The sequence below is a fragment of the Shewanella sp. AC91-MNA-CIBAN-0169 genome, from assembly GCF_040310165.1.
In the GTDB taxonomy this organism is placed as follows: Bacteria; Pseudomonadota; Gammaproteobacteria; order Enterobacterales; family Shewanellaceae; genus Shewanella.
In genome coordinates, this window is record NZ_JBEOPM010000001.1 from 519,044 (window position 1) to 573,407 (window position 54,364).

Annotated in this window: 41 protein-coding genes and 4 tRNA genes (1 of these 45 only partly in view); 30 read left to right on the plus strand and 15 right to left on the minus strand. The window is 41.1% G+C overall.

Going from position 1 to position 54,364, the window contains the following annotated elements; all coding sequences use genetic code 11:
• A protein-coding gene (locus tag AAEY98_RS02205; protein ID WP_350995943.1) for a putative bifunctional diguanylate cyclase/phosphodiesterase crosses the window boundary here: on the plus strand, window positions 1–334 show its 3' portion. It extends 1,178 nt beyond the left edge of the window; 334 of the gene's 1,512 nt are visible here — the last part of the coding sequence; its start codon lies off the left edge, out of view; its stop codon occupies window positions 332–334.
• 38 nt (window positions 335–372) lie between these two features.
• On the opposite strand, the gene AAEY98_RS02210 is transcribed toward AAEY98_RS02205, so the two are convergent.
• The 8 genes from AAEY98_RS02210 to ettA all read right to left on the minus strand — a co-directional run bounded on the left by AAEY98_RS02210 (window position 373) and on the right by ettA (window position 14,284).
• The gene (locus tag AAEY98_RS02210) at window positions 373–807 is read right to left on the minus strand and encodes an acyl-CoA thioesterase (RefSeq protein ID WP_192114431.1); all 435 of its coding nucleotides are present in this window, start codon (window positions 805–807) and stop codon (window positions 373–375) included.
• A 40-nt stretch (window positions 808–847) separates the two neighbouring features.
• Window positions 848–1,660, minus strand: a complete 813-nt coding sequence (locus AAEY98_RS02215; RefSeq protein ID WP_351014744.1) for a substrate-binding periplasmic protein — start codon at window positions 1,658–1,660, stop codon at window positions 848–850.
• Window positions 1,661–2,001: 341 nt separating this feature from the next.
• A complete protein-coding gene (locus AAEY98_RS02220; RefSeq protein WP_350995947.1) occupies window positions 2,002–5,832 on the minus strand; it encodes an EAL domain-containing protein in 3,831 nt (1,276 codons plus the stop codon).
• Between the two features lie 310 nt (window positions 5,833–6,142).
• Window positions 6,143–6,616 carry a LabA-like NYN domain-containing protein gene (locus AAEY98_RS02225; protein ID WP_123777149.1) on the minus strand — a complete coding sequence of 158 codons (474 nt, stop codon included), beginning with the start codon at window positions 6,614–6,616 and terminating at the stop codon, window positions 6,143–6,145.
• A 17-nt stretch (window positions 6,617–6,633) separates the two neighbouring features.
• Window positions 6,634–9,738, minus strand: a complete 3,105-nt coding sequence (locus AAEY98_RS02230) for a multidrug efflux RND transporter permease subunit (protein WP_351014746.1) — start codon at window positions 9,736–9,738, stop codon at window positions 6,634–6,636.
• Window positions 9,738–10,775 carry an efflux RND transporter periplasmic adaptor subunit gene (locus tag AAEY98_RS02235; protein WP_351014784.1) on the minus strand — a complete coding sequence of 346 codons (1,038 nt, stop codon included), beginning with the start codon at window positions 10,773–10,775 and terminating at the stop codon, window positions 9,738–9,740. The genes AAEY98_RS02230 and AAEY98_RS02235 overlap by 1 nt, the downstream gene beginning before the upstream one ends.
• Window positions 10,776–11,098: 323 nt before the next feature.
• The gene (locus AAEY98_RS02240) at window positions 11,099–12,331 is read right to left on the minus strand and encodes a hypothetical protein (protein ID WP_351014747.1); all 1,233 of its coding nucleotides are present in this window, start codon (window positions 12,329–12,331) and stop codon (window positions 11,099–11,101) included.
• 285 nt (window positions 12,332–12,616) lie between these two features.
• On the minus strand, window positions 12,617–14,284 hold the full coding sequence (gene ettA / locus AAEY98_RS02245) for an energy-dependent translational throttle protein EttA (RefSeq protein ID WP_011636506.1): 1,668 nt from the start codon (window positions 14,282–14,284) through the stop codon (window positions 12,617–12,619).
• Window positions 14,285–14,545: 261 nt separating this feature from the next.
• Between ettA and glyA the strand changes: the two genes are divergently transcribed.
• The 9 genes from glyA (at window position 14,546) to AAEY98_RS02290 (ending at window position 22,067) form a co-directional block, all read left to right on the plus strand.
• Window positions 14,546–15,799 carry a serine hydroxymethyltransferase gene (glyA, locus tag AAEY98_RS02250; protein WP_351014749.1) on the plus strand — a complete coding sequence of 418 codons (1,254 nt, stop codon included), beginning with the start codon at window positions 14,546–14,548 and terminating at the stop codon, window positions 15,797–15,799.
• A 114-nt stretch (window positions 15,800–15,913) separates the two neighbouring features.
• Window positions 15,914–16,363: a transcriptional regulator NrdR gene (gene nrdR / locus AAEY98_RS02255; RefSeq protein ID WP_011636508.1), complete on the plus strand. Its 450-nt coding sequence runs from the start codon at window positions 15,914–15,916 to the stop codon at window positions 16,361–16,363.
• Window positions 16,364–16,427: 64 nt separating this feature from the next.
• Window positions 16,428–17,573, plus strand: coding sequence for a bifunctional diaminohydroxyphosphoribosylaminopyrimidine deaminase/5-amino-6-(5-phosphoribosylamino)uracil reductase RibD (gene ribD, locus AAEY98_RS02260; RefSeq protein ID WP_101085671.1), 1,146 nt, complete (start codon window positions 16,428–16,430; stop codon window positions 17,571–17,573).
• 63 nt (window positions 17,574–17,636) lie between these two features.
• A complete protein-coding gene (locus tag AAEY98_RS02265; RefSeq protein WP_101085669.1) occupies window positions 17,637–18,296 on the plus strand; it encodes a riboflavin synthase in 660 nt (219 codons plus the stop codon).
• A gap of 103 nt (window positions 18,297–18,399) precedes the next feature.
• Window positions 18,400–19,503: a bifunctional 3,4-dihydroxy-2-butanone-4-phosphate synthase/GTP cyclohydrolase II gene (gene ribBA, locus AAEY98_RS02270; RefSeq protein WP_101085667.1), complete on the plus strand. Its 1,104-nt coding sequence runs from the start codon at window positions 18,400–18,402 to the stop codon at window positions 19,501–19,503.
• Window positions 19,504–19,626: 123 nt separating this feature from the next.
• On the plus strand, window positions 19,627–20,103 hold the full coding sequence (gene ribH / locus AAEY98_RS02275) for a 6,7-dimethyl-8-ribityllumazine synthase (RefSeq protein ID WP_011636512.1): 477 nt from the start codon (window positions 19,627–19,629) through the stop codon (window positions 20,101–20,103).
• 13 nt (window positions 20,104–20,116) lie between these two features.
• Window positions 20,117–20,521, plus strand: coding sequence for a transcription antitermination factor NusB (nusB, locus tag AAEY98_RS02280; RefSeq protein ID WP_101085664.1), 405 nt, complete (start codon window positions 20,117–20,119; stop codon window positions 20,519–20,521).
• Window positions 20,522–20,608: 87 nt separating this feature from the next.
• Window positions 20,609–21,565 carry a thiamine-phosphate kinase gene (gene thiL, locus AAEY98_RS02285; RefSeq protein ID WP_101085660.1) on the plus strand — a complete coding sequence of 319 codons (957 nt, stop codon included), beginning with the start codon at window positions 20,609–20,611 and terminating at the stop codon, window positions 21,563–21,565.
• A gap of 10 nt (window positions 21,566–21,575) precedes the next feature.
• Window positions 21,576–22,067 (plus strand): phosphatidylglycerophosphatase A family protein, encoded by a 492-nt coding sequence (locus AAEY98_RS02290; RefSeq protein WP_350977719.1) that lies wholly within the window; start codon window positions 21,576–21,578, stop codon window positions 22,065–22,067.
• A gap of 281 nt (window positions 22,068–22,348) precedes the next feature.
• Here the strand turns inward: AAEY98_RS02290 and AAEY98_RS02295 are convergent, their stop codons facing one another.
• From AAEY98_RS02295 to barA, 6 genes are all read right to left on the minus strand, one after another.
• Window positions 22,349–23,491 carry a hypothetical protein gene (locus tag AAEY98_RS02295; RefSeq protein WP_351014751.1) on the minus strand — a complete coding sequence of 381 codons (1,143 nt, stop codon included), beginning with the start codon at window positions 23,489–23,491 and terminating at the stop codon, window positions 22,349–22,351.
• Window positions 23,492–23,562: 71 nt separating this feature from the next.
• Window positions 23,563–25,221, minus strand: a complete 1,659-nt coding sequence (recN, locus tag AAEY98_RS02300; protein ID WP_351014753.1) for a DNA repair protein RecN — start codon at window positions 25,219–25,221, stop codon at window positions 23,563–23,565.
• Between the two features lie 128 nt (window positions 25,222–25,349).
• Window positions 25,350–26,318: an AEC family transporter gene (locus AAEY98_RS02305; RefSeq protein WP_101085650.1), complete on the minus strand. Its 969-nt coding sequence runs from the start codon at window positions 26,316–26,318 to the stop codon at window positions 25,350–25,352.
• An 88-nt stretch (window positions 26,319–26,406) separates the two neighbouring features.
• Window positions 26,407–26,607 (minus strand): DUF3319 domain-containing protein, encoded by a 201-nt coding sequence (locus AAEY98_RS02310; RefSeq protein WP_192114441.1) that lies wholly within the window; start codon window positions 26,605–26,607, stop codon window positions 26,407–26,409.
• A gap of 84 nt (window positions 26,608–26,691) precedes the next feature.
• Window positions 26,692–27,288: a YjaG family protein gene (locus AAEY98_RS02315; protein WP_101085646.1), complete on the minus strand. Its 597-nt coding sequence runs from the start codon at window positions 27,286–27,288 to the stop codon at window positions 26,692–26,694.
• Window positions 27,278–30,136 (minus strand): two-component sensor histidine kinase BarA, encoded by a 2,859-nt coding sequence (gene barA, locus AAEY98_RS02320; RefSeq protein WP_162022550.1) that lies wholly within the window; start codon window positions 30,134–30,136, stop codon window positions 27,278–27,280. The genes AAEY98_RS02315 and barA overlap by 11 nt, the downstream gene beginning before the upstream one ends.
• A 102-nt stretch (window positions 30,137–30,238) precedes the next feature.
• Here barA and rlmD point away from each other — a divergent pair, with 102 nt between their 5' ends.
• The 13 genes from rlmD (at window position 30,239) to rpoS (ending at window position 44,523) form a co-directional block, all read left to right on the plus strand.
• On the plus strand, window positions 30,239–31,618 hold the full coding sequence (rlmD, locus tag AAEY98_RS02325) for a 23S rRNA (uracil(1939)-C(5))-methyltransferase RlmD (RefSeq protein ID WP_351014755.1): 1,380 nt from the start codon (window positions 30,239–30,241) through the stop codon (window positions 31,616–31,618).
• Between the two features lie 184 nt (window positions 31,619–31,802).
• Window positions 31,803–34,010, plus strand: coding sequence for a GTP diphosphokinase (gene relA / locus AAEY98_RS02330; protein ID WP_101085641.1), 2,208 nt, complete (start codon window positions 31,803–31,805; stop codon window positions 34,008–34,010).
• A gap of 91 nt (window positions 34,011–34,101) precedes the next feature.
• The gene (mazG, locus tag AAEY98_RS02335) at window positions 34,102–34,923 is read left to right on the plus strand and encodes a nucleoside triphosphate pyrophosphohydrolase (protein ID WP_351014757.1); all 822 of its coding nucleotides are present in this window, start codon (window positions 34,102–34,104) and stop codon (window positions 34,921–34,923) included.
• A 114-nt stretch (window positions 34,924–35,037) separates the two neighbouring features.
• Entirely contained in the window at window positions 35,038–36,675 is a 1,638-nt protein-coding gene (pyrG, locus tag AAEY98_RS02340; protein WP_101085637.1) for a CTP synthase, read from the plus strand.
• A 274-nt stretch (window positions 36,676–36,949) separates the two neighbouring features.
• Entirely contained in the window at window positions 36,950–38,251 is a 1,302-nt protein-coding gene (gene eno, locus AAEY98_RS02345; RefSeq protein WP_351014759.1) for a phosphopyruvate hydratase, read from the plus strand.
• A 100-nt stretch (window positions 38,252–38,351) separates the two neighbouring features.
• Window positions 38,352–38,654, plus strand: coding sequence for a cell division protein FtsB (gene ftsB / locus AAEY98_RS02350; RefSeq protein ID WP_101085633.1), 303 nt, complete (start codon window positions 38,352–38,354; stop codon window positions 38,652–38,654).
• A gap of 61 nt (window positions 38,655–38,715) precedes the next feature.
• Window positions 38,716–39,414 carry a 2-C-methyl-D-erythritol 4-phosphate cytidylyltransferase gene (gene ispD, locus AAEY98_RS02355; protein WP_162024290.1) on the plus strand — a complete coding sequence of 233 codons (699 nt, stop codon included), beginning with the start codon at window positions 38,716–38,718 and terminating at the stop codon, window positions 39,412–39,414.
• A 61-nt stretch (window positions 39,415–39,475) separates the two neighbouring features.
• Window positions 39,476–39,955, plus strand: a complete 480-nt coding sequence (ispF, locus tag AAEY98_RS02360) for a 2-C-methyl-D-erythritol 2,4-cyclodiphosphate synthase (RefSeq protein WP_101085630.1) — start codon at window positions 39,476–39,478, stop codon at window positions 39,953–39,955.
• Between the two features lie 27 nt (window positions 39,956–39,982).
• Window positions 39,983–41,056 carry a tRNA pseudouridine(13) synthase TruD gene (gene truD / locus AAEY98_RS02365; RefSeq protein WP_182743623.1) on the plus strand — a complete coding sequence of 358 codons (1,074 nt, stop codon included), beginning with the start codon at window positions 39,983–39,985 and terminating at the stop codon, window positions 41,054–41,056.
• A gap of 3 nt (window positions 41,057–41,059) precedes the next feature.
• Window positions 41,060–41,809 carry a 5'/3'-nucleotidase SurE gene (surE, locus tag AAEY98_RS02370; protein ID WP_351014761.1) on the plus strand — a complete coding sequence of 250 codons (750 nt, stop codon included), beginning with the start codon at window positions 41,060–41,062 and terminating at the stop codon, window positions 41,807–41,809.
• The gene (locus AAEY98_RS02375) at window positions 41,806–42,441 is read left to right on the plus strand and encodes a protein-L-isoaspartate(D-aspartate) O-methyltransferase (protein ID WP_101086297.1); all 636 of its coding nucleotides are present in this window, start codon (window positions 41,806–41,808) and stop codon (window positions 42,439–42,441) included. Before surE ends, AAEY98_RS02375 begins: the two co-directional genes overlap by 4 nt.
• 99 nt (window positions 42,442–42,540) lie before the next feature.
• On the plus strand, window positions 42,541–43,473 hold the full coding sequence (locus tag AAEY98_RS02380) for a peptidoglycan DD-metalloendopeptidase family protein (protein WP_502959628.1): 933 nt from the start codon (window positions 42,541–42,543) through the stop codon (window positions 43,471–43,473).
• A 78-nt stretch (window positions 43,474–43,551) separates the two neighbouring features.
• Window positions 43,552–44,523 carry an RNA polymerase sigma factor RpoS gene (gene rpoS / locus AAEY98_RS02385; protein ID WP_351014765.1) on the plus strand — a complete coding sequence of 324 codons (972 nt, stop codon included), beginning with the start codon at window positions 43,552–43,554 and terminating at the stop codon, window positions 44,521–44,523.
• Between the two features lie 359 nt (window positions 44,524–44,882).
• On the opposite strand, the gene mutS is transcribed toward rpoS, so the two are convergent.
• Window positions 44,883–47,480 (minus strand): DNA mismatch repair protein MutS, encoded by a 2,598-nt coding sequence (gene mutS, locus AAEY98_RS02390; RefSeq protein WP_351014767.1) that lies wholly within the window; start codon window positions 47,478–47,480, stop codon window positions 44,883–44,885.
• Window positions 47,481–47,765: 285 nt separating this feature from the next.
• On the opposite strand from mutS, the gene recA reads away from it, so the two are divergent.
• The 7 genes from recA (at window position 47,766) to AAEY98_RS02425 (ending at window position 54,362) form a co-directional block, all read left to right on the plus strand.
• Window positions 47,766–48,830: a recombinase RecA gene (recA, locus tag AAEY98_RS02395; RefSeq protein WP_059746422.1), complete on the plus strand. Its 1,065-nt coding sequence runs from the start codon at window positions 47,766–47,768 to the stop codon at window positions 48,828–48,830.
• Between the two features lie 809 nt (window positions 48,831–49,639).
• Window positions 49,640–52,264 carry an alanine--tRNA ligase gene (gene alaS, locus AAEY98_RS02400; protein WP_351014769.1) on the plus strand — a complete coding sequence of 875 codons (2,625 nt, stop codon included), beginning with the start codon at window positions 49,640–49,642 and terminating at the stop codon, window positions 52,262–52,264.
• A gap of 460 nt (window positions 52,265–52,724) precedes the next feature.
• Window positions 52,725–52,922 (plus strand): carbon storage regulator CsrA, encoded by a 198-nt coding sequence (gene csrA / locus AAEY98_RS02405; RefSeq protein WP_011636538.1) that lies wholly within the window; start codon window positions 52,725–52,727, stop codon window positions 52,920–52,922.
• A 1,042-nt stretch (window positions 52,923–53,964) separates the two neighbouring features.
• Window positions 53,965–54,056 (plus strand) — tRNA-Ser (locus tag AAEY98_RS02410).
• Between the two features lie 22 nt (window positions 54,057–54,078).
• Window positions 54,079–54,155: transfer RNA gene (locus AAEY98_RS02415), tRNA-Arg, on the plus strand.
• 27 nt (window positions 54,156–54,182) lie between these two features.
• A tRNA-Arg gene (locus AAEY98_RS02420) sits at window positions 54,183–54,259 on the plus strand.
• A gap of 29 nt (window positions 54,260–54,288) precedes the next feature.
• A tRNA-Arg gene (locus AAEY98_RS02425) sits at window positions 54,289–54,362 on the plus strand.
• Window positions 54,363–54,364: the final 2 nt, after the last annotated feature.

Genomic DNA, 54,364 nt, shown 5'->3' on the forward strand with positions numbered 1-54,364 from the left:
TGGTACTGGTCATTCTTCTTTAGCTTATTTGCGTCATTTGCCCGTTGATGAAGTGAAAATTGATAAAGCCTTTTTAGATGAATTTGAAACATCTCAAGCGGCGAAACAAATTGTTAAGACCAGTATCGAGCTGGCTAAAAATTTAGGTTTTGAAGTGACGGTTGAAGGGGTTGAATCTAAGTCTGTTTTAGATGCATTACATCTTTTTGGAGTAGACACTATTCAAGGTGATTACTTTGCTAAACCATTTACTGCCAGTGAGTTTGAACATCTTTATCCGCAACTTAATTATCAAAAAATTAATAATCCACACTTTAGTGATCCTAAAAGTTAATTTCTTCAACGTTAAATGTCGTTGTGTCTGATGGTTAATTACTTAAATCCTGCTGATAAATAAGCGATTAATTCTACAGGCATAGGTGAAAGTTGACGCTTCTGGTTCATGCAGACCATTTCAATTGTAGCGGTTACTGCAGGTTTTTTAGCATTAGGCCGCCATATTTGTTGTTTCCATACGGTACGATATTTACTTTCAAAATAAAATTGTGTGCGCACATCAATAATATCTGCAAACTCAACCCCATCGTGACATAACATATCGCTGCGATAAACGGCAAAACCCAATTGTTGTTGCTGCCAAAGTTGGCTGAGTACATCTGCGCCGATGACATGTTCACGCGCACGCTCGAAATATTTTAAGAAGTTAGGATGGTATACCACACCAGAAAAGTCGGTGTCCTCATAATAAATTTGTACAGAAAAAGAGTGAACTGGGCTGTACTTGTGCTCTACAGAGGGGTGACTCATTACACTATGACCTTATATTATTGATATTGTGGTTATGTCGTTAATCATTTGAAGGCAGAAGCAGCTGTTGGTACTTACCTTGTCTTTGCAACGTTAGCAGCCCTTTGTCGAGTAATTGGCTAATGTGCTCTGCTTGAGGGTTAAGTTTAGAAAATGCGACGAAAATTTTACTGGTATGATTATTAAACTTAGCTTTTATATTACGGCTAACACCCATCTGTTCGATGTAAACATCAGCAACAAGGTCATACATAATGGCGGTATCAATTCTGCCTACTAATAATAAATTGATTAATTGGCGCTGGCTATTTACCGTGATGACGTGTAATTGCAGCTGTTCAACAAGCGTCGTAAATTCGTCGCCGTACTCATAACCACTCACAATACCAATCGTGCTTTTTATTGGGATCTGCCATTTATTATCCGCAATGGTAGGGTGTTCTTTGGCAAAGAAAAAAGAAGCTGTTACTGTAAACAAAGGTTCATTACCGAATATAAATCGGTTAATAGTGCTTTGCTCTTTTGTCACATTAAAAACGCCATCAACCGAACCTCGCTCGGTCATAATCAAACCACGAGTATAGGGTACGACAATAGTAGAAACGTCAACATCAACTTGCTTAAAAGCCTGTCTAATAAGGTTATGGGAAATACCATTACCCACTTCATCGGCAAAAGGAGGCCAACTATCTTCTGCAGCTAAAGTGATTTTTAGTGGTTCTGCCACAGCGATGGTCGAGTTAAATGTATATAGAACTCCCACTGATATGAATATCAATGGGATGAATAAACGAACTCGTTTGGGCATGGGAATGTAATCAAAAATTAGTTTTTTGTAACGTATTAACGACATATAATCCTTTATAGAAGTGTCCTGCTACGGCCCAGCAAGAATAACACTTTTGCAAATAAAGTGATATTCCCAATCATGTGAGCCCTCTCATTATTGATTTAAATAATAACAATGTAATGCGATATGAATAAGCATTTTACAGGTAATTATCTGCCTTGAAATGAATGTGTCTTCGCATCAATAACGAGAGTTTAAGGCACCTTATTAGGGTTAGTTTAGAATACAGATTGATAGGTGACAGCATCGTTAGTGAAGGTTATGTGTGTTTGCAGACGTCGCAGTAAGTCGTTAACAGTTTGGGTGCTGCTTATGCATGAATCGCTAATAAGTTGCCGCTCTCATTATTCGTTTTCAACTTCAACATATTCACATAAGGTTAACTTGTTATGTAGAAGACATACTTCTAATTGAGTGACATCAAGAGCATGACTGAATAAAAAACCTTGAACTATTTTACAATTATACTGTTTCAATTTAAGCAGTTGAGCATGAGTTTCGACGCCTTCTGCAATGACATCTAATTTCAGCTCATTACCTAAGGTAATGATGTTTCGTAATACTATATTGCTGGTTTCTTCAGGCAAAATACTGCTTAAAAACCCCTTATCAATTTTTAAAGTATCAATGGGGAACTGGGTCAAATAGTTTAATGACGAATAACCTTTGCCAAAATCATCTAGGGCAATACGTACGCGTAATTGTTTGAGTGCTAATAGAACGTCTTGTGCTGTTTTTAAATCTTTAATGAGTAATGACTCGGTTATTTCAAGTTCAAGATGATGAGCCGGGAAGGCGGTTCGTTCTAAAATGGCAGCAATGTCATCAACAATAGTCGGTTGTGATAATTGTACCGGTGAAATATTAACCGAAATATTACCTCTCAGTATCCCTTGTTGAAGCCAGCGATATCCTTGCTGACAGGCTTGTTCAAGTACCCATAATCCAATATCGATAATTAAGCCACTGTCTTCAGCTTGATCAATAAAGCGGCTAGGAGAAATCATCCCGTGTTGAGGGTGATTCCAACGAAGTAACGCCTCTAAACCGACAATCTCATGTGTATCAACGCAACATTTTGGCTGGTAATGCACTTCAAGTTGCGCATCTGACATGGCATTATTTAGCTGATCTTTAATCAATAATCTTTCTAATAGTGCCGTGGATAATGTTTCGTTAAAAAAGTAACTTCCGTTTCGCCCATTCTGTTTAGCTGCATACATGGCGGTATCAGCATGTTTTAATAATGTTTTGGCATCTTTACCATCTTCCGGGAAGCATGCCACACCAATACTGGCAGAACTGTTTAGCCAATATTGATTAATTTGATAGCCTTTGTTGAGCGTTTGACGAACTCGCTCAATGATATTAACTAAATCTCGGTTCACGTCGGCCGCAACTTGCTCGTATGGAATGATTAAGGCAAATTCATCTCCGCCGAGTCGAGCCAATACATCTTGTTGGCTTAAACAATGCTGAAGCCGTTTACCAACTTGGATAATGAGCTCATCGCCTACGTCATGGCCCATAGAATCGTTAACTTCTTTAAAGTGATCTAAATCGATAAACACCACAGCGGCGGTGTTGTATGGATTAGACATAAGTAATGACAGTTGTTGATTAAAATGAAACCGGTTTGCCAATCCCGTTAAGCTGTCAAAGTTAGCCCGGCGACTGAGCTCTCTCATTTGTTTGATTCGAGATAACGCAAACAAAATCATAATCAATATAATCATGGTGCCCGAAGCAATTAATGCGTAATACCACCAGGCTTTTTTAATGTTAAATGCAAATTCTGCCTGTTGGTTGCTCCATATACCGTCGCTATTGGTGCTTTGTACTTTAAACACATAATCACCAGCGGCTAAATTAGTGTACATCGCCCGAGGTAGTAATGTGGTCAGCCAATCCTGATCGAACCCGGCTAACATATATCGATATTGATTCCGTTCAGGGGCGGTATAGTCTAATGATGCAAATGAAAACTGGATCATGTTGTTGTCGTAATCAAGTATCGGCTTCGGGGGAGGGTTATGGCTGTTAATATTAATATACGATTTATTGGCTATTTTTGCCGAAGTGATATGCACCGGAGGCGCAAAATCATTTTGGCTAATAGTGTCGATATCTATCTGTATCACCCCTTTATTAGTACCTAATAGTAACTGGTGTTGATAAATGGCTATTGCGGCTTCATTAAAGGTTAAGTTGTCGGTGTTAATCACGCTGGGATAAACACTTATTTTAGCGGTTTTGGGGGTATATTTGATTAACGTATGCTGGCTCGTTAGCCATAAATTACCTTGGTCATCACCAATGACGGCTTTTAAACGGTTATCTGGTAGGCCTTGCTGACGTGTAATGTATTCAATGGTAAATCCCTGAGGTACATTTGATGTTGGAATTATTTTTGCTAACCCGAGACCTTGGGTTGCTGCCCATATAATGCCTTGTTTATCTTGGTAAATACCGCCTATTCGGATGTTCTCTCTTTCATTACCTAAGCTTAAGTGTGAGGTGATATCCGTTTTAGGATCGATAATGAAAATACCATTGGTGGTGGCTAACCATAACTCACCTTGGGTAGCGATTAAACTGTCGAAGGTGAAATTCCCACCTGAAGTATAAAGATTATCCGCATCGTTAAAATAATGTTTTATTAAACCTTTTTGCGGGTTAAATAGCATTACGCCAGCGTCTAAATAGCCAGTGATCCACACATTGCCTTCTTGGTCTGGGTCAACAGTATAGAAATCAGTATTAGGAAAGCCATAGGGATTATTCACTTTATTACTAAAGTGTTGCACAGTGTCAGAACGTTGATCATAAAAACTCAGGCCTTCAGCGTCAGAAAACCACAGATTATTATCTTTGTCTGTTGTTACGTTCCAAATATTGTTTATTAATGATGGAGTGGTTTTATCTTTTAAAGGTCCTAATTCAACCGTTTTATTATCGATGTTTATCTTATCGATACCCTTATTTGTTGCTACCCAGGCATCACCTGATTGCGTTAAGGCTATTGCGTAAACATTGCCTCCTGATAGCTCTGATTGGCTGGCAAGGGGTTTATACAGTCGACTTGATTTTTTCAATGGCGTGTAAAAGGCCGCACCTTGGTTAGTCGCAAACCAAATGATTCCTGAATGGTCGATAAATACATCATCAACATCATTGGTCGGTAATGATTGTTGATTAAACGTTTGTGAGGTTAACCAGTCAAAATGTTCGGATGCGACAGTTAAATTTGCCGCACCTTTATCGGTACTAATCCAGATATGTTGATCATCTTCAATCGCTATGCTGGAGATGTAGTTACTGGGAATTTGTCCAACCTTTGGTTGTTTTGGACTAAAAAAATGCTGGAATGTGTTGTCGTTAGGCATAAATTTAATTAAGCCAAAATGTTGGCTACCAAACCAAAGTTGACCATGATTATCTATTTGACTCGTCAGAATGTAATCATTAAATAAATCTGCCGTAGTAACGGCTGAACCTGTAGTGGATATTGCTTGTGCTTTATCTGATTGATATAGCTGCATTGTTGTACTGTTGGGTTCTAATAATGCGAGACCATGGTCGGTCCCTACCCAAATACGGTGTTGAGTGTCTTCTACTATGCTGTAAATAGATGTTTCTACAGGAGTATCTTGTTGGTTTAAATATAATGGAACCGAGATAAAATCGGTTCCATGCTCTGTTTTATATTGTAACCCACTGCCAGTACCTATCCATAGCTGACGTTTTGAATCCAAGTATAAACGCATTATCCAATTGGTGTTTTGAGCGAAAGGCTGTTGTGAAGTGGGGTAGGTGTTAAGTTCATCATCGACGGTGAGTTGATTAAGACCGTCTTCAGTAGCAAACCAGATATTGCCTTGGGCGTCTTCGATAATATCTGTCACAAAGTTATTCGATATATGTCTTTTGGATCCCGGTGAAAACTGAAAGTTTATAAACTCTTGGCCATCATAGCGGCTCACACCAGCATCGGTTGCAAACCATAAAAATCCATTTTTTTGCTGATAGATAGAGGTGATCATGGTTGACGGTAAACCGTCAGCAATATTGAGCCTATCTATTTGAAACTGTTCTGCGTTTGTGGCTGAAATAAAGGCAACTGAAAGAAGTAAGCATAACAGCGAGCATAACCATCTTTGGAAAAAGAACACCATCAGAGACCTTATTATTATTTTTATAAAAAACTGATTTTGATACCTATAATAACAGGATGATATATTGTAAATACAGTCACTATTTTACACAACAAAATAATAACATTGTTTGTGAATTTGGGATCTACTCATCTTCCTCTCATCAAATTTAAACCGTATTGATGAGAAGAAACTTGTGTAAATGAAGGCTGAATGGCTGAGGAATAAATCAAACTAATTTCTGTTGGTATCTATCTTAGCGATATTTTTGTCGTATGTGTTAGCTTTGTCGCTTGTGCTTAAAGTGGGTGATTATTGTCATTGTTTGTATTTAAATAAGAAGCGAGGCATCGATTGCGGTGAAGTGCTGGGCTTGATCGGTTAATGATTTTGCAGTGAGGCGCTCAACACTTAATACATGGGTGTAGCATGTGGTCGTTTGATTGATTTTTTTGAGTAATAAATCGAAATCACCATCACCAGACAGTAAAATAACCTCATCTACCGTGGGCGCTATCTCTAGCATGTCGATGGTAATCCCAACATCCCAATCTCCCTTGGCGGAACCATCACTGCGCTGGATATAAGGTTTGGTTTTAACCGTAAAACCAATATGTTTTAGTGCATCTTGAAATTTAACCTGACCGTCATCGGCTGGTGCTATAGCGTAAGCTATTGCGTGGCTAATAGTGCCCTGTGCCGACAAATGTTTGTATAAAGCTCGGTAATTGAATGAACGGCCAAAACCTTGCTTACAGGTGTAATAAATATTTTGCACATCTACAAATACGGCAAGCGTTGTCATTATTACACCTGTGAAGATTAAGGCTGTTGCGCTTTTTGAGCAGCAATGGCGTCATTAAGTTGTGCTTCAACAAACCCTGGAGAGTGGGTTGACGAAGAAATAAGTCGGTACATTGCGGGGATAACCAATAGGGTGACAACCGTCGCAAATGCCATGCCGAAGAATATCACAGTTCCAACAGCAATGCGGCTTTCACTCCCCGCGCCGGTTGATACGATTAATGGAATGGCACCAATAAGCGTGGTAAAGGCTGTCATTAAAATGGGTCTTAAGCGACGAGCTGATGCGTCAATAATAGCGTTGTCGAGCGATAAGCCTCTGTCACGGAGTTGGTTAGCAAACTCAACGATTAAAATACCATTTTTAGTTACCATACCAATTAACATGATCATGCCAATTTGGCTATAGATATTCATCCCTTGATGCATTAGAACTAAACCAATAAAACCACCAAAAATACCCATTGGAACAGTAAACATCACCACTGCAGGATTGATAAAACTTTCAAATTGAGCCGCTAATACCAGATAAGCAATCAGCAGTGCTAAAGCAAATACAATGAGCACCCCAGCTTGGTTTTCTTTAAAGTCTTTTGACTCACCCGTGTAGGCAATTGAAATATCGTTTGGCAGTAAAGTGATTGCGCGTTGTTCTAAAAAGTCGAGGGCTTCGCCTAGGGTATAACCTTCGCCTAAATTTGCTTTGATGGTGATCGATTTCTGCTTGTTGGTATGGCTTAATCGCTGTGGTGAAGCTACTTCTTCAACTTTGGTGACAGTATCAAGGGTGATAAGCTCGCCTTTGCTGCTTCTAAAGTAAATCTTACTGAGGTCTGTGACGCTGTTAAAGCTGTTTTCATCACCGCGAAGGTACACATCATATTCTTCGCCACGTTCAACAAAGGTTGTTTCACTGCGGCCGCCCAACATGATTTCTAAGGTTGTCGCTATTTCTGAAACGCTAATGCCTAACTCTGCAGCTCGTTGCTTGTCTACCGTCACAACAAGTTCTGGTGTGGTCTCTGCGTAATCTAAATCAGCCCCGTCCAGCATAGGGCTTGCATCGGCTTCTTGTTGCAGTACTTGAGCCCATTTAAATAACTCAGCATAGTCAGAGCCGCCCAGTACAAATTGAACCGGTTCACTTGATTGGCCTCTAAATCCTGGCAACATTGGCCGTACCATGACATCTGGAATGTCTTTTAACGTTTGGCTGATTAACGCTAACGCTTGTTTAATATCGGTATCACGATCTTGCCAGTCTTCTAACTGGATAATCGCAAATCCGGTTTGATCTCCCGCTCGACCGCCAAATGCTGGCGCTTCAACGCTAAATGATTTCACTACTCCTTGACCCAATAGTGGCATTAATCGGTTTTCAACGATGTCCATATTGGCAACCATGCGATTATAACTGGTGCCTTCGGCGCCTTTAATAAACGCAAATAATACCCCGCGGTCTTCTTGTGGTGAGAGTTGAGAAGGGACTTGTTGCAAGAGTAAATAGCTACCACCGATGCAGGCGATAATAATGAATGGTGCTGCCATGCGCCAGTGCAATGCCCATTTGACCATACTACGATACCGTTGCTCTAAACGATTAAAGCCATTATCGATCGCAATGTTAAAACGATTTTTCTTCACATTGGCTTTTAATAGTTTACTGCTCATCACTGGGGTAAGGGTAAGGGCGATAAGGGATGAAAACAGCACCGACATTGCCAGCATCACGGAGAACTCAGTAAACAATAACCCGACCATGCCATCCATAAATGAAATAGGTAAAAATACCATCACCAGTACTAGGGTAGTTGATATCACAGCAAAACCGACTTCGCGAGTCCCTTTATAGGCCGCAAGTATCGGTTTTTCACCTTGTTCAATATGGTGGAAGATATTCTCAACCACAACGATGGCGTCATCAACCACTAGACCAATGGCTAGAATAAGCGCCATTAGGGTTAATAAGTTAATGGAATAACCTAAGCTGTATGCCGCCATAAATGCGGCAATTAATGATACTGGTACTGTGACTGCAGGAATGAGTGTTGCCCGTACTTGACCGATAAAAATGTACAGCACAAGAATAACCAATACCCCAGTAATGAATAGGGTGTTGTAAACCTCATTAATCGAGCGCGCAATAAACACATTGGCATCATAATCGACAACCAACTGCGTTCCTTTTGGCAGAAAACTCTGCACTTTGTCGACTTCTTGTTGTACTTGCAATGATATATCTAATGGGTTGGCATCAGATTGCGGCACTATGCCTAGGCTTAGGTTAACGATGCCGTTACTTTTAAAGGTCGAGTTTTCATTTTCTGCCCCAATGAACACGCTAGCGACATCTTTAAGATAAATAGGTGTGCCATCGTCAGCAGTGTGGACAACTAAATAGTTGAAGTCTTCTGGGCTGTAATATAGCCGTTTTGTTCTGACTGACATGACGGTGGTGTCGTTACGGACTTCGCCACCGGGTGTTTCAAGATTTTCGGTATTTAACGCACTAATAATGTCGTTGGTAGTTACATTTCTACCGGCCATTAATTGCGGTTTTAGTTGTACATACATGACTTTGTATAAGCCACCAGAAATATTGACTGAGCTCACCCCAGTAATTAAGCTAAATCTGTCCTCTAATACCCGCTGGGCGTAATCAGTGAGTTGAGTACGATCCATATTTTCAGAGCTTAAGTTGACGTAAATCGACGGCTCACCAGTACCATTATCTTTAGATACAATCGGATCATCAGCTTCATCGGGTAAGCGACGTTGTGCTTTGGCAACGGCATCTCGTACGTCACTGACGCCTTCGGTTAAGTCCCAACCTAGTTCAAACTCGATTGAAATACGTGACATGCCATTTCGAGTGGTTGAGGTGATTTCATCAATACCGCTGATGCCAGTTAATTCATCTTCAAGGCTCTTAGTGATTTTACTTTCCATAATAGTGGCAGATGCACCGCTATAAGTGGTCATGACGGTCACTACCGGATTTTGTACGTCGGGCATTTCTCTAACCGACAGTTTAGAGAACGACACTAAGCCAAAAACACACAGTAATAAACTTAATACAATCGCAACTACAGGGCGCTTTACCGCCGTATCACTTAGCCACATTATTTTTGCTCCTGTTTAACAGGGCTTGTTTGAGCTTGCTTAGCTAAGTCTTTTACTTTGACACCATCACGCATATTTACCAGCCCTTGAACGACGATGTGGTCGCCGATGTTTATGCCAGATTCCAGTAACACTTGGTCGTCAATTCTGGCGCCTAACATCACTTCGGTGCGTGTGGCGATATTGTCCTGGTTGATTACGTAGACATAACGTTTGGTACCAGAATATTCAAGTGCTTGTACCGGAACAATAGGGGAAGACACGCTTGGAAATACCAGTGTCGCTGACATCATCATACCGGGCTTTAATTGACCCTTTTGATTATCAAACTGACTACGAATATTGAGATTGAGTGTTTGTGAATTGACGCGTGGATCAATAGCGATAATCTTGCCAGTAAAAATGGTTTTATTCCATGCTCTGCTGGAAGCGTTTACCGACATTCCTGTACTTAACAAAGAGAGATAATGCTCCGGCACTTGTAAATCGAGCTGTAACACGGATAAATCATCAAGTGATAATAGTGACTCATTGATACTGACCATCTTGCCGCGGCTAAAGTTAACCAAACCAGTGTTTCCGGAAAATGGCGCGGCTAGAGTATGGTAATCCAGATCGGTTTTAGCTGATTCAAGGCGAGCGAAAGCAATATCAACACTGGACTTTTGCGCTTCTATTTCTGTTTGAGTGATGGCATTAACGTGAATCAACTTGTTAAACTCATTAAGCTTACGCACTTCATCTTGATAATAGGCTTGCGCTTCGGTCACGCTGGCTTTTGCTTTGCGGTTATCAAGTGTCAGTAGTGCTTGGCCTTTATTGACGTATTGATTAGATGTGACGGCTATGCTGTCTATTTTTCCTGCGACTTGTGGCGCTATCATTACCGAGTGAGTTGCCGCCAGTTTTCCTATTAAGGTAATTGATTGCGAAAGCTCATGTTGTTCAACGGTGGCGGTGATGACAGGAACCACTTTTTCAGCGCGAGGAGGTGTGGGCGCGGCAACACCATTGGAAATAAACCCAACATATCCCATCATCAATACGGTAGTCGAAAAAAGACATTGGCTAAGTTTTTTGATCATTTAAGTACACATCTCTATAAGCAATAATTGATGATGTCGTTACAAGACGACATTGGCTAACGACTAGCCCGTGATTGATGCAAGCTTATTGTAATTATATTTGCTTAATTCAGCGTAAAGTAATGTAAATCTTTTAATTTTCTTTGTAACAAGGCGCATATCAATAGTGGGTTTTGATGATGCTATAGCAACAAAAAAGCCATATCCGAAGATATGGCTTTGATTTATGTCAGCCAGGCTGAACAAATAGTTATGTTAAAACACTGGTTGAAACATTACTTCTCGATAGGCTCGTTAGTAAATTCAATGTTTTGCTTTTTATTGACAGGTGTAACACCCATAAAGTATTCATAACCTTTATCGGATGATTTCTTTTTGGCATCATCATCACTTAACTTAATACTGGTTTGGTCTGAAAACAAGGTGTATTTAGCCTTAGTTTTTTGGACTACAGGCTGCGGTTTAGCTGATGGTTTAAGAATGCCTTTTGGGACTTCTGCTGTCACTGCTTTAGCTTGGTTGCTGGCTTTATTAGACGAAGCAACATTGGCAAATTTATAATTAAATACACCATTGCCTTCAACATTTTCGACGCTTGATTTATCTTGATTTTGGTAAGACGCTAAAATGCCGTGTTTCCCTAAAGGGATCTCGTGAAAAAGTTTTTTACCCGTGCCTACTTTGGTGCCATTGATATACCAATCTGCTGGTACGTTACTGATTAAGGTAACCATCGCCGACTTAAGGCCTAATTCTTCATTTAACATTGAGTCAATTTTATCGTTATAAGAAGGCTTAAAGTTCATTGCCACTTTATAATGCAAATCGCCTCTCATATTCATATTGGCGTCGATAACTTCATATGACAATAAAACACTTTTGTCATTTAAAAACGGCGACTCATTACGAGTATTGGATAAAATGCTGCTTTTAGACTCTTTCAAACAATCTGCGATAGTTTGATATTTTGAACACTCAGTCGAACCATTAATATTGACTGGCAGTGTGCTGCTTGATTTAGATAAATCTGCAATTAAACGATTAGTAATATCAGTTTTGAGTTTAAATAGTTGCTGGCTTTTAGCGGCACGTTTTTTATTTATCGCCTCATATTCAGTTAATATTTCAACCTTTTCAGTTTCAAGGCGTTTACTGTCGTCTTCTGCCTTTTGGGTTAATTCATCGACTAAATTGACAGACTCTTCAATTTGTTTATAGGTTTCTGGAAGCCCTGTTTTAGCCCGAATAACCTTAGGTAATTCTGTAATAAGCTCATCGTAGCGCTGCTGTTCTGAAACAATTGTTTTTTTCAGACCTTCAACGTCATAGGCTTTTTTATTAAGCTGTGAGAATTTGTCATTAACAGTGATTAGCAGAGAATCGATATCGTATTGATTTTCAATTTTATTGAGAGTCTGCTTTTCTGATGTGGTAATGACTTCGAGTGCCGCAAATGAGTTGCTTGCGTATAAGCACAATAAAGCAAGGCTAATTGAACCGTATCTCACTGATATCTCCATTAAATTTCTCTACAAGCTGGAACCATCGACACTCTGTATTGCGCTGAGTGTAATCAGCAAAGAGTAAAATAATCCGTTAATAATTTATAATACTGAAGTTATTTTGGCTTTACAAACAGATTGTGGTGCATTGCTCACAATAAATTGACAAATTTTTGACACTTGTCGAGATTTCGATCGTTAGTTTTGTAATAATCTTTTAAATAATGGCTAATATAATAAAGCAGAGCGCTGAGGCTCTGCTTTATTATTCAACACTTTATTGCAGACGAATTATTTATTTAAACGCTTGTATTTTAATCGATGCGGTTCTACTACATCGGTGCCTAAGGTGGCTTTTAACCAAGTTGAGTACTCAGTATAGTTACCTTCATAGAAGCTCACTTTACCTTCATCACGGTAATCCAAAATATGGGTCGCAATACGGTCAAGGAACCAACGGTCATGGGAAATAACCATTGCACAACCAGGGAACTCTAATAACGCTTCCTCTAACGCTCGTAAAGTTTCAACGTCCAAGTCGTTGGTGGGTTCGTCGAGTAATAATACGTTGCCACCGGCTTGTAATAATTTAGCTAAGTGAACTCGGTTGCGCTCACCACCCGATAATGAACCAATTATTTTCTGCTGATCGCCACCACGGAAGTTAAAGCGGCCTACGTAAGCACGGCTAGAAATTTCAGTGTTGTTGATGCGCATAATATCTTGGCCGCCTGAAATTTCTTGCCACACGGTGTTTTTGTCATTCATCGAATCACGGAACTGATCAACCGACGCAATTTGAACCGAATCACCGACAGAAATAGAGCCACTGTCTGGTTGTTCCTCGCCTGAGATCATTTTGAATAAGGTTGACTTACCCGCACCGTTAGCACCAATAATGCCGACGATAGCGCCCTTAGGAACCGTGAATGTCAAATCATCAATCAGTACGCGGTCACCATATGACTTGGTTAAATTAGTCACTTCAATGACTTTGTCGCCTAAACGAGGCCCTGGTGGAATAAACAGTTCATTGGTCTCGTTACGCTTTTGGTAATCGTTGGTGTTCAATTCTTCAAAGCGAGCCATACGGGCTTTACCTTTTGATTGACGACCTTTAGCACCTTGGCGTACCCACTCTAATTCTTTAGCAATGGTTTTTTGGCGGGCGCTTTCTGTGGACGATTCTTGGGACAAGCGCGCATCTTTTTGTTCAAGCCAAGATGAATAGTTACCTTCCCATGGAATACCTTCACCGCGGTCGAGTTCTAAAATCCAGCCAGCAGCATTATCTAAGAAGTAACGATCGTGGGTAATCGCCACCACGGTGCCGTTATATTCTTGTAAAAAGTGTTCTAACCATGCCACGGACTCGGCATCCAAATGGTTGGTTGGTTCGTCGAGTAATAGCATTTCTGGTTTTTCAAGCAATAAACGACAAATGGCCACTCGGCGTCGTTCACCACCAGAGAGTACGGCAATTTTCTCATCCCAATCGGGCAGACGTAATGCGTTAGCTGCACGTTCAAGAATATGATCAAGATTATGCGCATCTTGAGATTGGATGATGGCTTCTAATTCGCCTTGCTCTTTTGCAAGTGCGTCGAAGTCTGCATCGGGCTCAGCATAAGCAGAATAGACCTCGTCTAAGCGTATTAGTGCATTTTTAGCTTCGCTTAGGGCTTCTTCGACGGCTTCGCGCACAGTTTGTTGTTCGTTTAAGCGCGGCTCCTGCGGTAAGTAGCCAATTTTTAACCCAGGCATTGGGCGTGCTTCACCTTCAATTTCGGTATCTATTCCCGCCATGATGCGCAGCAATGTTGATTTACCTGAACCGTTTAACCCGAGCACACCAATCTTAGCGCCAGGAAAGAAGCTTAATGAAATGTCTTTTAATATTTGCTTTTTGGGTGGGACAATTTTACCCACACGAAGCATGCTATATACAAATTGAGCCATAATTATACTGTCTAATTGTCAACAAAGATGGTGATAATTCTACTGTATTATGTGCTGAACTCAACAGGCAATTGTGTGATTTTATCTAGCGTGCTTTTTAGACTCAATTCGCTAAACAATCTACTAGCTTGGTGTTATCAACATGAATCGTTTTGTATTCAGAACACAGTGAATTTCATGTTGTTTGTACTGTAAATCATTATCGTTGCAGAGTAGAATACCGCGCAACCCTACTATATAGATAATGATGTTGGAGCTACCATGTTGAAGAAAGCGATGAATATTGCGGATTATGATCCAGAATTATTTAAAGCCATTGAAGATGAAACTTGTCGTCAAGAAGAACACATTGAATTGATTGCATCTGAAAACTATACCAGTCCACGTGTGATGGAAGCGCAAGGTTCTCAGTTAACTAACAAGTATGCTGAAGGTTATCCAGGCAAGCGTTATTATGGTGGGTGCGAATACGTTGATGTTGTTGAAACATTGGCTATTGAACGCGCAAAAGAATTATTTGGTGCAACTTATGCCAACGTACAGCCTCATTCAGGCTCACAAGCAAACAGCGCAGTGTTTATGGCGTTGTTACAACCGGGTGATACTGTTTTAGGGATGAACCTTGCTCATGGTGGTCATTTGACCCATGGTTCACCAGTGAATTTTTCAGGCAAGCTTTACAACATCATTCCTTACGGTATCGATGAAGCTGGCAAAATTGATTATGACGAAATGGAACGTTTAGCCATTGAGCACAAGCCTAAGATGATGATCGGCGGTTTTTCGGCATTTTCAGGCATAGTCGATTGGGCTAAAATGCGTGAGATTGCTGATAAAGTTGGTGCTTATTTGCTTGTTGATATGGCTCACGTTGCAGGCTTAGTGGCTGCAGATGTTTATCCAACCCCTGTCCCACATGCACATGTGGTTACCTCAACAACTCATAAAACATTAGCGGGTCCACGTGGCGGGATTATTATTTCTGCTGCCGATGATGAAGTGTTGTATAAAAAGTTGAACTCAGCGGTATTCCCTGGTGGCCAAGGTGGCCCTTTAATGCATGTAATCGCAGGTAAAGCGGTTGCATTTAAAGAGGCATTAGAGCCAGAGTTTAAAGTATATCAACAGCAAGTGGTTAAAAACGCTAAAGCTATGGTTGAAGTATTTTTAGCTCGCGGTTACAAAATTGTTTCTGGCGGTACAGAAAACCATTTAATGTTGGTTGATTTAATTGGTCGTGATTTAACTGGTAAAGAAGCAGATGCTGCATTGGGCAATGCCAACATTACCGTCAACAAAAACTCAGTACCTGATGATCCACGTTCACCGTTTGTCACCTCTGGTGTTCGTATTGGAACGCCAGCAATTACTCGTCGTGGTTTTAAAGAAGCAGAAGCGAAAGAATTGACCGGTTGGATTTGTGACATTCTTGATGATGCATCTAACGCCGAAGTGGCTGAACGAGTCAAAGGTCTAGTGTTGGCATTATGTGCCCGATTCCCTGTATACGGTTAATCGTCACTTGATGCCTGTTGAAAAGGTTTAGGTTAACCTTGCTCAACAAATAGGATAAACTTTAATGGCCGCTAATTGTTAGCGGCCATTTTGTTTTTTTCTGCAGGAGGTTCAATGCATTGCCCTTTTTGTAGCGCGACCGATACCAAAGTTATAGATTCTCGATTAGTGGCTGATGGTCACCAAGTACGTCGCCGCCGGGAATGTACCGAATGTCATGAACGTTTCACCACGTTTGAAGGCGCAGAATTAGTCATGCCTAGAGTCATCAAACGTGACGGCACTCGACAACCATTCGATGAAGAAAAATTGCGTGGCGGCATGCTACGTGCGGTCGAAAAACGCCCGGTCTCAATTGATGAAATTGAACAAGCATTGACTAAAATCAAATCAACACTGCGCGCGACAGGTGAGCGTGAGGTGAATTCTGAAATGATTGGTAATCTGATGATGGAACAGTTGATGAGCCTTGATAAAGTGGCATATATCCGCTTTGCATCGGTTTATCGCGCATTTGAAGATGTATCCCAATTTGGTGAAGCCATTGCTAAATTGCAAAAGTAATGCTGCTTAATAATATCTGTTTTAATGGTTTTAATGGCATTTAAGCAATAAGAGATTATCTCCCATGTCTAACTGGTCCACCTTTGACACCCAAATGATGAGCCGTGCCATCGCGCTTGCCGAGAAAGGCCGTTATACCACTCGGCCAAATCCTTGTGTCGGTTGTGTCATTGTTTATCAGAATAAGATTATTGGTGAGGGTTATCATCAACGTGCTGGCCAAGGGCATGCCGAAGTTAATGCGCTGAAAATGGTGCATGATAATGGCTTGTCTGCTGAAGGTGCCACGGCGTATGTCACTCTTGAACCTTGCAGTCATTATGGCCGCACACCACCTTGTGCTTTAGGCTTAATTAATGCCAAAGTTGCCAGAGTTGTGGTATCGGTGACCGATGCAAATCCACAAGTGTCTGGTCGCGGTATAACCCTGTTACGTGAGGCTGGTATTAACGTTGATGTTGGATTGCTCAGCGAACAAGCCTATGACCTTAATCTGGGTTTTATGAAGCGGATGAAAACAGGACTTCCTTGGATAACGGTAAAGATAGCAGCCAGTTTAGATGGTAAGACGGCTCTGTCTAATGGCGTGTCGAAGTGGATTACTGGCAGTGCAGCAAGAGCTGATGTGCAAAAATACCGCGCTAGCCATTGTGCGCTAATCACTGGTGTTGAAACCATTCTTGTCGATGACCCAAGCCTTAATGTGCGCTATGAGGCGTTAGGTGAGTTAACCACTCGCCATACAAAAGATGAAATCTTCCAACCTCTAAGGGTTGTGCTCGACAGTCGCGCAAGATTAACAGCAACACAACAATTATTTTCAATTCAAAGTCCTATTTTACTGGTTTCTGGCTGTAATTATCCCGAAAGTACCAAAGCTGCATTTCCAGATCACGTATCATTTCTTCAGTTAACGTGTGACTCGTCAGGCAGAATCCCATTGTTAGCTTTGCTAACATATTTAGGTCAGCATACTAATTCTGTTTTAGTTGAAGCCGGTGCTACCTTAGCCGGAGCATTTGTCGCCCAAGGGCTCGTTGATGATATTGTGCTTTACCAGGCGCCTAAACTATTAGGTAGCCACGGACGTAATATGTTGCAGTTACCTAATTACAGTACAATGGAACAAACGCCGGCACTGCAATTAATTGATGAACGCAACGTTGGACAAGATAAGCGTTATATCCTCAGATATAATCAACCCTATTAATGTGCGTGTTGTTCAGTCCAAAACCTGAACAACAGCAAAGTTTAACTGAAAAAAGTGAGTATTATGTTTACAGGAATAATCGAAGCCCTTGGCACATTACGTAAAATTGATCGCAAAGGTAACGATATCCGCTTAACAGTTGCCAGCGGTAAGCTGGATTTAACGGATGTAAAGCTAGGTGACAGTATAGCAACCAATGGCGTGTGTTTGACCGTTGTTGAGCGTTTAGGTGATGGTTACGTTGCTGATATATCAGCTGAAACCGTTGACTTAACTGGCTTTAGTCGTTATCAGGTCGGTCAAAAGGTTAATCTTGAGAAAGCGGTTACGGCAACCACTCGATTAGGTGGACACATGGTAAGTGGACACGTCGACGGCATTGCCAAAGTTGAGCAATGCGCTTACAGAGGTAAATCACTAGAGTTTTGGTTATCAGTACCGGCCCAATTAAGTCGCTATATTGCTCACAAAGGCTCGATCACCATCGATGGTGTAAGCCTGACTGTTAATGAAGTTGATGGTGCTCGTTTTAGATTAACGATTGTACCTCACACTGCAGGTGAAACCACGCTGGTGGATTTAAAAGTAGGTGATAGTGTCAATATCGAGGTCGATTTAATCGCGCGTTATTTAGAACGTTTAATGCAACCGGAAACTAACCATGTGCAGCCTTCATCGGGCGTGACCATGGAGTTACTCGCTAAATCAGGTTTTTTACGTTAATCGCGACAGTAAAATACCATTTGTACCCTATACATAATATGCAATACCAATAGATTTAATGCCTAAGGTTTAAATCAAACACTTACTAAATAAAGGTCTGACAATGGCGCTACATAGCATAGAAGAAATCATTGAAGATATTCGTCAAGGTAAGATGGTTATCTTGATGGATGATGAAGACAGAGAGAATGAAGGTGATTTGATCATGGCCGCTGATAAAGTGACGCCAGCAGCAATCAATTTCATGGCAACCTATGGCCGTGGATTAATTTGCCAAACAATGACCAAAGAGCGTTGTCAGCAGCTTAATTTGCCTTTAATGGTTACCAATAATAATGCCCAGTTCTCGACTAATTTTACCGTATCAATTGAAGCGGCGACCGGAGTCACAACAGGTATTTCTGCTCATGACCGTGCAGTGACCGTACAAGCTGCCGTTGCCAAAGACGCCAAAGCCTCTGATTTAGTGCAACCTGGACATATTTTTCCGTTGATGGCACAAGAGGGCGGAGTATTAACCCGCGCTGGCCACACTGAAGCGGGTTGCGATTTAGCGCGCTTAGCTGGCTGTGAACCTTCAGGCGTCATTGTTGAGATTTTAAACGAAGATGGCACCATGGCGCGCTGTCCAGACTTAGAAATATTCAGTGAAAAACATGGGATTAAAATCGGTACTATTGCCGATTTAATCGAATACCGTAACACTAATGAAACTACCGTTGTACGTGAAGCTCAGTGTAAATTACCCACTCGTTTTGGTGAATTTACTATGGTGACGTTTAGAGACACTATCGATAATCAATTACACTACGCCCTGGTTAAAGATGAAGTAAAACCGAATTGTTTGGTGCGTGTGCATTTGCAAAACACCTTTAATGATTTGCTGCATTCTGAACGTGATCAAAAGCGCAGTTGGCCATTAGAAAAAGCCATGGAGCGGATTGCTTCCGAAGGTGGCGTTTTAGTACTACTGGGTAATGATGAACATACAAGTAATTTATTGGCCAAAGTAAAAGCCTTTGAAGCTGAAGATAATGGTCAATCTCCTGCGCCAGCAATGTGGCAAGGAACATCTCGTCGTGTTGGCGTAGGCTCACAAATTCTGTCGAGTTTAGGTGTCAGCACTATGCGTTTACTCAGTTCGCCAAAACGTTATCATTCACTGTCTGGTTTTGGTTTAGAAGTGACTGATTATATAGCTGAATAATTTTGGCTTATGGTAAATTTAACAAATTCATTAATTGCATAGCGCTCAGGGCTTTTGGCTGTGATATCATAACGCCTCTTTTTGCCCCGAGCCGGGTGCTTTAGCTAATTTAGGTAAGATAGAATGAACGTAGTTCAAGGTAATATCGAAGCGAAAAATGCCAAAGTGGCGATCGTAATATCGCGATTCAATAGCTTTTTAGTTGAAAGTCTGCTTGATGGTGCAATAGACACATTAAAGCGTTTCGGCCAGGTCAGTGACGACAACATTACTGTTGTTCGCGTACCTGGTGCAGTTGAATTACCGCTTGCAGCAAAACGTGTTGCAGCAAGTGGAAAGTTTGACGGTATCATTGCATTAGGTGCTGTCATTCGTGGCGGTACACCTCATTTTGAATTTGTTGCTGGTGAATGTAACAAAGGTCTTGCACAAGTTGCATTAGAGTATGATCTTCCTGTTTCATTCGGTGTATTAACTACTGATACCATTGAGCAAGCTATTGAGCGCTCGGGTACTAAAGCAGGCAACAAAGGTGGCGAAGCAGCCCTTAGTTTGCTTGAAATGGTTAATGTACTGCAACAACTAGAACAACAGCTGTAATAGTAGGAAAAGTATGAAACCTTCAGAGCGCCGTAAGGCCCGCCGTTTAGCCGTTCAAGCCATTTATTCATGGCAGTTAAGTAAAAACAAAGTTGCTGACGTAGAACATGAGTTTTTAACTGAACAGAACACTGACGGTGTTGATGTCGCTTATTTTCGTGAGTTGTTAACTGGTGTAGCATCAAAAACATCGCAAATTGATGAGCTGTTAAAGCCGCATCTTGATCGTAATTTTGAAGAAGTGTCACCAGTAGAAAAAGCCATTGTGCGTCTGGCAACTTATGAGTTGACCTTCCGTAAAGATGTGCCGTTTAAAGTGGCGATTAACGAAGGTATCGAGTTAGCGAAAGCGTTTGGTGCTGAAGATAGTCACAAATTTGTCAACGGCTTGCTTGATAAGTTAGTGAAGCATAAGTAACACCAGAACGGTATCTTCGGATACCGTTTTCATTTGTTATTAATTGTTTCAAAATTGAGGTGGACGGTTTACCGTACCAGACTGAATGTGAAAGAATTCCAACTCATTGAACATTACTTCCGCAATAAAGGCCTAAAAAGGCGCGATGTAGAGTTAAGCATCGGCGATGACTGTGCGTTAGTGAATCCTGCAGACAATAAATCGATAGCGATTTCTTGTGATACCCTCGTTGAAAATGTCCACTTTTTAGCAAGCATTCCTGCTCATGCTTTAGGTTATAAATCGTTAGCGGTTAACCTTTCTGACCTCGCCGCCATGGGAGCAGAACCAGCCTGGTTTACCTTAGCACTGACGCTCCCCAATGTTGACCAGCCTTGGTTAGCACATTTTAGTGAAGGCCTGTTCGAGATTGCAGAATATTATGGTATTGCCTTAATTGGTGGTGATACTACCCGTGGACCTCGCAGTATCAGTATTACGATTAATGGCCAAGTTCCTAAAGGTACTGCATTAACTCGTGATGGTGCAAAAATTGGTGATTGGGTCTATGTCACCGGTACTTTAGGTGACTCAGCTTTAGGTCTTGATATCCTCAGAGGCGTTAAAACGGTTAACACTGAAGATAAAGAATATCTGATTAATCGTCATTATTATCCAACGCCTCGTGTTTTAGCTGGCCAAGCTCTGCGTACACTTGCCACCAGTGCTATCGATTTATCTGATGGCTTAATGTCTGATATTGGACATATATTAACGGCATCGAAAGTGGGCGCCATCATCGATGTGAATCTAATTCCGTTATCAAACTCAATTAAAGCCAATCTTAGTCATGAAGATGCATTAAGCTATGCACTCACGGGTGGTGAAGACTACGAGTTATTGTTTACGGTTCCAGAATCACAACGCGGCGCAATTGATACCGCGTTAATTCATGCTGGTGTCAAATTTGTAAAAATTGGTCAAATCTGTGCAGGTGATAAATTAAAACTAGTCGAAAATGGGTTGGAATTTAACCCGATTTCACGTGGCTTTGTGCATTTTTAATTGAAGTACTATGAGATTATTAACCCAAGATAAATTCGTAAAAAAGCTGTCTTTAGCCCATCCAATTCACTTTTTGGCATTAGGCTTTGGCAGCGGTAAAGCGGCAAAAGCACCGGGTACCTTTGGTACCTTAGCCGCGGTGCCCATAGTGTTACTCATGCAACAGTTAAGCTTAACTAATTACCTGACCATTACCTGTATTTGCATGCTCGCTGGCTTTTATATTTGTGGCAAAGCAGCTAAAGATATGGGCGTACATGATCATGGTGCTATTGTGTGGGATGAAGTGGTTGGGTTGATGATCACCATGATTGCAGCGCCTTTAGGTTTTATGTGGTTAGCACTTGGTTTTGTACTATTTCGCTTTTTTGATATCGTCAAACCATGGCCTATTCGCTGGCTCGATGCCAAAGTGCATGGCGGTTTTGGGATTATGATTGATGATGTATTGGCGGGAATCTTCTCGTTAATCGGTGTGCAGCTTGCGGTCTATTATCTATAACTGATTATCTATAACTGATTATCTATAACTGATTATCAATACCTGATTATCTATAACTGATTATCAATACCTGATTATCTATAACTGATTATTAATACCTGATTATCTATAACTGATTATCAATACCTGATTATCAATACCTGATTATAAGTAACTGATCATAATCAACGATTAGCAAAGAATTATAAATGCACTTATAAATCGTACCTAATACATAAAAAGAGCACATTTGTGCTCTTTTTTGTCGATAATACTCATACTAAATCAGTTGCAGCTACTTACTAGGATGATTTTGCGGTAAGTAGATTGGTCCGCAATTGCTCTAACTCTGTATTCATATTGGTTAAACGTTGTTTGTAATCTGTTCCATAAACAGTGCAATTAAATAGTTTACCAATCGGATTGTAGCGTAACATCCATAATTGCTGAAAATAATTGTCGTTAGCACAATAATTTGGTTCTTTGAGCGTGTGCATCGAAGTCGTTGAAACTGGTTCCTTTACTAAGCTGACAATATACTCAGCCATGAGATTGTCACTGTCTGTTGGCTGAAGCAACGCATAGGCTAACCATTTCTCATAAAAAGCCGCGCTATCAGACAGCACTTCAATTAACATTTGTTCTGTAACGTTATGGGCAAAAAGCCATTCTCCAGAAAATATCCGTTCAAAATCACTATCAGTTAATTCGAAAGATGTTTGCCAAGTTGTGACTTTGGTTGCAACAGCTGCATCAGTGGTTTTAGCTAAGGTGCTAGCTAAATTAAGCTGATATTTGATCATGTTAACGGCAATCATATGATTGAGTGTTGAGCGAGATGAGTGATAAACCATATTCCAAAAATGTGCATCTTTGTTTAAAAATGCCACTGTAGCTTGTTGGTCAAGTTTGTTGTCAGATGTCTCTATACTTATTATCGCAGCAAGCTGACGAACATCTCTTAACTTAAAAAGCAGACCCCAATGAGCTTGATTGTTTGGGGTTAAAGACTGTGGTTCTTCTTGCCAATAAGGCATATCTAATAATGTATTATATTGTTGTATATTAGCTTTATGAGCGCCAATGACATTTCTAATACTATCGTTATTATCGCTAATAAATTGACTGCATATTATCAAATCCGTTTGATAACAAGCCGTTTTAAAGTTGTCAGTTAACTCAACTTCTTGCTCGCTGAAGCTGATTAATGGTTTTTTATCATTTGTTTTATCGTCTCCTATTGTGCCTACGATAGTAATTGCATACTTATAGCCATTTTCGCTAGGGTCGATAGGTTGCTGTTTTAGCCAGTTTTCAACTAAAAGAGTGTTAGGTGACTTTGTTCTGTCTGTTGCATTAATGGCCACTAAACAGACAACGGTAAATACCAGTAAGCTACATATTAGCCCGACAAAAATACCCAAGCCCTTTATTACTTTCATCATTATGATTTATCCGTAAATCTATTTTAACTTTACGTTAACATATTGATTTGCTTTTTATAAGTGCATAACGATTATTGCAACAACTCACGGGCATTCGCCAAGGTATTTTCGGTAATGACATCACCACCTAATAAGCGCGCAAGTTCATTCACCCGTTGATCTTTATCCAACGTCTGCATGGTCGTTTCGGTGTTGCCACCTTTATTAAATTTATTCACAAACATATGTTGATGACCATTACCTGCAACTTGCGGCAAATGGGTGACACACAATACTTGAGTTGATTCGCCAAGGCTGCGTAACATACGACCGACTACCGATGCTGTTGGTCCAGAAATACCCACATCAACTTCATCAAATATCAGTGTCGGAGTGGCGACTTTTTTAGCCGTGATCACTTGAATCCCTAATCCAATACGCGATAACTCACCGCCAGAGGCAACTTTAGAAATCGGTTGTAATGGTTGCCCAGGGTTTGTGGTCACCATAAATTCAATGCTATCGCAGCCATTAACTGAAATGTTGTCCGGATTATGATTAATCTGAATAGTAAATTTACCCTTAGGCATATTGAGCTCATGGATAGACTGGGTGACTAGCTTGTCCAATTCTTTAGCATAACGGCTACGACTTTGACTCAGTTTTTGTGCATTGGTTAAGTAGGCATTTCTGGTGGCTTCAAGTTGTTGTCTTATACCATCTAATTTAGTTTCGTCGTCAGCAAGTTCGGCTAATTCACTCATCAATGCTTGATGATGTAGCGCCAGCTTATCAGCACTCACATGATGTTTGCGCGCCAATTGCATTGCCGTTGAAAGACGTTTTTCTAAATAGGCAAAATGTTCTGGATCAAGCTCTAAACTGCTTAAATAACTTTCAATTTCGCTAGCGCTTTCTTGTACTTGAATTAACGCATCGCTGATCATAGTGCTGATAGGAGCAAGGGATTCATCATATCCTTGAAGCGTATCAGCAATACTGGCCACTTTATTAAGCAGAGATTCTATATTGCCTTCATCACTTTCGGTCAATAAATGCAAACCTGCTTGGCAACGTTCAATTAAATCTGTGCCATTGGCTAAGCGTTTGTGTTCTTGTTCTATTTCATCAAATTCTTCCAAGCCTAAGTTGAACTCATTAAGCTCTTCTACTTGATATTGCAGTAGCTGTTGACGCGAAATACGTTCGTGCTGAGCTTGTTCAAGATGCTTTAGCTCGTTTTCCACTTGTTTGCAGCGTTGATAGCTAGCGCTAACGCTATCGAGCAGTATTTTGTGGTTGGCATAGTGGTCGAGTAGGTTTAATTGATGCTCGCTTTTAAGCATTGCGTGATGAGCATGTTGGCCGTGAATACCAATCAATAGGTGACCGATGGCTTTTAATTGCGTCACGGGCACAGGATTACCATTAATGTAGGCTCTTGAGCGGCCATCACTGTTAATAGTTCGACGTAATATGCACTCATCTTCAGCATCAAGATCGCTATCTTCAAGCCAGCGTTTGGCTAAAGGTACATCATGAAGGGTAAACCTTGCACTCACTTCGGTTTTGGAGGCTCCAGGCCTGACAGTGCTGGCATCACTTCGATTACCAAGGCATAACCCAAGCGCATCGATAGCAATCGATTTGCCTGCACCTGTTTCGCCGGTGATGCTTGTCATACCGGCTTTAAAGTCGAGCTCTAAAAAACGCACGATAGCAAAATTGTTGATGCTGAGTTGGCAAAGCATAATAAATTCCTGTCAATGAAACTACCAAACCACTGTATTGATAAACAGTATATACTGATTTTATATACAGTAAAGTGGTTGAGGAATAATTATCGCTGACTATTTTATCATCTAGATTTGATTGATCATTAAGCAATGGATTTTAAAAGTGTTTCTATTATCGGCAAACTGATAAAAGTGATTAATGTGCCATATAAAATACCTTGGGCGCTGACATTGGCGTTAATTTGGTAGCGGTCGGCCAAAAGGTACACACTTGCTGCTGTCGGTAACGCTGCCAAAATGACTCCCATGGTCAGTAATTCCTTTTCTACGCCGAACAGTTTGAGTAAACCAAAGGCAATTAAAGGTTGAATAATTAGCTTGAGTAAATTGATTAAATTCAGTTCCGCAATCAAACCAACACTGAACATTTTTGTGCCAGATTGATGTCGTAATGCTTTGGCAAGTACCATTCCTATAGCAAACAGTGCACATGGGCTAGAGGTATTTCCCACCTGATGTAGCATTAAGGCCAAACTATCCGGTAAGGTAATATGCAGTGCTGATAAACCGATGCCAATAACACTGCCAACCACGATTGGGTTTTTATACAGGGCATTAGCCATGATGACGATGGCATGGTCGGTTGATTGTTTATCACGGCTGGCTAGCTCAATTGATACTAAAGCAAAAGCAAACATGAACACCGACAACAAGCTGGCAATCGCTGCAGCGACTAATGCCATTTTATGACCTGGGAATAATAAACTCAGCAATGGAATGCCAATAAATGCGGTATTACCAAACGTAGCATTTAATGCGCGCATGGCGGCAACTGCTTGTTTTTTAGGTGTGCGAATTAGTGATACAACAATCACTAAAGCATAAGTGATGATCATCGCCAGACTAAACCCACCGATAAAGCCCCATTGAATAATGTCTTCAATGCGCGTTTCAGCTAGCACAATCAGTAATATAGCGGGGAAAGCAATGTAATAAACAAACTGATTGAGGATCAAATCGGTGTCTGCTGGCAACAGACGCATTTTTTGAACAATACTGCCGAGCAGCATAATAATAAATACAGCGATTAGCGGGGTAAGAATACTGGACATCCCTCGCAATTCCTTAGCAAAATGATAATAAGGTCACTTTACTGCTTTTCGGTAGGCGGATGCAATTAGGCTAAAGTTAAACGAGTGATTATTTGTCAGATTTTAAGGCTAAATTCGCTTTTGATATTTTCGGTGGAGGTAATATTCCAAGTTCAGAAAAAAAATGCACTTGCCGTCTTAACTCAAATAACGAACCCACTCGTACTTGATTGCCAATCACTAGCGTCCAGTTATCAGTTTTACCATTGGCGTTACTGAAAGTGAAACCTTGATAAAAAATTCTTCTCATGGCGCGACACCTAATAAAAAGCCTGAATAATTTCAGGCTAAATGACGTTTATTGGCAGTAACCGATCCGTGCTACAAGTTTTTGCTACAGGCTAATACCAATATTAGACACACCGGCTTCGATAATATCTTTACGTAAACCTTTAACCAGTTCGCTGGTTATGTCTGGATTAGCTTCGACAATGTCCAGTAACATGCCTTGTAATTCTTTTTCTTGTTCCATTACTGGGTGAGAAAAAACAAACTCATCGAGTTCTTCATCCATTAATGACTCATCGCTAATAGCTTCAATATAATTGGCGACAGTACTTGATGATAACTTACTGATGTTAGTAATATCTTCTTCAATTTTTCCATCTATCGCACCCATTAAGGTGGCAATGGCTACAGCCGCATCCATGGCGGGATAAGCACCATAGGCTTCAAACTCGCTAGGATCAGGGGTGTTTTCATCGAGGCGCTGTAAATGCACATCAATATTGAACTTAAGCTTTTTGTCATATTGGCTTTGCCATAATAACTCTAGCGCAGTACTTAATACCTGCGGTTGGCCAAATTCACATACTTCAGAAAATAATTGATAGTTTGGGAGCATTCTTTGACACAGTGCGAGTGCAAAAAGTTGCTTCTGAGGTAACGACAATGCCTTTAGGCGTTTAAAAAAACCGGTTTTACTGGTCATTGGGAACATCCACTGATAGCTGGTTTATCACTTGATTTGCAGCTGATTCTACCTTAGTTAACTCATCAAGTAACTCTAGTATTTCAGGTTCTAGGTCATCGATGTCAATTTTATGCTTTAATGCTGACTCAATATCCCGGCAGAGCTTTTGTGTTGTCGGTACACCGCAATAACATGTTGCACCATGCAGTTTATGCACTGCCTGCAACAGTGTCTCTGCATCTCTGGCTATTAATGCTTTATCGATAGTTGCGGTTGTTTCAGGTAATGAATTAACTAACATCTTTAACATGTCTAAGGCTAAATCGGTTTTCTGGTTTGCTTGGGTTAAGCATAAATCCCAATTGAGAACATGAGTATCAAAATGGGTAAATTGAGGTTTAATTATCCAGCGGCTGATAACGCTTTTTAGTGATAATTCATCAATCGGTTTAGGTAGGAAACCATCCATACCGCTAGCTAAAATATTCTCACGCTCTTCTGCTATAGCATGTGCCGTTACTGCAATAATCGGCGTATTACGGTTGAGTGATTCTGAACGTATTTGCTGGGTTGCGGTTATGCCGTCGGTTCCTGGCATTTGAATATCCATGAAGATTAGATCAAATGCTTGTTTTTTAGCTTGTTGAATCGCATCCGCGCCATTATTAACGGTCACCACATTGTCGACTAGTTCTTTGAGCAAAGTATCAATTAACTTTAGATTGGCCATGTTGTCGTCAACGGCTAATACTGATGCATTGAGGCGTTGTGTTACATCAAGATTTATTTGCTCAGGTAAACTGACAAAAGTAGAAGGTACTGGTGGATATATTAAATGATGCGCTAGGGTAAAATCGCTCACTGGGGTGCTGAGCAATACATCTGCGTTGACTTTTAGCACATTGATTATCATGTCTTGGTCTAGACAGTCATGTAATAAAATCAGACAGTCGGTATGTTGTTTGGCTTGCTGTAATAAATGGATAAAAGACGCATTGTCGGCAAAACCATGGCAGCTCATGATGATGTAATCAAATTTGCTGTTTTTAGTTTGTAACACGGAGGTGAGATTTTCTGGATTGGCCACATTAGTGATAATTAATTGCCACGACACTAAGCGGCGATTTAATGTATCGCGGGTTAATTCCCGTGGTTCATATAATAAGACTGATTTATGTTGCAATGCATCAACCGGCAACACTTCGCCAATTTCAAATTGACTGATCCCAAGTGGCAGAATAAACCAGAAATTTGAGCCTTTATTGGGGGCAGAGGTAAAGCCTATCTGGCCACCCATCTGGTTGATTAAGCGTTTAGTAATCACTAAGCCCAATCCTGTGCCTCCAAAGCGACGTGAAATGGATGAGTCGGCTTGACCAAATGCTTGGAATAAATATTCTTGCTGACTCTCATCAATACCAATACCAGTATCAATAACTTCGCAGCGCAGGGTAATGTTATCTTCGTCCTGACCCACTAAGTGTATTTTAAGTATGACACTGCCTTTGTCGGTAAATTTAATAGCATTACCGACTAAGTTAGTAATAATCTGGCTGACTCTCATCGCGTCGCCACTGACACTTTCTGGCACATTAGCATCAATGTCGATAACCAGTTCTAGGCCTTTCTCTTGTGCACTACCGGCAATAATAGTCAGGGTTTCAGTTAGCGTTTCTCGCAGTGCAAAAGGCATTTTTTCTAATATCATTTTACCGGCTTCAAGTTTAGAGAAGTCGAGAATATCGTTAATAATACCGAGTAGGTTACTGGCGCTGCGTTCAATGGTTTTTATGTAGTCGAGCTGGCTAGTATGCAGAGGTGTTTTTAATAACTGTCTTGCAAATCCGATGACACCATTGAGTGGTGTACGTAACTCGTGCGACATGTTGGCTAAGAATTCTGATTTTATCCGACTCGCTTCAAGCGCGCGTTTTTTGGCAATATCGAGCTCAACGTTTTGAATTTCAATCTGCTCGAGGGTTTCGCGTAAATCAGAGGTTGCTTGATCAATATTTTGCTGCATTTCATCGTGATATTCTGACAATGAACTTGCCATTGCGTTGATCCCTCGTTTGAGCAGATCCAGTTCACCAATCAAGTTGCCTTCTAGGCGAGTGTCGAGTTTACCTTCACGAATTTTGGCTACCACTCGCACCATTTCGGTAATGGGGTAGTTCACGTGTTTGACTAAGCGGAAGGTAAAAAATAGGTTAAATTGCACGCCGATTAATACGATAATAAACGCCGCTATAGCCGCTCGATGTTGTTCGAGCAAGGCGTTCTCTTTATTTAGTAATACTGATATGTAGCCTAATATTCGCTCTTGTTGATTATTGTAAATTGGCGCAACGACACCATTGGTAGAGGCATTATTATCGATGTCGCTGTTACTTTGACGATTTATACTGGCAACATGTTTTTGTTCTAACCCAGTATGGGATATTATTGGCACACGAATGACTAAGGTATCGCCAATCGTTTCATGTTCTGTACCGATTAAGTTTGCCAGCGTTTGTTTGTAACGCATCGTTTCAAAATCTTTGTGGTAGTGCGAAGTGACAAAGAGTTGGTTTTCGGCATCAAAAACAGCAATAGATAAGATTAGCGATGCATTGTTTATCTGCGAGGCGGCGAGTAAAAGTTTAGTTGATTCACGGTCTTGAGTGATAATACCAAATTCACTGGCAATGGCTAATGGCTCAACAATGTTGCTGCCTTTTTCAATTAAGGTTTGTTCCAATTCATAAAAGCGGTTTATCGTGAAATAACTTCCAAGTAGAATACCCACTACAATAGTGGGCGCTAACGCAAGTACCAGAACCCAAGAGCGTAGGCTGTATTTGGTCATATTGTTGGCACTTTTCATGGCTGTTAGGTATATCCCTGTTACTAAATCGCTGTTATTCCGTCTAGACTGCCAGATATGGCGCACTCTTGACTAGTTTTTTATTCAATACCTGAGGCCGAAATGGCACAATTTTTCCAAGCAAAACCGAACAAATCTAAGCAATTATCAGCAAAGTTAAGCCTCAGTGTCACTCAACTTGACCATTTAGGTGCAGGCATAGCGCAACATCAAGGCAAAATAGTGTTTATTCCGGGAGTGTTACCGGGAGAGACGGCTACGGTGCAATTTGTCGAACAAAAGAAAAGCTACGCTAAAGCCAAGCTCATCACTATTGAGTCTGCATCGGCTAATCGAATCAAACCTCATTGCCCACATTATCAACAATGTGGCGGTTGTGATTTGCAGCACATGGACACTAATGCGCAACGCGAGCATAAGCAAACTGCCTTGGTTGATTTAATCAGCAAGCTGTCGAGTGCTAAAGCCATTGATGCTGATATTATCGCTGACCCTATAGTGGGTGAGGCCTGGCATTATCGCCGACGCGCAAGATTGGCCACATTATTTGATAAAAATACTCAGCGGTTACAACTTGGGTTTCGCGCCGGAAATAGCAATAAAATTGTTTCCATTCAGCAGTGCCCAGTGTTATCTGAGTCATTGTCTGCTTTGATTACTCCATTAGCGGCTAATTTAAATCAACTTAAAGCTAAGGCCAGTTTAGGGCACGTTGAACTCACCCAAGCTGATAACGGTAATTTTGCGGTAATAAGAGTGACTAAAGTATTACCGGCTTCCGATATTCGCTGGTTAACGGGTTTTGCCGAAAAACACCAGCTTAACTTATTATTGCAAGATGATGCTGGTCAATTAACCCAATTGTTCCCCTTGCTGCCTGTTGTTGATGCCGCGGGTGATGAAGCTGTCGCGTTACCTTATTATCATCTTGCACAGGAGGCTGTTCGTTGTTCATTCACTCCTGGTAATTTTGTCCAAGTTAATGGTGCTATTAATCAGGCCATGGTCGATCAAGCCATCCAATGGTTAGACCCTCAACCAGGTGAGCGTATTTTAGACCTATTCTGCGGTGTGGGTAATTTCAGTTTACCGTTGGCATTAAAGGCAGCAGAAGTCATTGGTGTTGAAGGTGTGCCTGAAATGGTGCAACAAGCCAAGCAAAACGCTGTCGACAACCAATTGGATAATGTGACTTTCTATCATGCGGATTTAAGTGCTGATCTATCGACACAAACATGGTTAGGCAAAATTGATAAACTGTTGCTGGACCCTGCTCGAGCAGGTGCTTTTGAAAGTTTACAATGGTTACAGAAAATGCAACCTAAAAAAGTGGTGTATATTTCATGTAATCCGGCAAGTTTAGCGCGTGACAGTAGTGTATTATTAGCCAGTGGATATCGAATTGCCCAAGTAGGATTAGTCGATATGTTTCCGCAGACGCATCATATTGAAGCCATGGTGTTATTTGAATTAAATATTTAAACAACGATTTTTTAGCCGCTTACGATAGGTATGCTAAAAAATTGGCCAACTGAACGCTATTGAATTGACAAAATAATATTGCGCTTCAAGATAGGTTGTTCAGTTGGTGTTAACACCATATATGCACACTATGCCATGTGCATATGGTTGGATGTCAGTCGGTCATGCGGCTAAGGAAGGGTTCATGGTATCTGTTCGCGAAGCACATTTTAATACGCAAGTATTCCAATTAGATGAGTGGGTCGCTCGTTATCTCGACGACAAAGATGATGCTCAGAAGTTATTGGTATTGATCCAGCAAGTTGAGGCCTTACCGGTTAAAAACAAACTGGCCCATACTGAGCTGCTTGCGCGTGCTCGCGAAATGATCGAAATCTTAGCGCCGCTGAATATGGACATCGAAACGCTACAAGCCGCAGTATTATTTTTGCTATTCGATGCTGGCGTTCTCAATGACGAACAAATCCTAGAGCAATACGGTGAAAACCTTGCAAGGTTAGTTGCCAGCGTTGTGACCATGAATGCCATTGGCGCATTAAAAGTCAGTCAAAATTCGCGCGATGCCGAACCTCAAATAGATAACATCCGAAAAATGTTATTGGCCATGGTTGAAGATGTTCGTGCCGTAGTGATCAAATTAGCCGAACGTGTATGCTTACTGCGTGCGGTAAAAAACGCCGATGAAGAAACTCGGGTATTATTAGCACGAGAAATTGCTGATATTTATGCGCCATTAGCAAATCGCTTAGGCATTGGTCAATTAAAGTGGGAGCTTGAAGATATTTCTTTTCGCTACTTGCATCCAACTGTTTACAAAGACATTGCCAAACAGCTTGATGGTAAACGTGTCGATCGCGAAGTGTTTATCGACAAGTTTGTCACCCAATTGCAGCAGCGTTTAGATAGCGATGATATTCGCGCCAAAGTGTACGGCCGCCCTAAGCACATTTACAGTATTTGGCGAAAAATGAAGGGCAAAGATCTCAAGTTTGATGAGCTTTTTGACGTCCGAGCTGTCCGTATTGTCACCGAAAGATTACAAGATTGCTATGGCGCGTTAGGGGTTGTGCATGACCTTTGGCACCACATTCCGCGTGAGTTTGACGATTACGTTGCAAATCCAAAACCGAACGGCTATCAATCTATTCATACCGTAGTTGTTGGTCCTGAAGGCAAAACCGTAGAAATTCAAATTCGTACCGAGGCGATGCATCAAGATTCTGAACTTGGGGTTGCCGCGCACTGGAAATACAAAGAAGGTGCCAGCAATACCAAACAAACGGGTTACGAAGAAAAAATTAACTGGTTGCGTAAAATTTTACAGTGGCAAGAAGATGTCGCTGAAAGTGGTAATTTGGTTGACGAAGTCCGTAGCCAAGTATTTGAAGACCGAGTCTATGTATTTACCCCAAGTGGCGAAGTCGTTGACTTACCTTTAGGTTCTACCGTACTCGACTTTGCTTATTATATTCACTCTCAAGTGGGTCATAAGTGTATTGGTGCAAAAGTCGACGGCCGCATTGTGCCATTCACGTACCAAGTTGAAACGGGTGAGCGCATTGAAATTATCACGTCAAAAACACCCAATCCAAAACGTGACTGGCTCAATCTTAATTTAGGTTATATCAAGTCGTCACGTTCGCGTTCAAAAATTCAACATTGGTTTAAGCAACAAGACCGCGATAAAAATATTGCCGCGGGTAAAGAAATGCTTGAGTCTGAATTAGCCCGAGTGGGTCTTAAAGTTAAAGATGCGGCAGTGGCGGTAGAGCGCTTTAATTTAAACTCTATGGATGACATGCTGGCGGCTATCGGTGGCGGCGATTTACGCTTAAATCAAGTGGTTAATTTTACCGATACCAAAATTCGCAAAGTAGAAGACACTGACGAAAACTTACTTGAAGACATTATAAAGAAAGCGTCGCATAAGCCTAAAAAGTCGAGTAAAGGCCAAGTCGAAGTTAATGGTGTGGGTAATTTAATGAGCCACATTGCGCGTTGTTGCCAACCCGTTCCCGGCGATGAAATTTTTGGTTATATTACTATGGGACGGGGTATTTCTGTGCACCGTAGTGATTGCGAGCAAGTGAAAGAATTAATGCGTGCCCACCCAGAACGCAGTGTCGATGTGATTTGGGGTGAAAACTACTCTGGTGGTTATCGTATTCGCGTTAGAGTACTTGCCCATGATCGCAGTGGCTTATTACGAGATTTAACCACAGTGCTAGCGGCAGAGAAATCCAATGTTATGGCCATGAGTTCATCTTCTGATGTTAAAAGCCAAACGGCCACCGTAGAGCTTGAACTTGAATTGTATAATTTAGATGGCTTATCACGGATTCTCGGTAAACTGTCGCTTGTTGATGGTGTGATTGAGTCGCGTCGATTATAACGTAATTAACATCATGGACTTATCTTGAAGGCATCTACTTGTTAGGTGCCTTTTTCATTAGATTTTATCTTTACAATAGAGGACCGTTTCTGTGGCAGATATTCAATCGTTACTGACCATCATGCAGCAATTGCGCAACCCCGAGTCTGGTTGTCCTTGGGATCAAGCGCAAGATTTTGCCAGTATTGTGCCCTTTACCTTAGAAGAAGCTTATGAGGTTGTTGATACTATTGAGCGACAAGCATGGGAAGAGTTACCTGATGAACTGGGCGACTTATTGTTTCAGATAGTGTTTTATTGCCAATTAGGGCAAGAGCAAGGTAAGTTCGATTTTTCGACGGTAGTGGCGCGAATTAGCGATAAGCTCATTCGCCGTCACCCACATGTATTTGCTCAGTCAGAAAACAACGTTGTTGGTGCCATCACCAATACACGCGATTTAAGCCAAGCGTGGGATGTGTTAAAAGCCAATGAACGTCAGCAAAAACAACTGCACTCAGCGTTAGATGATATCCCTCATGCATTACCCGCGTTATCTAGAGCACGAAAAATTCAACATCGAGTGGCTAAAGTCGGCTTTGATTGGGCCGAGCTTGAGCCTGTTGTCGCCAAAATACATGAAGAAATAGATGAAGTACTGGTAGAAGTTAATCTACGACATCAAGATCCTGAATTTTATCAACCGAGAATTGTTGATGAAATGGGCGATTTATTGTTTGCTGTAGTCAACCTTGCCCGTCATTTAAACGTTGATCCTGAACAAGCATTACGTCAAGCCAATTATAAATTTGAACGTAGATTTAGAGGGGTTGAGCAATGTGTAGACAATAGTGGTAAACCGATACAACAGCATAGCCTGGAAGAATTAGACCACTACTGGAATGTAGTAAAACAACACGAAAACATAAATTAAGCTAAAATTAGCGCGTTTAAGTTTGTCGAAACGAGGTGGCTTTGCTATAATATCGCCCCGTCCTAGTGCTTTCTTACAAGCACGTTTTTTCCAACACATTTTCTCAGGTTCAGCATGACTACAAGGTATATCTTCGTTACTGGTGGCGTTGTTTCATCACTAGGTAAAGGCATTGCAGCAGCTTCGCTCGCGGCAATTTTAGAGGCGCGTGGCCTCAATGTAACCATTATGAAACTTGACCCCTATATTAACGTCGATCCGGGTACCATGAGCCCAACTCAGCACGGTGAAGTTTTCGTGACTGAAGATGGTGCTGAAACCGATCTCGATTTAGGTCATTACGAACGTTTCATTCGTACTAAAATGAATCGTCGCAATAACTTTACTACTGGTCGTATTTACGAAGAAGTGATTAGTAAAGAACGTCGTGGTGATTATTTAGGCGCAACCATTCAGGTTATTCCACACATTACTAACGCGATTAAAGAAAAAGTGTTAGCTGGTGGTGAAGGCCATGATGTAGCGATTGTAGAAATCGGTGGCACGGTAGGTGACATTGAATCATTGCCGTTTCTTGAATCTATTCGTCAATTAGGTTCTGAATTAGGACGCGAACGTACACTATTTATGCATTTAACCTTAGTGCCGTTCTTAGGCGCTGCAGGCGAAATTAAAACCAAGCCGACGCAACACTCTGTTAAAGAGTTGCGTTCAATTGGTATTGCACCGGATGTACTGGTTTGTCGTGGCGACCGTGCAATTCCTGCCAATGAAAAAGCTAAAATTTCGTTATTCTGCAACGTAGAAGAACGTGCGGTTATTTCATTAAAAGACGTTGATAGCATCTACAAAATCCCAGCGTTATTACGCTCGCAAGGATTAGATGATTTAGTCATCAAACGTTTTAATTTAGCGTGTAACGAAGCTGATTTGTCTGAGTGGGAAAACGTTATTTATCAAGAAGCCAATCCAAATGGTGAAGTCACTATTGGTATGGTAGGTAAGTACATTGAACTCCCTGATGCATACAAGTCGGTGAATGAAGCATTAAAGCATGCAGGCTTAAAAAACCGTGTAACAGTGAACATTAAGTACATTGATTCACAAACAGTTGAAGCTAAAGGCGAAGAAGTGTTGCAAGGTCTAGACGGTATTTTAGTACCAGGCGGCTTTGGCGAACGTGGCGTAGAAGGCAAGATTTTTGCTGCCAAATTTGCTCGTGAAAACAATCTTCCGTACTTTGGTATCTGTTTAGGTATGCAAGTAGCATTAATTGAATTTGCTCGCCATGTAGCAGGTTTAGAAGGTGCGCACTCAACTGAGTTTAATCCACAGACACCTTATCCGGTAGTGGGTTTAATTACTGAGTGGATTAATGAAGAAGGGGATGTCGAAACGCGTCATGAGTCTTCAGATTTAGGTGGCACTATGCGTTTAGGCGCTCAGCTATGTCATTTAAAAGAAGGCACAAAAGCGGCATTAGCCTATGATTCTGCAACCTGTGTTGAACGTCATCGTCACCGTTACGAAGTGAATAACAACTACATCGATCGCCTAGAAAAGGCCGGCTTAGTGTTTAGTGGTTTATCATCTGATCGTAAACTGATTGAGATGATTGAATTGCCTAATCACCCATGGTTCGTTGCGAGTCAATTCCACCCGGAATTCACCTCAACACCGCGCGACGGTCATGCATTATTTGAAGGGTTCATAGCCGCTTCTTATGCGTATCAAAAACGCGATATCGATTAATGAATCAGCCGCTAATGTATCCATTAGCGGCTTTTTTATTCAAGATACTTGCGTTAGATCATATAATCGCATTGATGGCGTGTAACTGCAGTGAAAACTAAGTTGATGCAAAGTCTAATTCGATTTATCCTAAGCACTAACCGATTTAAAATTACTAAACTGAAAGTTATATACCAATAAATCTGCTTTTTTAAGTCTGTTATGTATTTTTATTGGTATTAACTTTTTATTTCTTTTAATTTTTTAATTTACTTACACAAAGTACGAGGGAATTATGGCTAACATCATTAAAGTGATTGGTCGCGAGATTATGGATTCGCGCGGTAACCCAACTGTAGAAGCAGAAGTGCATTTAGAAGGCGGTTTTATTGGTATGGCTGCGGCACCATCTGGCGCATCAACCGGTAGTCGCGAAGCATTAGAACTGCGTGACGGCGACAAAGCACGTTACTTAGGTAAAGGTGTTCTTAACGCGGTTGCTGCTGTTAATGGCCCAATTGCTGAAGCACTAAAAGGTAAAGATGCATTGGCTCAAGCTGAACTTGACCAAATCATGATTGACTTAGACGGTACCGAAAATAAAGCAAAATTTGGCGCTAACGCCATTCTTGCTGTTTCTCTAGCAGTTGCAAAAGCTGCCGCTGCGGCTAAACACGTCCCTTTATATGCTCACATTGCTGATCTAAACGGTACACCAGGTGTTTACTCTATGCCTCTTCCAATGATGAACATCATCAATGGTGGCGAGCACGCCGATAACAGCGTTGATATTCAAGAGTTTATGATCCAACCTGTTGGCGCTAAAACTTTCCGTGAAGGCCTACGTATGGGCGCGGAAGTATTCCACAGCCTTGCTAAAGTACTTAAAGCTGACGGTCACTCAACTGCGGTTGGTGATGAAGGTGGTTTTGCTCCAAACTTAGCATCTAACGAAGCTGCACTTGCTGCAATCAAAGTTGCTGTTGCCAACGCCGGTTACGAGCTAGGTAAAGACATCACGTTAGCGATGGATTGTGCTGCTTCTGAATTTTACGACAAAGAAGCCAACATCTACGATCTTAAAGGTGAAGGCAAGAAGTTTACTTCTGAAGAATTTAACTTCTTCTTACAAGGTCTTACTGAACGCTACCCAATCGTTTCTATCGAAGATGGTCTGGACGAGTCTGACTGGGATGGTTTTGCTCACCAAACTAAACTAATGGGCGATAAAATCCAATTAGTGGGTGATGATCTATTCGTAACAAACACTAAAATCCTTAAGCGTGGTATCGACAACGGCATCGCTAACTCTATTTTAATTAAATTCAACCAAATCGGTACCTTAACCGAAACATTGGCTGCAATTAAAATGGCTAAAGATGCAGGCTTTACTGTTGTTATCTCTCATCGTAGTGGCGAGACAGAAGATTCAACGATTGCTGATTTAGCTGTTGGTACCGCGGCTGGCCAAATCAAAACGGGTTCACTAAGTCGTAGTGACCGTGTTGCCAAATATAACCAATTGCTACGTATCGAAGAAGCTCTAGGTTCAAAAGCACCATACAACGGTCTTAAAGAAGTGAAAGGCCAAGGATAATATTTTTGCTTTAGCTTAAAAAGGCCACCACTCGGTGGCCTTTTTTGTTGTACTATAACGGACATATTTTCTAAGGATTACTTCGACATAAGTTAATATTATGAAGCAACTAATATTTTTACTGATTTGTTTATTGTCACTTTTACAGTACCGGCTTTGGTTGGGCGATAACAATTTGTCAGAATATGTCTTATTGCAAACCCAAATAGCAGGCCAAGAACAAAGTAATGGCAAGCTTGTCGCTCGAAATCAAATTCTTAAAGAAGAAATTATCGATTTGAAAAGTGGCACAGAAGCCATTGAAGAACGTGCCCGTAACGAATTAGGTATGGTGAAAGACGGCGAAACGTTTTATCGGGTCGTGGGTAGCGAACTACGTGAACGGAACCCATTTAATCGTTAACGCAGGTTGCACAGCAGGTTTAACCCTCAGTCATATTACTTTAAATATTGGTACTGCATATATGTCAAACAATCCTCGTTCCATTATTGCAATTGTGCCTGCTGCAGGTGTTGGCAGTCGCATGGGGGCTGACAAACCTAAGCAATATTTAATGCTTGGCCAACAAAGCATTCTCGGCCATACATTAGATACATTGTTAGCTCACCCTGATATAGCTCAGGTTATTGTTGCATTGCATCCACAAGATAATTATTTTAGCCAATTGCCACAATCTAAACATCCTAAGTTAACCCAAGTTGTTGGTGGTGGAGAGCGTGCTGATTCTGTTTTAGCTGCGTTAGACTATGCGCATAGTCATAATCCAGATGCGTGGGCTCTTGTTCATGACGCGGCAAGACCTTGTGTAACCCACCAAGATATTACCCAATTGATTGAGTCGGTAGCTATTCATCCTCAGGGTGCCATTCTTGCTGCACCCGTTCGCGACACCATGAAGCGCAGTAACGCCAGTGGTCATATTGTTCATACTGTCGACCGCTCGTTGCTATGGCATGCATTAACGCCGCAGTATTTCCCGGTCTCGATTTTACGAACCCACTTATCGGCAGCATTAGCGGCGCAGGTACCTATTACTGATGAAGCCAGTGCCATGGAATGGGCTGGTATTATGCCGGGATTGGTTAATGGCCGAATGGATAATATCAAAGTGACTCATCCAGATGATTTACAGTTGGCAACTCTGTTTCTGGCGCAACAATAATTAACTGAAATAACCACACTCGTTAATATTAGTTCAAAGCAAGTTAAGATAAGGTTTTTAAATGAATATTCGTATCGGTCATGGTTTTGATGTACATAAATTTGGCGGTGATAGCCCATTGATTTTAGGTGGTGTTACTGTTCCTTATGACTGTGGACTGATTGCCCATTCTGACGGTGATGTTGTACTGCATGCCATTAGTGATGCGATATTAGGGGCGATGGCGTTAGGTGATATAGGTAAACATTTCCCTGATACTGATGCTAATTTTGCTGGTGCCGATAGTCGAGTGCTATTAAGACACTGTTATCAACTTGCACTGCAAAAGCAGTTTGTTTTAGGTAATCTAGATGTCACCATTATTGCTCAAGCACCTAAGATGGCACCCCATATTGAAGCCATACGTCAGTGCTTAAGTGCTGACTTACAAACAGATATCGATAATATTAATGTTAAAGCGACGACTACCGAAAATCTCGGTTTTACTGGACGTAAAGAAGGCATTGCTGTTGAAGCTGTTGTGTTGATGAAGAGCCAATAACCTACAAAATATAGAGAGTTCTGTCACATGAAAGAATTACATTATCTATTTGGTAAACCAATAAGCCAAGCTGATTTACGTACCAATAACAGCGACTTTATTGTTAAAGAAATTTTGCCTTTTACCCCAACAGGGGAAGGCGAGCATCATATGCTTCATGTACGTAAAAATGGCATGAATACCGTATATGTTGCTGAAATATTAGCTAAATTTGCTAAAGTGCATCCCAAAGAAGTGACCTATGCCGGTCAGAAAGACAAAAATGCTATTACTGAACAATGGTTCGGCATACGTATTCCTGGTAAAGAAACGCCAGAGTGGACAGAGCTAAATGACGATAAATTAACCATTCTGTCGAGCAGTCGTCACAGTAAAAAATTGCGTATTGGCGCCTTACTTGGAAATCGATTTGTACTGACATTGCGTAATATCAATGATACTGCCGATGTCGAATCTCGTTTACAGCAGATAGCCAAACTCGGTGTCCCCAATTATTTTGGTGAGCAACGCTTTGGCCATGATGGTAAAAACCTGATCTTAGGTCGACAAATGCTCAGTGGTGGTCGAAACATAAAAGATCGCCATAAGCGCAGCATGTATTTATCGGCCGTGCGTTCCAATATATTCAATCAGGTAGTGTCATTTCGTTTAGCTAATCATCAGGTCGATACCGTCGCTGGCGATTGCGTGATGTTAGCTGGCAGTAAAAGCTATTTTACCGCCGAAGTATGGGATGATGTTCTCAACAGCCGCTTAGCTGAAAAAGATATTCAACTTTCAGCTCCTCTTTGGGGACGGGGAACACCATTAGCACAAGGTGAGGCATTAGCTTTAGAGTTAACGCCATTAGCTGAATTATCGGCCGATTTACAGGGACTCGAAGAAGCGGGTTTATCGCAAGAGAGACGGCCATTATTACTTGAGCCTCAAGGAATGAAATGGCAGTTTGATGCTGATACGCTCACACTTGAATTTGTGTTACCTGCAGGGAGTTATGCCACCTCGGTGCTACGCGAGCTCGCTGATTACCAAGATGTCCAAGAGTCGCAACGAAAAGTCATGGTTGCTGAGCAACAAGCACAAACAAATGAAGAGTGTTAATTAATGGTTAATATTTTAGTCAGTAATGATGATGGCGTAAGAGCCCCCGGTATCATTGCTTTAACCCACGCATTGAGTGAGTTTGCGCAAGTATTAACTGTCGCACCGGATCGTAATTGCTCTGGTGCGAGCAATTCATTAACCTTGACTAATCCATTAAGAATTAATAACTTAGAAAATGGCTATGTTTCGGTTAATGGTACACCGACAGATTGTGTGCATCTCGCGATTAGGCAATTGTGTCAAACCGAACCTGATATTGTCGTTTCTGGTATTAATGCCGGGGCGAATATGGGGGATGACACTTTATATTCAGGCACTGTTGCAGCGGCAATGGAGGGACGTTTTTTAGGTTTACCTGCCATTGCTGTGTCACTGGTTGGAAAATCATTAATCCATTACGATACAGCAGCTGTTTACGCAGCCAAAATTGTAAAAGGGTTGCTGCAACATCCTATTAGTCGTGATCAAATTTTGAATGTTAATGTTCCAGATTTACCTTTAGCACAAATTAAAGGGATTAAAGTTACCCGTTTAGGAGCGCGACATAAAGCCGAAGGTATGATAAAAACCCAAGATCCAGCGGGTAAAGATATATACTGGCTTGGTCCTGTTGGCAGTGAACAAGATTCCGGTGAAGGGACTGACTTTGGTGCTGTAGCTGCGGGATATGTATCTATAACGCCACTCACGGTAGACTTAACGGCATACAATCAACTTGATGGATTAGCCGATTGGATAATAAAAATATGACTCGTGTAGCTTCTACATCAGCAATGAATTTGGCCAAAAAGCTGGCCGAGGCAGGGATTCGACATCCTGCGGTATTGCATGCTGTAGCAACAACACCACGTGAATTGTTCCTTGATGGTGCATTAGCTCATAAGGCGTATGAGAATACGGCATTACCTATCGGGCAGGGACAGACAATTTCGCAGCCTTATATTGTGGCTCGAATGACTGAACTGTTGCTGCAACATAATCCTCAAAAAGTGTTAGAAATTGGCACTGGTTCAGGTTACCAAGCCGCTGTTTTAGCATCGTTAATTCCAGAGTTATTCACAATTGAGCGTATAAAAGCATTACAAATACAAGCTCGTCAAAGACTAAAACGTCTAGATTTACATAATGTCGCATTCAAATATGGTGATGGTTGGCAAGGGTGGTCAAACCGTGGACCATTTGATGGCATAATGGTTACCGCTGCTGCTGCGACAGTACCTCAAGCATTGCTTGAACAATTATCCGAACATGGAGTATTGATTATTCCGGTAGGAGAAGACACCCAGCAATTACTCAAAATTACCCGCATCGGACAGACATTCAAATCTGAGATAATAGAGGCCGTTAAATTTGTTCCTCTCATTAATGGAGATTTGGCTTAGTTAACACGATACAAATGATTTTTATCCATTATTGATATTTTCGTTTGGAGTAAGCTTATTTAGCTTAACAATCACCTATTTCCCCGTTAAGGACTTTGTTTGATGAATACCGGTTGGCCCAACTTTGTGGTCTTAGCAATCATGCTCACTGGATGCAGCTTTCAAGCTGATCGTCCCGCACCGGTAGACAGCTTATCGTCAAAAAATCATGGTCCTCGGTATCATAAAGGCTCATTAAAAACCGATAAATATAAAGTACAGAAAGGTGACACACTTTATTCAATAGCTTGGGGGGCTGGACGTAATTTTGTCGAAGTTGCCCGTTTGAATCGTTTATCGGCTCCTTATACTATTTATCCTGGGCAAACGCTTAATTTAGCCACTACAAATAATAGTCAATCGGCACCTGCTCGAGCATCCCAACCTTCTGTCAATTCAGTACAAACCCAAGCCGTTACTAAACCCTATATTTCGAGTTCGAATAGTTCTATATTAAAAACAATCAAACCTACGGTTGCGCCAAACCCAGTCCCAGTAGTCGTTTCAGTCAGAACGAAAAAAGATCTTGATCACAAAGTGAAGCCTGCGTATTCTGTAACAACTACCCAACAAACAATTAACCAAAGTGCGAGTGGTTCTGTCGCTAATTTGCCACAGCAAGTTCAGCAATGGCACTGGCCAGTTAGAGGCCGAATAGTGGGATATTTTTCGGCATCAGAACAAGGCAATCAAGGTATAAAGATTGCTGGTAATCGCGGCGATATTATTAAAGCCGCAGCAGATGGGAGAGTCGTGTATGCCGGTAATGCACTGCGCGGGTATGGCAACTTAGTTATTATCAAACACAATGATGATTTTTTAAGTGCTTATGCGCATGCCGACACGATATTGGTTAAAGAAAAGCAATATGTGAGTGCAGGACAAACAGTTGCAAAAATGGGCAGTACCGGGACACACCAAGTTATGCTTCACTTTGAAGTACGATTTCATGGTAAGTCTGTCAACCCATTACGATATCTACCTAAACAGTAATTGTTTAGCAACATAAATAACGGAGGATAAGCAAGTGAAGTAGATTAAATACCACAAATTAGGTTTGGGAGAGCAATTATGAGCCGCAAAAATAATACTGCTTCAGCAGAATATCTTGTCGATCTAGCTAAACAACCACCAGAAGTTGCAACCGGTAAACGCGATTTGGTGCAACAACTTGATATTGAAGAAAAAGTCCAAGATGACTTACAAAAAAATTTAGACGCTACTCAATTATATTTAGGTGAAATAGGTTTTTCTCCGCTACTGACAGCAGAGGAAGAAGTGTTTTTTTCACGTAAATCCCTCAAAGGCTGCGAAAAGTCTCGCAACCGCATGATAGAAAGCAACCTCCGTCTTGTTGTTAAAATTTCCAGAAGATATAACAATCGTGGTTTAGCGCTGCTCGATCTGATCGAAGAAGGCAATTTAGGCTTAATTCGAGCGGTTGAAAAGTTTGATCCTGAGCGTGGTTTCCGTTTTTCCACTTATGCAACGTGGTGGATCAGACAAACCATTGAACGGGCGATCATGAACCAGACTCGCACTATCCGTCTACCAATTCATATTGTAAAAGAATTAAATGTGTACTTGCGTACAGCAAGACAGCTTGCCCAAAAACTTGATCACGAACCGACCGCAGAAGAGATCGCCGAAAAGTTAGATGTGTCGACCGGTGATGTTAGCCGTATGCTGAAGTTAAACGAAAGAATTACTTCGGTAGACTCGCCTCTGAGTGGCGATAATGAGAAGGCATTATTAGATGTTATTGCTGATGATGATTCCGTTGGCCCTGATTATCGGGTACAAAATGAAGATTTATCTAATTCGATAGTAGGCTGGTTAAACGAATTAAATACTAAACAACGCGAAGTGTTAGCAAGACGTTTTGGTTTACTCGGATATGAACCTTCAACATTAGAGAATGTCGGTGCCGAAATTGGTTTAACACGTGAGCGTGTACGTCAAATTCAAGTCGAAGCGCTTAAACGCTTAAAAGACTTACTAGGGTCGCAAGGACTGTCAGTCGAAGCATTATTCAGAGACTAATGGATAGTGGAAGTATATTGTGAATATTAAGCGGTTGACTATCACCAACACACAAATGATATGTCATCATTAATGTGTCAATAAGGTCAATTAAGGTATTGCGATATTAGGGTTAAAACCTATATGAGCATTTTAATTTTGCTCATGCGCTTAGGTTTATCCTACTAATCGCCAACTTAATTTAAGTGTTGTGTAGTGGCAATTTGAAGATATAACCTAGATATTACTGCTGGTGTTTTAATGCTATTAGTTCATTTCAACGTATTTTGAAAGTTGTTACTTGTTCGATGTCACACCTAATACGTCATTGAAATGGAAGCCTTTGCAGGCTTCCACAGTTCAAAAATTCACTTGGTCAGTTAATTTCGGTGCTCGGTGTTCGTGTGACTTAATCGCTTCAACTCATATAAATAATCTAACGCCTGTTTAGGTGTCAACTCGTCTGGATTAATTTGGGCTAACTTTTCCAACACGGGTGACGTCTCTGGTATTGGAGGTAATAAGTTCATACTCACTTGAGTTGGGTTCTGTTGAGATAATGTCATATCTCGGTTTTCTAGTTGATGAAGCTTATGTTTTGCCGCTTTAATGACTGCTGCCGGCACACCCGCTAGGGCCGCAACTTGTAGGCCATAACTTTTACTTGCCGCACCTTCTTGTACCGAATGCATAAAGGCAATTGTGTCGTCGTGTTCTATTGCATCTAAGTGAACATTAATGACTGACGGTAACAGCTCGGGTAATTGGGTTAACTCAAAATAATGAGTAGCAAATAATGTCAGTGCACTGACGTTTTTGGCTAGATATTCAGCAGCAGACCAAGCGAGCGCTAAACCATCATAAGTCGAGGTGCCGCGACCTATTTCGTCCATCAACACTAAACTGTTTGCAGTAGCATTATGTAAAATATTAGCCGTTTCGGTCATTTCAACCATGAAGGTTGATCGGCCCGATGCCAAATCATCTGATGCACCAATACGGGTGAAAATCCGGTCGATTTCACCAATTTGAGCATGGTCTGCTGGAACGAAACAGCCGATATGTGCCATCAATGTAATCAATGCAACTTGACGCATATAGGTAGATTTACCGCCCATATTCGGGCCTGTGACAATAAGCATTTGGCGCTGTGGTGTTAACGCTACCGGATTAGCAATAAATGCTGCTTGGCTAACTCGTTCAACGACTGGATGGCGGCCCGCTTCAATATTAATACCAATATCGTGGGTCATTTGTGGGCATTGATAATTAAATAATTGTGCTCGTTCGGCAAAGTTACTTAATATATCTAACTCGGCAGCAGCCGTTGCAAACTGCTGTAATTCTTGTAATTTAGGTAACAATAAGTCAAACAGTTGTTCCCACAGTTGTTTTTCAAGCGCGAGTGCTTTGCCTTGGCTTGAAAGTACTTTCTCTTCGTATTCTTTCAATTCTGGGGTGATATATCGTTCGGTGCCTTTGAGTGTTTGACGACGCTGATAGCTCAGTGGCACTCTATCTGACTGTAAACGGCTAACTTCAATATAGTAACCATGAACCCGGTTATAGCCGACTTTTAAGGTGTTAATCCCCGTTTGTTGTTTCTCACGAGCTTCAAGTTCGACTAAATAATCACTGGCGCCTTCACTCAACTTACGCCATTCATCTAACTCATTATTATAGCCAGTACGGATAACGCCACCATCACGAATTAACATGGGAGGGTTGTCTACAATAGCGCGTTCTAATAAATCATGTTGTTCAGGGAATTCACCCAGTAATTGCACTAACGTATTTAATCGAGGTTGTTGGCATGTTGCTAATGTTTGCTGGATTTCAGGCAGAAGCGTTAGTGCTTGCTTTAAACGTGAAAAGTCACGTGGTCTGGCACTGCGTAGTGCTAAACGAGCCATAATACGTTCGATATCACCTAAGCTTTTTAGTTGCTCATGTAAGGTTTGATATAAGTCTTGTTCAATGAGTTCACTGACTGCGCTATGACGATATTGAATAGTTTGACGATTGCGTAATGGTTCATGGATCCAGCGTTGTAACATACGGCTACCCATAGGGGTTGCGGTATTATCTAATACCCATGAGAGGGTATTTTCTCGCCCGCCAGATAAATTTTGAGTTAACTCTAAATTACGTCTAGTTGCGGCATCTAAAATAATAGATTCAGATTGATTAAAGCGCACAATCGAGTTGATATGTGGTAACGCCATCTTTTGGGTATCTTTTACATACTGCATTAAACAACCTGCAGCTTGTAACGCCAATCGTGCATCAGTAATACCAAAACCGTGCAAATCTTTGGTGCCAAATTGATTGAGCAGTAAATTAATACACGTGTCGTAATCAAACTCCCACTCTGGGCGACGACGGATGCCTTTCATGTTATTGATTAATAACATGTCAGCAAAATCTTCACTGTAAAGTAACTCTGCTGGATTAGTCCGCTGTAATTCGGCTTCTAAAGCTTCACGAGTGGGTAATTCTGCAACAACAAAACGACCAGACGAAATGTCTAAAGTCGCGTAACCAAAACCGCTTTTACCCTGATACAGTGCTGCCAATAAATTGTCTTGTTTTTCTTGCAGTAGAGCTTCGTCAGTTAAGGTGCCAGGGGTAACAATGCGCACCACTTGGCGCTCAACAGGGCCTTTTGATGTGGCAGGATCACCAATTTGCTCACAAATGGCTACAGACTGACCAATATTAACTAATTTTGCTAAATAGCCTTCGACAGCGTGATATGGAATGCCTGCCATGGGAATCGGGTCACCGCCGCTTTTTCCACGAGCCGTCAGTGAAATACCCAACATTTCAGAAGCGCGTTTAGCATCATCGTAAAACAGCTCATAAAAATCACCCATTCGATAAAACAATAACATATCAGGATGGGCCGCTTTTAAGCCCAAATACTGGCGCATCATCGGGGTGTGTTTTTCTAAATCGCTGGTATCAATCACTGTCATTATGAACACTTCACTATTAATCAATCGTAGGACGTAAATCTTATGGGGCTAATCTTAACAATATTTGCCCCCAGCGTATAAATAGATTCAAACAAAAAATTTTATGAGGATAAAATATTGATGTAAATGATCAATTCTCAAAGGTTTAAAAAAAAATCAGCTCAGCACTTGATACTGTATGACTATACAGTATACTGATGAACATATTGAAATGATTCACGTCACTTCACCTAAGTCGAAATAGCATTTTACTAAACGTATTGAATGCCTTAAGAGGGTTTTATAATGAAGGTTGATCCAAATAAAGAGAAAGCACTAGCCGCCGTTTTAAGCCAAATTGAAAAGCAATTTGGTAAAGGCTCAATTATGAAGTTGGGCGAAGATCGCACAATGGATGTTGAAACTATCTCTACCGGTTCGCTTTCATTGGATATCGCACTCGGTGCGGGCGGTTTACCAATGGGACGTATCGTTGAAATTTACGGTCCAGAATCATCAGGTAAAACGACGTTAACTCTTGAAGTGATTGCCGCAGCGCAACGCGAAGGTAAAACTTGTGCGTTTATTGATGCTGAACATGCTCTTGACCCAATTTATGCGAAAAAGTTAGGCGTAGATATTGATAACTTACTTTGTTCACAGCCAGATACAGGCGAACAAGCGTTAGAAATTTGTGATGCGTTAACTCGTTCTGGTGCTGTAGACGTTATTGTGGTCGATTCTGTTGCAGCGTTAACGCCAAAAGCTGAAATTGAAGGTGAAATTGGTGATTCACATATGGGCCTTGCCGCTCGTATGATGAGCCAAGCTATGCGTAAGCTGGCTGGTAATCTTAAGCAATCAAATACTTTGCTTATTTTTATTAACCAAATTCGTATGAAAATTGGTGTGATGTTTGGTAGCCCAGAAACAACTACCGGTGGTAATGCACTAAAGTTCTACGCTTCAGTACGTTTAGATATTCGTCGTACCGGTGCCATTAAAGACGGCGACGAAGTTGTCGGTAATGAAACCCGCGTTAAAGTGGTTAAAAACAAAATTGCGGCTCCATTTAAGCAAGCTGAATTCCAAATCCTTTATGGACAAGGTATTAACCGTACTGGTGAATTAGTCGATCTAGGCGTTGCGCACAAGTTAGTTGATAAAGCGGGTGCTTGGTATAGCTACAAAGGCGAGAAAATTGGTCAAGGCCGTGCTAACGCAGGCAAATTCTTGACTGAAAACCCCGTCATTGCCAGTGAAATTAATACCACTTTACGTGCGATGTTATTGAATGGTGGTGCTAATGCATCAGATTCTAAAACAGAAAGTGATGAGAATATTGACCTTGAAACGGGTGAAGTATTCTAAGCTAGTCAGTCAGTTACATCTATCGCGGTAGCGCATCTTGCGCGCCGCGAATATTCCCTCGCTAAAAGCCCCTGTTGTTATACCCTAAAAACGATAACGCTAAAAACTGCAACGTTAAAAACTGCAACGTTAAAAACTGCAACGTTAAAAACGTTGATATGTGAAAAATCTCTAGTACTCGATTATTGTCAATCTCAGGGTTATTGAGTCATATCCGCTACTCTGCGTTACTTTGAATAATCCCACATAGCTTTAATGCCCATACTTTTAATGATTTAGTTCTGAATTATTTAGCATTTTAAATCACACTATTTGCCAAAAAATATATTAGTTCTGCAGTTACCTTCTTCAATTGGTTTAAAAGCTAATGTGTTACTCCTAACCACGCTCTTTTTATCGTGATAGCGGAGGTTTATCTGGTTAAATTAGACGGTATTTAGCTCACTTCAAATGTGGATAACAGACCGAACACTCGACAACAAAGGTTTGTTATTAATCTGCAATCTCAAGCTGACCATTTGCTTACTCACAAGGCAGTCTTGCCGCCAGCAACGAGCCAATTGCCTTTTAATTTAACGTCGTTAGTTGGGTAACGGGCTGTTCGGGATGTGTTTATTAGCTCGAGTTGAGCTTAGTTAACCTTAGTCGGTGAGATCGCTTATCAATAACTATTATTATCGGTTTATGCTCAGAGGATAATCGAGCCACTCATCTCGCATGTTGACGTAAATTCAGTATATAATGCTTACATTTACAGGCTTGCATGCCAAGCTCGTTACTTTCGTATTTTCTATATTCAGGGCCATTTCATGTTTCAGACTACAGCAGAGTTAAGAAGTGCTTTTTTAAAGTACTTTGAAGATAACGGACATCAGGTTGTTGATAGCAGCTCGCTTGTTCCCACAAATGACCCAACACTGTTATTCACCAATGCGGGTATGAACCAGTTTAAAGATGTGTTCCTCGGCATGGATAAACGCAATTACACCCGAGCGACAACTTCACAACGTTGTGTGCGCGCAGGTGGCAAACATAACGATTTAGATAACGTGGGTTATACCGCTCGTCACCATACTTTTTTTGAAATGTTAGGCAACTTTAGTTTCGGCGATTATTTCAAAGAAGATGCAATTCGTTTTGCATGGACCTTCCTAACCGAAACACTCAAACTGCCAAAAGAACGCTTATGTGTCACTATTTATGAAACCGATGATGAAGCATATGATCTTTGGACTCAAAAAATAGGCGTGCCAGCGGAAAATATGATCCGCATAGGTGATAACAAAGGTGGGGCTTTTGCGTCAGATAACTTCTGGCAGATGGGTGACACTGGTCCTTGTGGTCCTTGTAGTGAAATTTTCTACGATCATGGTGATCATATTTGGGGTGGCCGTCCTGGCACGCCTGAAGAAGACGGTGACCGCTTTATTGAAATTTGGAACATTGTATTTATGCAGTACAACCGTCAGGCCGACGGTGAAATGTTGCCATTGCCAAAACCTTCTGTTGATACTGGTATGGGTATTGAGCGTATTGCTGCGATTATGCAAGGCGTGCATTCAAACTACGAAATCGATATTTTTAAACAACTTATTGCCAAAACAGCTGAAATTATCGGTGTAACCGATTTAGAAAATAAATCTCTGCGTGTTATTGCTGACCATATTCGTTCATGTGCATTTTTAATTGCTGATGGTGTTATGCCATCAAATGAAGGTCGTGGTTATGTGTTGCGTCGTATTATTCGTCGTGCAGTCCGTCATGGTAACAAGCTGGGTGCTAATGACGCATTCTTCTACAAACTTGTGCCAACGCTTATAAGCGTAATGGGCGATGCCGCCATTGGTTTAAAACAAACTCAAGCTATTGTTGAAAAAGCCTTAAAAGCGGAAGAAGAGCAGTTTGCTCGCACTCTTGAGCGCGGTTTAGTTATTTTAGACGGCGCGTTGAATAGCTTGCAAGGTGATACTTTAGACGGCGACACCTTATTTAAATTGTATGACACCTATGGTTTTCCTGTCGATTTAACTGCAGATGTTTGTCGTGAACGTGATATTAACGTTGATGAAGCTGGCTTTGAGTCAGCAATGGCTGAACAAAGAAGCCGTGCACAAGCAGCAGGCAACTTTGGCGCTGATTATAATAGCCAATTAATTATCGATGCAGAAACCTCATTTAGCGGTTATACCGAGTTAACTGGTCAGCCAAACGTGATTGCTTTATATGTTGACGGTAAAGCGGTTGATACCGTGATAGCGGGTCAGGATGCTGTCGTAGTATTAGACAATACACCATTTTATGCTGAATCTGGTGGACAGGTTGGTGATAAAGGCCAGTTGACAGCAGAAGGCGTAGTATTTGCCGTTGCCGATACTCAAAAGTTTGGTCCAGCTATCGGTCACCAAGGTCAATTAGCTCAAGGTCAGTTAGTCATAGGCCAGCAGTTAACCGCACAAGTGGATAAAAACTTACGTCATCGTACACAATTAAATCATTCTGTTACTCACCTATTGCATGCTGCATTGCGTCAAGAGTTAGGCTCACATGTGTCTCAAAAAGGTTCACTCGTTAATCCTGAACGTTTACGTTTTGACTTTGCTCATTTTGAAGCGGTTAAGCCATCAGAATTGAAGGCTGTCGAAGATTTAGTTAATACCCAAATTCGTCGTAACCATGAACTTTGTACCACTGAAATGGGAATTGATGAAGCCAAAGAAAAAGGTGCAATGGCACTATTTGGTGAGAAATACGATGACCAAGTACGTGTTGTCACTATGGGTGATTTCTCTATCGAATTGTGTGGTGGTACTCATGTTGGCCGCACTGGAGATATCGGTTTATTTAAAATCACTTCTGAGAATGGTATTGCTGCAGGTGTGCGTCGTATTGAAGCTGTAACAGGTATTGCTGCAATGGCTTATATTGCTGATCAACAAGCCATGTTAGATGAGGCTGCACAACTACTAAAATCAGATAGTGCTTCGGTAGTCGCTAAGTTAAAAGCTCAGCTAGATAAAGTGAAGCAATTAGAAAAAGATTTATCTCAATTAAAAGATAAGTTAGCTGCTGCGGCCAGTGCTGATATTGCCGGTGATGCAGTAGAAATCAATGGCGTTAAACTTTTAGTTAAACAACTTGATGGTATTGACCCAGGTTCACTACGTGGTTTACAGGATGAGCTGAAGCAAAAGCTAAAGTCTGCGATTATTGTGCTAGGTACTGCTAAAGACGGTAAAGTTAATTTAATTGCTGGAGTCAGCAACGATTTAACCAAGAAGGTCAAAGCGGGTGAGTTAGTCGCAATGGTTGCACAGCATGTTGGCGGTAAGGGCGGTGGTCGTCCTGATATGGCACAAGCTGGCGGTACTCAACCTGAGAATCTAGCCGCAGCATTAGCCCTTGTAGAGCCCTGGGTAAACGAACGTTTAAGTTAATAAAATCTGTAGATTAGCGTTTTTTTGGCAATTGAGTCATAAAGTCTAAGATATGCGACTTTATGACTTGAGTGCTATGAATAGATTTGGCATAGTGAACTAACTTGCTAACAGTAAAAGCGTTTAAAAGGGTTGCTAGCGTTGGGCAATGCTTATTATTGTACTTATATGTAGTACTCTAATGTTGTATTGGTTTTCAATTCCTATCGTTTTTGTTATTGGTTTGCCGTATTGGATTGTTTAGTAACGGAGTCTTATATCGTGAATATGAATAATTTACGGTTGATCTCGTTTTTAAAAGACGACTAATCGTCAAGTTTTATGATTTCCTAAGAGAATTTGCTTTATAAACTGATGTATTCACCAATTGATACTATGATTTTATGTAAAGCAGACCTTATAATGAGCGCATATTACGGATAAAGCGTGTTATGCAGATTGAACTTAAAGGAGCAATCGAATGCTAATTTTGACTCGTCGAGTAGGCGAAACATTAATGATTGGTGATGAAGTCACCGTTACTGTGTTAGGTGTTAAAGGTAATCAGGTACGTATTGGTGTTAACGCACCTAAAGAAGTATCTGTTCACCGTGAAGAGATCTACCAACGTATTCAGTCTGAGAAGTCAGGTACCCCTTCTGAAGGTGGTAATTACTAATTTCGACAGATGATGTCGATATCATTAAAGCCAGCATTTGCTGGCTTTTTTGTTTTTGTATTGCAGTGGCATTACCGCTTTAGTTTAATCAGCCCTTATTCGTTAACCTCTGCTCGGAATTTTCACTGTCATCAAACTGTCCTTTGTTTATGCGATTGCTTCAATTAAAAGACCCGCTAGTTACGTGTCATTTCGCTGGGTTAACCCAAATACAGAGCTAAATTTAGAACCAAATTCAAATAATAACGAGTCAATTTAAATATGAGTGACCAGTAAACATTCTACGTTTATCAATTTACCCATCTGTTATTCTGCGTTGAGGTTACATTAGCTCTAGCGTAGAGTACCTCACAGCTCCAATTTAAGGTTGTTGGTGTAAGCAGGACAATTTCCCCTTAAGTTGATACAAGACTGAAGTGGAATGAATGAGGCTCTCACAAAGCACTTTTTAACACACTGATTCAGTTTGTTAAACGCATCCATAAATGAGTCGTCATTTATTTACCATCCGACTAACGTATTTATTTTACTCGTGTTGAATTATCACTGGATGCTATTTGTAGCTAACAATTGGTATCAAACCATTTTTTTAACGAGTCATTATTTAAATGTGCTTAATTCATCTTGATTATAGCGTTGTAATGGGAATCGTTGATCAATACAAATCCCATCGTAATCTCGTGCAAGCTATAGCAAATTAACCTTCCTAAATGGCATTATGCGGCTATTGTCGATATTGGTTAATATGATGTTGAATTGTAATAGTGAGTATAAATTACCCAATGACTAGGCTAAGTTGTTTAAATCAACGATGTGTTTAATTATATCTTTGGTTAAAAACCTTAAAACGCTTGTCGGACGAACAGAGGTTTAATGAGATTATGTCTGTAAATTAAAAAGAATATTCATCAAAAAACGACTGTTTTCATCAAGATTTGAGTCTATTATCTCCAATGTGCTTAAAAACACTCCAAATGAAGTTAGGTTTCCTAAAAAGGGTTTGACTTATTTTCATCAAACAGTAATATGTGCGCCAAGAAACGGAGAGGTGGCCGAGTGGCCGAAGGCGCTCCCCTGCTAAGGGAGTATGGGCTTTAAATCCCATCGAGGGTTCGAATCCCTCCTTCTCCGCCATTTCTTACAATAGATATACGATGCGGATGTAGCTCAGCTGGATAGAGTACCTGGCTACGAACCAGGCGGTCGGAGGTTCGACTCCTCCCATCCGCACCATTATCTATTAAAGTGTTAAACATGAATGCGCGTGTAGCTCAGCTGGATAGAGTACCTGGCTACGAACCAGGCGGTCGGAGGTTCGACTCCTCCCACGCGCACCATTTCATGTTTCACTAAAAACCCAATTTATGCGCGTGTAGCTCAGCTGGATAGAGTACCTGGCTACGAACCAGGCGGTCGGAGGTTCGACTCCTCCCACGCGCACC

Excerpts from the sequence above, each read along its gene's own strand:
- ispF (WP_101085630.1), top strand. The coding sequence starts at position 39,476 with ATGAATATTCGTATCGGTCATGGTTTTGATGTACATAAATTTGGCGGT.
- truD (WP_182743623.1), top strand. The coding sequence starts at position 39,983 with ATGAAAGAATTACATTATCTATTTGGTAAACCAATAAGCCAAGCTGAT.
- ispD (WP_162024290.1), top strand. The coding sequence starts at position 38,716 with ATGTCAAACAATCCTCGTTCCATTATTGCAATTGTGCCTGCTGCAGGT.
- glyA (WP_351014749.1), top strand. The coding sequence starts at position 14,546 with ATGTTGAAGAAAGCGATGAATATTGCGGATTATGATCCAGAATTATTT.
- barA (WP_162022550.1), bottom strand. The coding sequence starts at position 30,136 with ATGAAAAGTGCCAACAATATGACCAAATACAGCCTACGCTCTTGGGTT.
- recN (WP_351014753.1), bottom strand. The coding sequence starts at position 25,221 with ATGCTTTGCCAACTCAGCATCAACAATTTTGCTATCGTGCGTTTTTTA.
- rpoS (WP_351014765.1), top strand. The coding sequence starts at position 43,552 with ATGAGCCGCAAAAATAATACTGCTTCAGCAGAATATCTTGTCGATCTA.
- ftsB (WP_101085633.1), top strand. The coding sequence starts at position 38,352 with ATGAAGCAACTAATATTTTTACTGATTTGTTTATTGTCACTTTTACAG.
- AAEY98_RS02310 (WP_192114441.1), bottom strand. The coding sequence starts at position 26,607 with ATGAGAAGAATTTTTTATCAAGGTTTCACTTTCAGTAACGCCAATGGT.
- nusB (WP_101085664.1), top strand. The coding sequence starts at position 20,117 with ATGAAACCTTCAGAGCGCCGTAAGGCCCGCCGTTTAGCCGTTCAAGCC.
- ribBA (WP_101085667.1), top strand. The coding sequence starts at position 18,400 with ATGGCGCTACATAGCATAGAAGAAATCATTGAAGATATTCGTCAAGGT.
- AAEY98_RS02290 (WP_350977719.1), top strand. The coding sequence starts at position 21,576 with ATGAGATTATTAACCCAAGATAAATTCGTAAAAAAGCTGTCTTTAGCC.
- relA (WP_101085641.1), top strand. The coding sequence starts at position 31,803 with ATGGTATCTGTTCGCGAAGCACATTTTAATACGCAAGTATTCCAATTA.
- AAEY98_RS02295 (WP_351014751.1), bottom strand. The coding sequence starts at position 23,491 with ATGATGAAAGTAATAAAGGGCTTGGGTATTTTTGTCGGGCTAATATGT.
- AAEY98_RS02265 (WP_101085669.1), top strand. The coding sequence starts at position 17,637 with ATGTTTACAGGAATAATCGAAGCCCTTGGCACATTACGTAAAATTGAT.
- AAEY98_RS02315 (WP_101085646.1), bottom strand. The coding sequence starts at position 27,288 with ATGACCAGTAAAACCGGTTTTTTTAAACGCCTAAAGGCATTGTCGTTA.
- AAEY98_RS02235 (WP_351014784.1), bottom strand. The coding sequence starts at position 10,775 with ATGGGATATGTTGGGTTTATTTCCAATGGTGTTGCCGCGCCCACACCT.
- AAEY98_RS02225 (WP_123777149.1), bottom strand. The coding sequence starts at position 6,616 with ATGACAACGCTTGCCGTATTTGTAGATGTGCAAAATATTTATTACACC.
- AAEY98_RS02220 (WP_350995947.1), bottom strand. The coding sequence starts at position 5,832 with ATGGTGTTCTTTTTCCAAAGATGGTTATGCTCGCTGTTATGCTTACTT.
- AAEY98_RS02375 (WP_101086297.1), top strand. The coding sequence starts at position 41,806 with ATGACTCGTGTAGCTTCTACATCAGCAATGAATTTGGCCAAAAAGCTG.
- AAEY98_RS02230 (WP_351014746.1), bottom strand. The coding sequence starts at position 9,738 with ATGTGGCTAAGTGATACGGCGGTAAAGCGCCCTGTAGTTGCGATTGTA.
- alaS (WP_351014769.1), top strand. The coding sequence starts at position 49,640 with ATGTTTCAGACTACAGCAGAGTTAAGAAGTGCTTTTTTAAAGTACTTT.
- csrA (WP_011636538.1), top strand. The coding sequence starts at position 52,725 with ATGCTAATTTTGACTCGTCGAGTAGGCGAAACATTAATGATTGGTGAT.
- AAEY98_RS02210 (WP_192114431.1), bottom strand. The coding sequence starts at position 807 with ATGAGTCACCCCTCTGTAGAGCACAAGTACAGCCCAGTTCACTCTTTT.
- AAEY98_RS02305 (WP_101085650.1), bottom strand. The coding sequence starts at position 26,318 with ATGTCCAGTATTCTTACCCCGCTAATCGCTGTATTTATTATTATGCTG.
- pyrG (WP_101085637.1), top strand. The coding sequence starts at position 35,038 with ATGACTACAAGGTATATCTTCGTTACTGGTGGCGTTGTTTCATCACTA.
- mutS (WP_351014767.1), bottom strand. The coding sequence starts at position 47,480 with ATGACAGTGATTGATACCAGCGATTTAGAAAAACACACCCCGATGATG.
- ettA (WP_011636506.1), bottom strand. The coding sequence starts at position 14,284 with ATGGCTCAATTTGTATATAGCATGCTTCGTGTGGGTAAAATTGTCCCA.
- rlmD (WP_351014755.1), top strand. The coding sequence starts at position 30,239 with ATGGCACAATTTTTCCAAGCAAAACCGAACAAATCTAAGCAATTATCA.
- AAEY98_RS02215 (WP_351014744.1), bottom strand. The coding sequence starts at position 1,660 with ATGTCGTTAATACGTTACAAAAAACTAATTTTTGATTACATTCCCATG.
- eno (WP_351014759.1), top strand. The coding sequence starts at position 36,950 with ATGGCTAACATCATTAAAGTGATTGGTCGCGAGATTATGGATTCGCGC.
- nrdR (WP_011636508.1), top strand. The coding sequence starts at position 15,914 with ATGCATTGCCCTTTTTGTAGCGCGACCGATACCAAAGTTATAGATTCT.
- recA (WP_059746422.1), top strand. The coding sequence starts at position 47,766 with ATGAAGGTTGATCCAAATAAAGAGAAAGCACTAGCCGCCGTTTTAAGC.
- surE (WP_351014761.1), top strand. The coding sequence starts at position 41,060 with ATGGTTAATATTTTAGTCAGTAATGATGATGGCGTAAGAGCCCCCGGT.
- ribD (WP_101085671.1), top strand. The coding sequence starts at position 16,428 with ATGTCTAACTGGTCCACCTTTGACACCCAAATGATGAGCCGTGCCATC.
- ribH (WP_011636512.1), top strand. The coding sequence starts at position 19,627 with ATGAACGTAGTTCAAGGTAATATCGAAGCGAAAAATGCCAAAGTGGCG.